Source organism: Enterococcus sp. S22(2020) (assembly GCF_020295385.1).
GTDB lineage: Bacteria > Bacillota > Bacilli > Lactobacillales > Enterococcaceae > Enterococcus_L > Enterococcus_L dunnyi.
On sequence record NZ_JACFUD010000005.1, the window covers coordinates 38,024 to 95,694 of the forward strand.

A 57,671-nucleotide genomic window follows, 5' to 3' on the forward strand; every position below is an offset into this window, starting at 1 on the left:
AGAGCGTTTCAGTGTCAGATTCCTAATTTTCAAGAGAGTAAAACGCTTTGTTCCGCTTTTCTATGATCTAGCTGCACAAGCCAGACCTTTCAACAAATAGATAAAATGCTGAAAAGATAAAAAGCATCTTTCCATCATTTTCCTAATTTGTTCAAGGTCTAAGCGGCTCGTTCCGCTTTTCGTGATCCAGCTGCACGAGCCAGTCTCTCGGAAAAAAGATAAATGAGGAGTGAGACAAAGAACGTCTCAATCATCATTTCCTATTTTTCTTTCGAGACTAAGCGGGCTCGCTCCGCTTTTCTTGATCTAGCTACACAAAGCAACTCTCAAGGAAAATAGACAATCTGTCAATGAAACAAAGAGCGTTTCAGTGTCAGATTCCTAATTTTCAAGAGAGTAAAACGCTTTGTTCCGTTTTTCTATATGTTATACTACTTACTGTACTTATCTAGGAGGGACTATTTTATGAAGATTGCTGTTGATGCAATGGGAGGCGATCATGCACCTCAGGCTATTGTTGAAGGTGTTATGCTGGCTAAACAGGATTTTCCTGATGTTGAGTTTTTACTTTATGGGAAAGAAACTGAAATTAAAAAATATGTAACAGATGAAAAGAATATCACGATCATTCATACGGATGAAAAAATCAGTAGTGATGATGAACCGGTCAAGGCGATTCGTCGAAAGAAAACAGCATCGATGGTTTTGGCTGCTCAGGCAGTAAAAAATGGTGAAGCAGATGCGATTTTTTCTGCAGGGAATACAGGAGCACTTCTAGCTGCGGGATTATTTATTGTTGGACGAATCAAAAATGTTGAACGTCCTGGGTTGATGTCGACCTTGCCTGTAATGGGTCAGGCGGATGGCGGCTTTGATATGCTGGATTTAGGAGCGAATGCTGATAATAAGCCGGAGCATTTAGTGCAATACGCAGTTTTGGGCTCTTTTTATGCCGAAAAAGTAAGAAATGTAAAAAATCCCCGTGTAGCTCTTTTAAACAATGGAACAGAAGCCACAAAAGGCAGCGAGCTAACGAAAAAGGCTTTTGAGCTGCTTTCAGAAGAAGAAGGGATCAATTTTATTGGCAACGTCGAAGCGCGTGATTTATTGAGTGGGGCTGCGGATGTTGTTGTTACTGATGGTTTCACAGGGAATGCGGTGCTCAAATCGATCGAAGGAACAGCACTAAACATGATGAGCTTGTTGAAAACGTCTATTTTAGCTGAAGGTGTTAAAGGAAAAATGGGAGCACTGCTCTTAAAGAATGCTTTGCGTGGGATGAAAAGCGAAATGGACTATTCAAAACATGGCGGTGCAGTACTTTTCGGATTGAAAGCACCCGTCATCAAAACGCATGGATCGACCGGACCGGAAGCAGTTCGTTATACGATCCGTCAAATTCATACAATGCTGAAAACAGAGGTTGTACCGCAGCTTGTAAGCTATTATGAAACAAAAGAATAAGAGGGTTCGCAACCAGAATGCAACCATTCTGTAATAAAGTTGCAAAAAAAGATGGACAAATCGATCATTTGTGAGTACAATGTATCATAGCGTTTAACACTAAAAGCAAAACGTTGTTCAAAAACAGTGGAGGTGAACACAGTTGACTCGTGAAGAAGTATTGGAAAAAGTAGCGAAGATTATCTCAAACCACTTTGATATTGAAGCTGAAAAAGTGACAGATCAATTAAACATTAAAGATGACTTGAATGCAGATTCGATTAGTGTAATGGAATTTGTTTTAGAGCTTGAAGATGAATTTGGTACAGAAATTTCAGATGAAGACGCAGAGCAAATCGAAACAGTTGGTGCTGCTGTAGATTATATTATGAATCACTTATAATAATTAGCAAAAGTAAGCGAAGCAAAACGATATCCGTTTTGTTTCGCTTTTTTAGTATATATATCCTTATTCTTGCCAAAATGTTGCAATTCTTTCAATAGTTATATACAATTGATTAAAATGATTACAGGAAGATTAAAAGCATAAATCTTCGTGTAATGTAGAAAGAGTTTAAAGTAGGTAATTTATAGAGGGGTGCACAAATGTGAGTAAGGAAAATCAACTTCTAGATGTTCAACACCTGCATACAGCGTTTCGTTTAAAGGACGAATATTATGATGCAGTAGATGATGTATCTTTTGAATTAGGGGCAAATGAAATTTTAGCTATCGTAGGTGAATCAGGTTGTGGGAAAAGTACATTAGCAACAACGATCATGGGACTTCATGATGCGAAAAACACACGCATAAATGGAGAAATCATCTATAAAGATTTGAATTTAACAACATTTAATGAGCAACTGTATAATAAAATTCGTGGGAACGATATCGGAATGATTTTTCAAGATCCCTTATCTGCATTGAATCCTTTAATGCGGATCGAAGATCAAATCAAAGAAAGTCTAACCTATCATACAGATATGACAGCTGAACAAAAACAGGCACGCGTGATTGAACTACTTGAACAAGTTGGCATACCTAATCCTGAAAGAGTAGGCAAACAATATCCTCATGAACTTTCGGGCGGAATGCGCCAGCGTGTGATCATTGCAATTGCGATCGCTTGTAAGCCGGCGATCATTATTGCAGATGAGCCGACCACGGCATTGGATGTGACGATTCAAGCACAAATTTTGGATCTACTCAAAGATCTACAGGAAGAAACGGGTTCCGGCATTATTTTGATCACACACGATTTAGGCGTCGTGGCTGAAATGGCGGATAAAGTTGCTGTGATGTATGCAGGGCAGTTCGTAGAAGTAGCTTCTGCTAAAGAGCTGTTTGACAATCCAAAGCACCCATACACTCGCTCACTACTACAGTCGATCCCACAAGAAAATTCAGAAAATAGTCAATTACATGTAATCGAAGGAGTTGTTCCTTCGTTAAGTAAACTACCGCGGACAGGCTGTCGCTTTGCTCCCAGAATTCCTTGGATACCGGAAGATGCGCATGAAGAAACCCCTGTTTTGCATGAGGTTGAAGAAAATCATTTCGTTCGTTGCACCTGTTATCAACATTTTCAATTTAGAGATGAACAGGAGGAAATGTAATGGCGGAAATTATTCAAATCAAAGATCTGAAAGTTCACTATCCTATTCGCAGCGGCTTCTTTAATCGGGTGACAGATCATGTTTTAGCAGTTGATGGTGTCGATTTTATTATCGAAAAAGGCAAGACTTATGGTTTGGTTGGAGAATCTGGTTCAGGAAAATCCACAACAGGTAAAGCAATTATCGGTTTGGAGAAAATCACTAGCGGCAGTATCCTTTATCAAAATAAGGAAGTAACACAGGCGAGAACACGAAAAGCAATGAAATACAACAAAGATGTCCAAATGATCTTTCAGGATTCAATGTCCAGTTTAAATCCTAAGAAACGAGTTTTGGATATTATTGCAGAGCCAATCAGAAATTTTGAACGATTAAGTGATCAAGAAGAGAAAAAGAAAGTCAAAGGATTACTAGATATCGTTGGAATGCCTGAAGACGCATTATATAAATATCCGCATGAATTTTCAGGCGGTCAAAGACAGCGTCTGGGTGTAGCACGTGCGGTTGCGACTAATCCCAAATTGATCATTGCAGATGAACCAGTTTCAGCATTAGATTTATCTGTTCAAGCGCAGGTATTGAATTTCATGAAAAATATTCAGGAAGAATACGGGCTGAGTTATTTGTTTATCTCTCATGACTTAGGTGTTGTAAAGCATATGTGTGACAATATTGCGATCATGTATAAAGGCCGATTTGTAGAAATCGGTACCCGTGAAGACATTTATAATGATCCAAAGCATATTTATACAAAGCGTCTGTTGTCTGCGATCCCTAAAATCGATGTTGCTCACCGAGAAGAGCACAAGGCAGAGCGTCGCAAAGTTGAGCAGGAGTATATTGCTCGTCAAAGTGAGTATTATGATGAAAACGGCCGTGTTTATGATTTGCGTAAAATCAGTCCAACACATCAAGTGGCGTTGAAAGATGGAGGTGCAGTGTAATGTGGAAAACGATTTTACGACGAGTACTTTTCATGATTCCTCAAATCCTGATTTTAAGTGTCTTGATTTTTGTTCTTGCTAAAATGATGCCGGGCGATCCATTTGCTGGGTTGATCAATCCGAACACGGACCCAGCAGTCATTGAAAAAATGCGGGAAGCTGCAGGGTTGAACGATCCTTGGACGACACAATATATTCGCTGGATCGGAAATGTTTTCCATGGTGATTTTGGAGAGAGTTTTATTTTTAAATTACCAGTAGCAACTTTGATCGGTAATCGTGCAGTCAATACGATTCTTTTGTCATTATTGACGGTTGTGATCATGTATGCGATCGCTTTACCGCTTGGGGTTCTATCGGGTCGCTATCAAAATTCTATTTTAGATAAATTTGTCGTTATTTATAATTTTATTAGTTTTGCTGTACCACCATTTATTTTTGCACTTGTGATGTTGTTTATTTTTGGGTATCGTTTGGACTGGTTTCCAACAACAGGCTCTGTTTCTAGTGGTGTCGATCCTGGAACAGCAGGATATGTCTGGGACCGTTTCTATCATTTGATATTGCCCGCACTTTCTCAAGCTTTATTAGGGACCGCGATTACGATTCAATATTTGCGTAATGAAGTGATCGATTCGCAATCATTGGACTATGTGCGTACTGCTCGTTCCAAAGGTGTGCCTACTAATAAAGTCTATACTCGACATATTTTTAGAAATGCTTCTTTGCCTATTGTTTCTCAATTAAGTTATGAGATCACAGCTTTGATCAGTGGATCAGTCGTTATTGAACGGATTTTTGGGTATCCAGGTATAGGTAAGCTGTTTATTGATTCGATCGGTCAACGGGACTATGCAGTAATTACATCCTTAGTATTGATTTTAGGTGTTGCGACGCTTATCGGAAATCTGGTTTCAGATATCGTGATGAGCATTGTAGATCCGCGAATTCGGGTGCAGTAAAAATCAATTTTAAGGAAAGGATGAAATAAAATGGAAAAAGATGAACAAGTAACAGTAATTACTGAACAAATTCCTCCGATGGGCTTTCGCATGATCGCAAGAGAATTTAAAAAAGATAAATTAGCTATATTTTCGCTGACGTTATTGATCATTATTTTGCTGGTTGTTTTTATAGGTGCATTGTTGACTGATCAGGATAAGGTAATGACCGTTAGCATTTTAGATAAATATGCTGAACCAGGCGGTAATTTCATATTAGGGGCAGATGAAGGCGGTCGTGATGTATTTGGGCAATTGATCATCGGTGCCCGTAACTCAGTAGTGATCGGTTTTGCAATCACGATCATCACATCGATCATTGGTGTTGGAATTGGGATCATTTCTGGTTATTATGGTGGGTTCTTTGATAACGCTGTGATGAGGGTCGTGGACTTTATCATGATTTTACCGATCATGATGATCATCATTGTATTTGTGACGATAATACCTAAATATAATGCTTGGTCGTTTATTTGGATTATGAGTGCCTTTTACTGGGTTGCAAAAGCCAGATTGTTTAGAAGTAAAACATTGTCGGAAGTTCGCAGAGATTACGTTAGTGCCTCTAAAACATTAGGTACAAGCGATTTCAAAATTATGTTTCGTGAGATCATGCCGAATCTAAGCTCGTTGATCATTACGAATTTAACGATCAACTTTGCAGCGAATATCGGTATTGAAACGACATTGACATTCTTAGGGTTTGGTTTGCCAACCAATGTTCCTAGTTTAGGGACTTTGATCGGTTATGCCAGTAATGGAGATGTTTTGGCTAACAAAACATGGATTTGGGTACCAGCATCAGTGCTGATCTTAGTAATGATGTTATGTATAAATTATATCGGTCAAGCGTTTAAGCGTTCAGCGGATGCCAGACAACGTTTAGGCTAAAATGAGGAGGAAAAAGTGTGATAAACAAGAAATTTTTGGGCGTACTTACTGTAACTGCAGCTTTAACAATGACATTAACCGCATGCGGTGGCAGTAAAAAATCTGATTCAGGGAATAAAAACGTTGATACAGAAGACATCAGTAAATTTACGATGGTAGTAAAAAATGATCAGGATCCGATCAAAGGCGGAACATTGGAAGTTGCTGTAGCATCAGATACACAATTTAAAGGATTGTTTTCTGAAGTTTACTATCAAGATGCTTATGATAATTATTACATGAGACCATCTCATGAAGGGCTATTCTCGTATGATAAAGACTTTGTTATTACGAAAGATGGCGCTGCGACCTTAGATTTAGATGTCGATAATAAAAAAGCAACGATCACGTTAAAAGACGATATCAAGTGGTCAGACGGCGAATCTGTGACAGCAGATGATCTGATCTATCCTTATGAAGTGATCGGGAATAAAGAATATACAGGTATTCGTTACGATGATGATTTTACCAATATTGTCGGAATGGAAGAATATCATGATGGGAAAGCAGATACGATTTCTGGAATCAAGAAAATCGATGATCAAACAATTGAAGTGTCTTACAAAGAGATGAACCCAGGTATGCTACAGTTGAGCGGCGGCGTCTATACGAATGCAATGCCAAAGCATATCTTTAAAGATATACCGATCAAAGACCAAGAAAAAAGTGATGCGGTCAGAAAAAATCCTGTCACTTTCGGTCCATACTATATTAGTAAAATCGTAACAGGTGAATCAGTAGAATATTTACCGAATGAACACTACTATAGAGGAAAACCTAAACTAGATAAAATCGTATTTACAAATGTACCGACAGCTTCAATCGTTGAAGCGCTGAAAGCGAAAAAATATGACATGGTTTACTCAATGCCAACAGATAACTACCCAACATATAAAGATACGGAAGATTATCAAATGCTGGGTCGTGAAGAGTTAGCGTATACCTATATTGGCTTCAAATTAGGAACATACGATAAAGATAAAGGTGAATCCGTTCTAAACCCTGACGCAAAAATGGCTGATGTAAAATTACGTCAAGCAATGGGCTATGCGGTAGATAATGATGCGATCGGACAAAAATTCTACAACGGCTTGCGTTCAGGAGCAACAACACTGATTCCGCCAATTTTTGAAACATTGCACAATTCTGATATCAAAGGTTATCAATATGATATAGAAAAAGCGAAAAAACTTTTGGATGACGCAGGCTATAAAGACACGGATGATGATGGCCTAAGAGAAGATCCAGATGGTAAAAAATTAACGATCAATTTTGCTTCAATGGCAGGTGGGGAAACGGCTCAACCATTAGCTGATTACTATCTACAACAATGGAAAGAAATCGGTTTAGATGTGAAATTGGCTACCGGCCGCTTGATCGATTTCCAAGCATTTTATGATAAAGTAAAAAATGATGATCCTGAGATCGATGTATTCCAAGCAGCTTGGAGTGTAAATAGCGCGCCTTCGCCAGCTGGATTATACAGTAGAAATGCTGCATTCAACTATTCACGTTTTGTTTCAGAAGAAAATGACAAATTATTGAGCGCAATTGATTCAAAAGAATCATTCGATGATACAAAACGGAAAGAAGCCTATGACGCTTGGCAAGAGTATATGTTTGAACAAGCACCAGTTATTCCAACACTATACAGAAACGAAGTTATGCCAGTAAATAATCGTGTAAAATCTTTCACTTGGAACTATGAAGATACAAGAGATTTTTATGGGATTGAACTTACAGCTGAAAAACGCTAAAGAGTAACTAATAGGGATGAACAGAGCCGTTTTATGGCTTTGCTCGTCCCTTTAGTGTTTGTTTACACGAATAAAAGGTATACAGAGTAGTCATTCCGAACAAGACGCTACTCTTTTTTTGTCACTTATATACTAGACAGATTCCAAGAGTGGTGGTAATCTCTTTGTTAAGCGTTTTCATTATCGCGTTGTAACTATTGGAGGGAAGTTGAATGGAACAAACATTGATCATTATCAAGCCAGACGGAGTGAAGCGTAAATTAGTGGGAGAAATCCTGCAGCGCTTTGAAAGAAAGCAGTTGATTATCCGCCAACTGAAAGTGGGAATAATGACTCGGGATTTAGCAGAGGAACATTATGCCCATGTGAAAAAATTTGACTTCTTTGAAGATATGATAACGTATATGACATCTTCTGAAGTGGTCTACCTCATCTTAGAGGGGGATTCAGTCATAAAGACAGTTAGAAAGATGATTGGAGCGACCAATTGTTTGGAAGCTGCACCTGGGACGATTCGTGGAGATTATGGTAATAATAGCTATCATAACATCATCCATGCTTCAGATTCCCCGGAAGCGGCTCGGATCGAAATCAATCGGTTTTTTGGCAGCTAGCTAGACTACAAGCGTGATAGGATTAGATGGTCCTATTACGCTTTTTCTTTTTATCTAGAAGAGAGGCAGAATGCTTTATCGTAAAAATGGCAGAAAAGCTGTTTGAAACCAAAAAATGATGAAAAAACCATTCGAATCTGATGAATCCTTGTGTGAATTTACGGCAAATCTCCCCTAACCATTTAAAAATACTGGAAAAAAAAGTATAATAGAGAAGGTTGTAAATAAACTTAAAGGAATGTAGAAAATGGACAATCAGTTAACTACCGAACTAAAAGAACGTTACGGCATTGTTTTCCATGATGTCAACCTATTAGAACAAGCTTTTACGCATTCATCCTATGTGAATGAGCATCGCTATTTAAAGTTGTCTGACAATGAACGATTAGAGTTTTTAGGAGATGCAGTATTGGAGCTATTAGTCTCTCAATATTTGTATCAGCAATTTCCAGAAATGCCGGAAGGCAAATTGACGAAAATGCGTGCAGCGATCGTTCGTGAAGACAGTTTATCGAAATTTGCAAAAGAATGTCATTTCGACCAATATATCCTTTTAGGAAAAGGGGAAGAAAATTCTGGCGGCCGTCAACGTCCTGCCTTGTTATGTGATCTATTTGAAGCCTTTTTAGGTGCATTATACTTAGATCAAAAAGTTGGCGCAGCGAAGAAATTTATTGCTGAAGTGATTTTCCCGAAAATCGATGCTGGTGCTTTTTCACATGAGATGGATCATAAAACACATCTACAAGAAGTATTACAACGTCAAGGAGATGTAACGATCGACTATCGTTTAGTCAATGAAGAAGGACCCGCACATGATCGGATTTTTTCGATCGAAGTGTATGTCGATGGAAAATTGATTGGAACGGGACAAGGAAAGTCGAAGAAATTAGCAGAACAGGATGCCGCTGAACGAGCGCTGAAAAAACATCCTGAGTAAGCTTGGAAGGAGCCGTATTATTCGTGTATTTAAAACGAATTGAGATCGCAGGGTTTAAATCCTTTGCGGATCGAACCGTTATAGAATTTGAAAATGGAGTGACTGCTGTCGTTGGTCCAAACGGCAGTGGAAAAAGCAACATCACCGAAGCGATCCGCTGGGTTTTAGGCGAACAATCGGCAAAAAGTCTTCGCGGCGGAAAGATGCCGGATATTATTTTTGCCGGATCAGAAGGTCGTAAAGCATTGAATATAGCTGAAGTAACGGTTGTATTGGATAATAGTGATCATTTTTTACCATTGGATTTTACTGAAATCAGTGTAACTCGTCGGTTTCGCCGGACAGGTGAGAGTGATTTTTTCATCAACAAACAAGCCTGCCGCTTAAAAGATATTCATGATTTATTTATGGACTCTGGATTAGGGAAAGAGTCATTCTCGATCATCTCTCAAGGGAAAGTCGAAGCGATTTTTAATAGTAAACCGGAGGACCGCCGCGGTATTTTTGAAGAAGCAGCGGGTGTGTTGAAATATAAGCAGCGTAAGAAAAAAGCCGAGCAGAAATTATTTGAAACAGAAGATAATCTAAGCCGTGTTCAAGATATCATTTACGAATTAGAAGACCAACTGACTCCTCTAGCTGCCCAAAGCGAAGCGGCGAAGGAGTTTTTAAAGCTGAAAGAGACATTGACCGAAATCGATGTAAGCTTGACCGTCACAGAAATCGAGTCGGCCAAGGCTGTGTGGGAAGTCAAAACAGCAGAATTGACGGAAATCGAAAGTAAGCTAAATACAGCAAGTAAAAAAATCCGTGATTCAGAAGATGAGTTGTTCCAACTTAGAGGGAAACGCAATAAGTTGGATGAACAGATCGAACAAGAGCAGCAGCAATTGCTGCAAATCACAGAAGCATTGAAGCAAACAGAAGGACAAAAAGACGTTTTAGTCGAACGCTCAAAACACACGTTGCAGACAACAAGTGAATATCAGCAATCTTTAGAAGAAAATACTGAAAAAATCACTCGTTATCGGGAAGAAGTGCAGGAGCTGCAAAATAAAGTAGCAGAAAAAAAAGCTCAACGTGAAGCATTCGTTGAAGCGATCAAAGCTTCAGAGCTGGAAGTTGAAAAATATAGCAAATCGTCAAAAGAATTACTGGAAGAACTGCGTAGTCAATATGTTGAAGTGATGCAGGAACAAGCAAATACAACGAATGATTTGAAATATTTGGAACGCCAATATCAGCAGGAAACAGCTAAAAATCAGCAATCGATCCAAAAGCATGAAGCGCTGGAAAAACAAATGACAGAAGCTTTAGCTGATAAAGAACAAGTGACTGCTGATTTAGCGGTTTCAGAACAGTCACTAACGGAGCAAAGAGAGCAATATGCTCAGCTGAAACATCAGCTGGATCAAAAGCAAGGTCAGTTGGCAGCTAAACAGAAACAAATGTATCAAGCAATGAATCAAGTCCAACAAGCCAAAGCTCGTCAAAAAAGCTTGCAGGAAATCCAAGAAAATTACTCTGGTTTTTATCAAGGTGTTCGTGCAGTTTTAAAACATAAAGAGCAATTGACAGGAATCGTTGGCGCTGTAGCAGAATTGATCGATGTTCCAAAAGAATATACAGTTGCGATCGAAACAGCTTTAGGAGGTGCGGCACAGCATGTCGTGGTTGAAACGGAGAAAGATGGCCGTGCTGGAATTACATTTTTAAAGCAGCAGCATAGCGGCCGTGCCACCTTTTTACCATTAACGACGATCAAGCCTAGAAGTGTCTCTAGTGCTGTTCGTGACCGTGTTGGCAATGTAACAGGGTTTTTAGGAATTGCGAGTGAAGTGGTTCGTTTTCCCGATGAAGTCAGCAACGTTATCCAAAATCTTTTGGGTGTGACTTTATTAGCGGAAAATCTCGAAAGCGCCAATCAGCTAGCAAAAGCGGTCAATTATCAATATCGCGTGGTTTCTTTAGAAGGAGATGTCATGAACTCCGGCGGTTCAATGACCGGTGGTGCAAATAAGCGCGGCAATCAAGGGAGTCTATTTTCTCAAACACAAGAGCTTCAAACGTTGACTGAACAAATGGAACGTGTGGAAAAACAGCTGGCAGCGACTGAGAAAGAAGTGCAGCAGCTGACAGATGAAGTCAAGCAGTTGAATGAAGAGCTTGAGCAATTGCGTTCAACGGGCGAAATCAGCCGTTTGAAACAGCAGGAACTTCAAAATAAATTGACCAATCAGGAAGAAACGATCACTCGTTTAACAAAAGAACAGCGTCTTTTTGAATTTGAAGCACGCGAGCTGCATCAATTTTTAACGGAATATCAAGCGAAAAAAGAAGAATTGACGGAACAACAGCAAAAACTTGATCAACAGAGGAACAGCTTAGATCAGGAAATGAAGCAGGTCGATCAAGAAGCGAGCCAGATGGAAACTTTACGGGCAGAGGCGTTTGAACGATACAATCAGATTCAGGCTGATCAGGCAGTTGCGGCGGAGCAGCTTGCTCATTTGAATGAACAACTATCAGAGAAACAAGCACAGCTAGATGAATTTTTAGCACGAGAAACAGCTTTACGGCAACAATTACAGCAATTGAATGACAACTCGACGGATCATCAGGTCACCGAGGAAAGCTTGGCGATTCAAATGAAACAGTTAGCTGAAAAAAGAGAACAGCTGCAAAACAGCATTCAAACAGCTAAAATGAATCGTCAGCAACTGCAAGAGCAGGTCGATCAAATCGATACTAGTTTAGCTGAAGAAAATAAACTACAACAGCATCTATTGACCGAACAAACAAAGATCGAAGTCGAGAAGAACCGTTCTGAAATCAAATTGGATAATTCTCTGCAATATTTGCAGGAAGAATATAGCTTAACTTTTGAACGCGCCTTTGAAGATTATGAACTGACGATGGAGCAGGATCAGGCTAAAATCGAAGTAAAACGATTGAAACGAGAGATCGAACGTTTAGGACCAGTCAATCTGAATGCGATCGAACAGTATGAGCAAGTCAATGAACGTCATGAATTCTTAGTCTCACAGCGAGATGATTTGCTGGATGCTAAAGATCAATTATTTGAAACGATGAGTGAGATGGACGAAGAAGTTAAGACGCGCTTTAGTGAAGTATTTGAAGCGATTCGTGCACAATTTAAAGTCGTATTTCCAAATATGTTCGGCGGTGGTCGGGCAGAGTTGATTTTGACAGATCCTAATGATTTGCTGAATACAGGTGTTGAAATCGAAGCGCAGCCGCCAGGCAAGAAGCTGCAGAATTTAAGTTTACTTTCTGGTGGAGAACGTGCTTTAACAGCAATTGCCTTGTTGTTCTCGATCATCCGTGTACGTCCAGTACCGTTTTGTGTCCTTGACGAAGTGGAAGCGGCGTTGGATGATGCGAATGTTTCACGATTTGGTCACTACTTAAGTGAGTTTGAAGACGATACTCAGTTCATCGTTGTCACACACCGTAAAGGAACGATGGAGGCTGCTGATGTACTGTACGGGGTTACGATGCAGGAATCAGGAGTGTCTAAAATTGTTTCGGTTCGATTGGAAGAAGTCAAAGAAGGCGGAGCGATCGTGGCGGAAAGCTGATATAGAATAGGATCTGCTTTTTGTAAGAAGTATCATTGATGAACTGCACAAGACAGTTTTTGGGGAAAAAGATAAAAATAAATTGTGGTAAAGAGGACTATATTTTATTTTTGCTATATTCTAGTCGAGACTGAACGGCTTATTCCGCTTTTGCTGAGAGACACAGAGCATGAAATGAACTGATGTTGAACAGTACAAGAGTTTCGAAGGAAAGTGTTGACCCTTTGTATTGTCCAGCTACACAGGCTAGCTCTTCGGAAAAAAGATAAATGTAGAATGAGATAAAGAGCATCTCAATCTACATTTCCTATTTTTCAGTCAGAGCAAAACGAGCCTGTTCCGCTTTTATCGTTATCCAGCTACACAAATCAATCCTTAGGAAAATAGACAAATTGCCAGTGAGACAAAAAGTGTCTCAAAGTCAATTTCCTAATTTTCTACAGGATTAGACGATTTGTTCCGCTTTTAAATTGTCCAGCTACACAGGCTAGCTCTTCGGAAAAAAGATAAAAATAGAGTGAGACAAAAAGCGTCTCAATCGATTTTTCCTATTTTTCTGTCAGAGCTTGACGAGCCTGTTCCGCTTTTAAATTAAGGAGGTTTTTATTTGATTAAATTGGTTGCCATTGATTTGGATGGGACGTTATTAGATAGTAAGAAGGAAATTTCATCTAGGAATAAAGCTGTTTTAACACAAGCAAAGGCAGCAGGGGTTAAGATCGTTCTTTGTACAGGGCGTCCGTTAGCTGCGATAGAAGGGTATCTTGAAACATTGGATCTGCGTGATAATGGTGATTATAGTATTACATTCAATGGTGGACTAGTCCAAAAAAATGATACGGGTGAAATCATTGAAAAAAATCCAATGCCGCTTGAAGATATTCACGTTCTGCATGGATTAGCTGAAACTCTGAATGTCCCTTTGGATATTCTATCTGATGGAATAGTTCTTCAATTACCAGTTTCTAAAGAATACACTTCCTTATACAGTCAGCTAAATAATCTATTGACCTTCGAACCTGTAGAATTGGTTGATTTGACAGCTGAGCGCATATACAACAAAGCGGTCGTAGCAATCGATGAGGATTATCTGGACGAACAAATCAAGAAAATTCCTAGTGAATTCTATGATAAATACGAAGTCATCAAAACGAGAAGTAATTTATTAGAATTCATGCCGAAAGGAATCACAAAAGCATATGGTATTTCTTTATTAGCTAAAGATTTAGCTATCAAGCAAGAAGAGATCATGACGATCGGTGATGAGGAGAATGATTTGCCGATGATCGAATATGCTGGCCTAGGCGTTGCTATGGAAAATGCAGTCCCTCGTGTAAAAGAATTAGCAGATGTGATCACAGATACGAATGATAATGATGGCGTGGCTAAAGCAGTGGAGAAATTTGTTTTAGAACCATTGAAAGGAGGAAAATAAGTGGGATTTTTTGACAAAATAAAAAAGGCTTTTATGAATGAAAAAGAAACGAAACCGGCTGAAATCGAAACAGATGAAACATTAGAAGAAGCAGAAGCCGGCTCAGAAGTTTCTGTTCCAGAAGAAACTGATGTTGATTCTTTATCAGAGCAATCTGAGCCAGAACTAGAAGCAGAAATAGATGTCGATTCAGTAGTAGAACCAGAACTTGAAATTGAATTAGAACCAAAGCCTATGACAGATGACGTGCTACCGGAAGAGGCCCCTGAAACAGAAGCAGCTGAAGAAATTCAGGAAGAGATCATTGTACAGGAAAAGTATGAAAAAGGACTGGAGAAAACTCGAAAAACCTTTGGCGAACGTTTAAATGAATTATTTGCTAATTTTCGTTCCGTTGATGAAGACTTTTTTGAAGAGCTAGAAGAAACCTTGATCGGTGCTGATGTGGGCTTTGATACAGCGATCAAGATCACGGATCAGTTGCGTCAAGAAGTGAAGCTACGTAATGCGAAGAAACCAGCTGCGATTCAAAATACGATCATCGAAAAAATGGTCGATCTGTATGAAGCAGAAGGTGTCGAAGAAAACAACGCGTTGAATATCCAAACTGATGGATTGACTGTTATGCTTTTTGTGGGTGTAAATGGAGTTGGAAAAACAACCAGCATTGGTAAATTGGCCCACGAATTCAAGCAAGACGGGAAGAAAGTATTGATGGCAGCAGCGGATACGTTTAGAGCAGGTGCGATCGATCAATTAGTTGTCTGGGGCGAACGTGCTGGTGTAGAGGTTGTTCGCGGCAATGCTGGCGGTGACCCGGCAGCGGTCGTCTTTGATGCAGTAGAGCGAGCGAAAGCAGAGAATGCAGACATCTTATTGGTTGATACAGCCGGCCGTCTGCAAAATAAAGTCAATTTAATGAATGAATTAGAAAAAATCAAACGGGTGATCCAGCGTGAAATTCCTGATGCACCGCATGAGGTATTACTTGTTGTCGATGCGACAACGGGACAAAATGCCATGTCTCAAGCGAAGCAATTCAAAGAGACGACGGATGTGACCGGCTTGGTTCTTACTAAGTTAGATGGCACGGCCAAAGGCGGGATCGTTTTAGCAATCAGAAATGAACTGCATTTGCCAGTTAAATTAGTTGGTTTAGGAGAAGGAATCAATGATCTCGAACCGTTTGATGCGAATGACTTTGCTGTAGGGCTATTTAAAGGTCTATTGAAAGAAGAAGACTAGTCATAAAAATAACCGTTACACCGGCTGAAACAAAAGTCGATGTAACGGTTATTTTTTTAAAAGATGGTCGGTACCATACCGCCATCCATTCGAATCGCCGCTCCGCTAAAAGCAGAGGCATAGGGACTGCTGACAAAAGCTGCTAAACGACCGATTTCAGTTGGATCGATCAAGCGTTGGATTTGTGAGAGCGGCCGATTATTGATCATAAATAATCGCTCTTTTTCTTCTAAAGATAATTCAGGATCAGGATACATTTCTTCGATCATATCACGAACACCTTCAGTCATTGTTGAACCAGGCATGATCGTGTTAACGGTGACCAAAGTACCTTTTGTGAGTTTGGACAAACTTTTAGCTAAAGAAAGCTGCATTGTTTTGGTCATACTGTATTGCGGCATTTCACCTGAAGGCATGATAGCTTCTTCACTAGCAATAAAAATCACTCTGCCGAAGTTTTCTTCAAGCATAGTTGGTAAGTAGAATTTAACTAGATCATTTGCAGCTAGCACATTGGTTCGAAAGAAACGTTCCCATGTCGCATCATCGATATCTTCATAAGCCATTGGTTGAAAAATCCCCATATTATTGATAAGAATATCGACTTTAGGAAATTGTGAAAATAATGTTTCACGTTGTTTCGGATCGACAATATCCCCAGTTGCTGCCTGCGGTGACGTTTCTGGGTAGTTTTCTTTTATTTCCTTGACTAGTTGCTGTACTTCTTGCTCCTTACGGCCGTTGATCAGTACATCCGCGCCTTCTTTTGCCAATTCTAAAGCGATCGCTTTACCGATCCCTTTCGTAGATCCGGTGATCAAGGCTTTTTTACCTGCGATGCCCATTTCCATATGATTTCCTCCTTTGTCTTTAGTACAGACTATTCAAAAAAGAAAGTATCCGGATGCGGTCCTACTCGAGTACCGTTATCTAGCTGGTCGATCAATGCTAAATCCTCTGTCGATAATTCAAAATCAAACAGATCTGCATTACTGGCGATACGCTCTTCTTTGATCGATTTAGGAATGACGATGATCTCATTTTGTACATGCCATCTTAAAATGATTTGAGCAGCTGATTTATGATATTTTTCTGCAAGAGTCAAAATCGTTGGCTCTTGTAATAGTTGTCCTTGCATCAATGGAGACCATGCTTCGATTGCGATCCCTTTTTCTTGTAAAAAGCTGCGCATTTCCTTTTGAGCCATTCTTGGATGAAGCTCAACTTGGTTTAATACAGGAGTAACTTTAGCTGTTTCAAGCAAGGTTTCCAAATGATGGATCTCAAAATTACTCACGCCGATTGCTTTGATCTTTCCAGCGGTATATAGCTCTTCCATCGCTTTCCAAGAAGTTAGATACTCATTATTTCCAGGCCAGTGGATCAAATACAAGTCTACATAATCTAACCCTAATTTTAGCAGGCTTTCGTTGAATGCGGTAATCGTTTGATCGTAGTCTAATTGGTGATTCCAAATTTTAGTCGTGATGAATAAGTCTTCGCGTTTTTTTCCAGTAGTTGCTAAGCCGCGGCGAATCCCTTCGCCAACACCTTCTTCGTTGCCATAGATTTGTGCAGTATCAATGCTGATATAACCTGCTTCGATCGCTTTTTGAACAGAAAAAATCGTGTCCTCGTTGCTAACTTGAAACACACCTAAGCCAAAGCCAGGCATTTTTACGCCATTATTTAATAAAACTGTATCTGTTAATGAATGAATCATTTGAATCTTCCTCTCGCTTTTAGAATAAAACTATCGTATCAGCAATCGTTCTGTTTGAATAGTACGTACTTTAAAGTTTTATACATACCTAAAAGTAACTAATTGATTTATCAGTGTTTTTCTGTTTTAATAAAGAGCGAAAGGATGCGTTGCTGATGGAAAACGTACAAACTATCGTCGAAAAAGAATACAACATTGGCGTAGAAGTTACTGTAGATGTGATTGGAGGAAAATGGAAACCGATCATTCTTTGTAATTTAAGACATCAAATCATGAGGACGAGCGAATTGCTTCGGGCGATCCCTAAGATCTCACAAAAAATGCTGACACAGCAATTACGTGAATTAGAGCAAGACAATATCATCGATCGCAAGGTCTATAACCAAATCCCGCCTAAAGTAGAATATAGCTTGAGTGAATACGGCGAATCATTAGGTGAAATCCTTGATTTACTTTGTTCATGGGGCGAAAAGCATGCAGAGCATTTGATCGATAATGGTGAAGCAATCAGCTTGAATTGTGACAAATTTAAATAAAATAGATCAAATTAAGTACAATACTTCTATTATCAAAAAAGTTAATAGATTTTAGTTTAAAGAAGTGACTATGTTTCAAAACATAAGCTATGAATATATTAGTTTCATTCGTTTTTAATATTGTTAACCATTGTAGTTTAGTATATATTAAAGATACAATTAAAAACTAATTAGGGAGAAGGTATTAAGGAATGAAACAACGAATAACAAAAGTATATGAAAATAGATTAGGCAAACTTTGTATTTACACCTGTGCAATAGTAGCAGCTTTTATTTTTGGAAAAATAGCAGCAGACATTATATTTCCGCTTTTAGGATTTGAAAAAATAGGATAAATCTTTCAGTCTAGATGAGTTGATTTTGTCATCTTATCATAAAATTATTCATAAAAAAACAGATGTGTGTCAACGCAGACACACATCTGTTTTTTTGCTATAAATTATTTGTTTCAATTCCATATTCTTCAGCAATTTTTTTCAAACTAAAACCGCGTCCAAACACTTCACTTGCATTCATGGAAACAATAAAGGCTTCTTCATCGATTTCAAGTACGCCTTCTTTGATACGGTTAAAGTCTTTTTCACTGATCACAGTCATCATCAGCATGCTTTTGGTTTGTTGGTAGCCGCCTTCGATTGGAATGAGTGTCATCCCTTTATCCATACCGATCAGAATTTTTTCTTTGATCTCTGCATATTTTGGTGAGATGATCAGCACATTTTTCGAACGAACAAATCCAACTTGGACCATATCAACAACACGCCCGATAATATAAAGACAGATCAGTGAGAATAAAACAGTGTCTGTACTAAAAACATATAAAGCAGATAAAATCACCAAACCATCGACAAATAAAATCGACACGCCTAAAGAAATTTTAAAATACTTATTCACGATTTGAGAAATAATTGCAGTTCCGCCAGTTGAAGCATTGCCTCTAAATTCCAATCCTAAACCAACACCAGTCAAAATCCCGCCGAATAGCGTTGCTAGAAAAATATTATGCGTCAGCACAGGAAAATTAGCGGTGATTCCAACGAAAAACGGATAAATCAAACTCCCATAAATCGTTTTGATCCCCACATCTTTACCTAATAATAAAAAACAAAGCACTAACAGCGGCAGATTGATCGCATATAAGACAAGTGCCGGGCTGATACCGAAAAGGTGGTTGATCACAACGCTGATTCCATTTGCGCCTCCTGCAACGATTTTGTTTGGCAGCAGTACGGAATTGATTGAAACTGCCAAAACAAAAGAACCGATCGTCACATACAGTGCATCTTGAATCTGTCTTTTCGTAAATTTCATTTTATACATTCCTCCATAGTTAAAAATCTTGAAACTGAGAGAGTGAAAGGATGAAGCTGTTCAATCGCTCAATAAATATCCCTTAGCTATACTATCATGAATGACTAAGAGATATCATGAGATAATTTTAATTTTTCAGCCTATAGTTATGGTAAAATGGAACCAAGTAGAAAATGAACGAAATGCATTAAATAAAAGTCAAAAAGCGTTTATTCCATAATTGCTCATGGTGCTGGATGATCGTTTTGGCTCCAAGCAACTCATTATTTAGGGTGGTGCTAAGCCCTTTTTTCATGAAATTTGTGTAGCCTAACCCATGAGCCATTCGAATAGTCGTATCTACACAATACTCTGTCTGAGCACCGCAAAACTCAAGCTCAGTTACAGCAAGCTCATCAAGCTGTTGTTTAAGAACGGTTTTAAAAAAGGAATTAGCATGTGTTTTTCCAATATAATAATCTTCAGGGCGAGCGTCTAACTGTTCAAATAATTGCCAATTGTGACTTTGTGGAATCAGTTCCTCATCCTCGTGTTGGATAAAGATGATTGGCAGTTGCTGCTTGCGGTATGCGTAAATTCGTTGATTGACACCAGTCAATACATCATTTAACTGAAACAAACCATTACCAGTCTGTTCAAGACCATTTTGCAAGTCAATTACGATCAAGGCTCGATTAGTCATTGATAGTTCCTCATTTCAATTTATTTTTTCTAGTATACAATGATTTTTTTAATGGTGAAAGTAGTAAAATTCGCCGATAGATAAGGCGATCATGTTCTTTTTGACAAAATTAAGCGTAAATATTCTTTTTACCGCTCTTTTTTTATATAATGAGTAGTGATGAATAATAACGGGGAAGAAAGGCGACAAAATGAAATTTAAAGAGTTATTACAACAAAAAAGTGTCCGTCCATATACGGCAGAGGCACGCTTTGGTTTAGAAAAAGAAAGTCAACGTACGACATTTGATGGTGCGTTAGCAAAGACTGATCATCCAGCAATTTTAGGAAATCGTTCCTATCATCCATATATTCAGACAGATTTTAGTGAAACACAGGTAGAGTTGATTACGCCAGTAGCAAATTCGATCAATGAAATGCTGCGTTATTTAGCAGCGATCCATGATGTTGCACTGCGGTCTATGAATAAATCAGAAATGTTATGGCCGTTAAGTATGCCGCCAAAATTACCTGAAAAAGATGAGGAGATCAAAATTGCCAAGTTAGAGCAATTTGAAGGAATCCTTTATCGACGCTATTTAGCACGAGAATATGGCAAACGGAAACAGATGGTCAGCGGGATTCACTTTAATTTCGAATATGCGATTGAATTAGTTCAACAATTATTTGCTGTGCAAACAGAATATGAAACGATCGAAGATTTCAAAAATATTTTATATATGAAGGTTTCACGTAATTATTTACGTTATCGTTGGTTGATCACTTATTTATTTGGTGCGTCGCCAGTTAGTGAAGAGGGCTATTTTACAGAGAAGGAAGATCGTCCAAAAGAACCAGTCAGAAGTATCCGCAATAGTGCATTCGGCTATAAAAATAAGGAAAATGTCAAAGTTTCCTATGAATCGCTTCAAAGCTATATCGATGACATTCATCGAATGGTGGAAAATGGCATTTTATCAGAGGAAAAAGAGTTCTATTCGGCGGTTCGATTACGTGGCGGCAAGCAAATGTCTGATTTACCTAAAACCGGTATTCGTTATATCGAATTAAGAAATTTAGACTTGAACCCGTTTGCTCCTTTAGGGATCGAAGAAGAATCTTTGGAGTTCATTCATTTGTTTATGCTGTATCTGCTTTGGACGGATGAAAAAGAGACACCAAATGACTGGGTAGCAACCGGTGATTTGTTGAATGAACAGGTTGCTTTAGGTCATCCATTTGCCCAAGTAAACTTGGTAGCAGAAGGCGATCGGATCTTTGCAGAGATGGATGAAATGATCGAAACCTTAGGGTTGTTCAAATTCAAAAAAGTCCTTGAGATCCACAGAGGGCAGTTGAGGACTCCTGATTTGACGATCGCAGGTAAAATGTGGACGATTATCGAGAGTAATTCGAATCATGAATTAGGAATCGTTTTTGGGAAAGAGTATCAGGGAATGGTTTATGAAAGACCCTATCAGTTAGCGGGATTTAGGAATATGGAATTATCTACGCAACTCTTCTTATTTGATGTTATTCAAAAAGGGATAGAGGTTCAGATTCTAGATGAACAGGAACAATTTTTGAAGTTGACCCATGAAGGTCACGTGGAATATGTCAAAAATGCCAATATGACTAGTAAAGATAGCTATATCGTGCCGCTGATCATGGAGAATAAGACGGTAACGAAAAAAGTCTTAGCAGAAGCTGGCTTCAATGTTCCTGCTGGAGATGAATTTGATAATTTAGAACAAGCAGAACAGGCGTACATGAAATACTCTGAAAAAGCATTTGTCATCAAGCCGAAAACGACCAATTATGGTTTAGGGATCACAATTTTCAAAGAAGGTGCCTCTTTAGCTGATTACAGCGAAGCACTAAAATTGGCTTTTAAAGAGGATTCTGCTGTTTTGATCGAAGAGTTTCTACCGGGAACAGAATATCGTTTCTTTGTGATCGATGACCAAGTGCGGGCGATCTTATTACGTGTTCCAGCTAATGTGGTAGGTGATGGCGTTCGGTCGGTCGAAGCGTTAGTAGCTGAGAAAAATTTGAATCCTTTAAGAGGGACGCATCACCGTTCGCCATTGGAGATCATTCAGCTGGGAGATGTTGAGCGATTGATGTTGAAGGAACAGAACTTGTTAGTGACATCGGTGCCTGAAAAAGATCAAGTCGTCTATTTACGTGAGAATTCAAATATCAGTACAGGTGGCGATTCGATCGATGTAACGGATGATTTTGACGAGAGTTATAAACAAATTGCGATTGAAGCAGTGAAAGCCTTGGGAGCAAAAATCTGCGGGATCGATTTGATTATTCCGGACAAAACGATCAAAGGCAGCAAAGATAATCAGACTTACGGGATCATTGAAGCTAATTTTAATCCGGCGATGCATATGCATACCTATCCTCATGCAGGACAAGGACGTCATTTGACGATGGACGTTTTGAAATTATTGTATCCAGAAGTGTTTTAAAAAGAAAAAGGGAGTGCGGGACAAAACTAAAAATCAGTTTTGTCCCGCACTCTAAATCTTAATAAACGGTGGAAACAGAAGCAACTCCTTCGGAAATAAGCTGAAATTCATGAAAATTGCTCTTCAAATTTTCATGAATTTCAGCTTATTTCTCGTAGCTTGACACTTCTGTCCCATCCTCTCTTTTTTCGGTTTTAGTTAGCACTATTTAGTATTCCAATTCCTTGATCGCGATGGTTTGTTTGGTTTCTTCGACTGCCAATCCAGTCTTGTTTTCCCACCATTGCTTCATTTCACGTTCATAGGTTGTCGGAAAAACGGCGATGACATCAATTAAATTTTTTCCCAGCAATCGGGCATAAGGATAATTCAGAATCAGGTTATATTTAAGTTCAGTCAGCAAACTGTAATATTGAAACATCATATAGTGCAGTTCCTCCTCATCGTCTTCAAGCATGACTTTGGGGGCATGTTCCAACATAAAACCAAAACTTCTCATCATAAAAGTAAATGCATCCATATGATCCTCTTCGATTTGTTCCACTTCTCTAAGTAAGGTAATATGAGCAGTCAGAGCATTTGCTAAATCTTGTTTTAGTAACTGTTGTTCGATCATTTCGAAGAACTCCTTTCATTAATTGAATAAATTATGCCAAAACCCTTTTTTCGCAGATGACTTTTCGTCAGAAGCTGTTTCTTTAGGGTATTTTTTTGTGATATCGATCGTTTCTACATTGACTGCTTCTTTTGCAGCCAAAATCAATCCTAGTGAATCGGGTGTATTCGTGACAGAATCATTGACCACCGTGAAGGGAATATTTCTTTCATTGATCGATTTGATATAACTTGATTGTAAAGCAATATCCATAGCGCCATTTAAAAGAACAGAAGTATCCGGATGTTGCTCAGCTTCATTCAAAAAGTGCTCTTTATTGATTGGATCTTTCATTTGGGTGATGGTCATTGTTAGATAACAGCGTTCTCGAAAAGTACCCATGTACTTTCGCTGTTCCTCTGGTTTTAGCTGCGGGGTGCCATACATTGCATTGTCTAAATGTTTTTGTAAGTCATCTTGAGCCATAGATTATCGAACCTGCTTTCATTCAGTAGTCTTAAACAAATTATAGCACAGAACACTTGAAAGCACTGATTTTATTCGTTGTTTAAAGAAGTTGAAAGAGCAAAAAAGTGTTGCTTTTCTCACGAATTTCGCATAGACTAGTAAATAAGAATGAAAATCATTCTCAATTAGAAAAGCTGAGCATACTCGTTCAACTTCGACAGAAAAATAGAGGATCGTGAATGTGCATGCTTTTGACACAGACAGGAGCCGTCTTTTTTCCGAGAAGTTAGTGTGCAAAGCTGGATCAAAAGAAAAGCTGAGCATACTCGTTCAACTTTGACAGAAAAATAGGGGATCGTGAATGTGCATGCTTTTGGCACAGATAGGAGCCATCTTTTTTTCGAGAAGTTAGAGTGCAAAGCTAGCTCGATAGAAAAATTGTAAAACACCATCGTGGTTTTTTATTTAGAAAAAATGGAGAGAGTTTATGAAAAAATTGGGGTTATTTGTTCTCCTGCTTATTTTGATCGTGTCGTCTATTTTTGTTGGGGTCAAAGATATTTCTCTGGCTCAATTCTTTCAATGGGATGCACAGCAACAGTTGGTATTGTTGACAACAAGGATACCACGAACGATCAGCTTAGTGATTGCTGGCAGTACGATCAGTATTTCTGGTTTGATCATGCAGCATTTGACACAAAATAAATTTGTTTCTCCAAGTACGGCAGGTACGATGGACAGCGCGCGTTTAGGTATTTTGGTCGTTATGGTCTTTTTCCCAAGTGCACCATTGTTATTTCGCTCGTTTATTGCATTTCTCTTTGCTTTTGGCGGGACACTGACGTTTATCTATTTAACGCGTTTTTTACCGGCAAAAAATCAAGTGATGATTCCTTTGATCGGCGTAATGTTTGGAAATATCATTGGTTCGATCGCTACTTTTTTTGCGTATCAGTTCCAACTGGTTCAAAATATGTCTTCTTGGCTGCAGGGGAATTTTTCCACAGTGATGAAAGGAAATTACGAACTATTGTATCTGACGATACCTTTACTGGTCGTCACGTATTTATTTGCCTACCGATTTACAGTAGTTGGAATGGGTGAAGACATGGCAACCAACTTAGGGATAAATTATCAGCGCATTCAGCTGTTTGGTTTAGGGATCGTCGCTTTATCTAGTGCGGTTGTGCTGATCATGGTCGGAAATATTCCCTTTCTAGGCGTCATCGTCCCAAATCTTGTTTCAATGAGATATGGGGACCATATGAAAAATACACTGGCGATCACATCGGTGGGTGGCAGTATTTTCCTATTAGCCTGTGATGTGTTAGCACGTGTGGTGATTGCGCCTTATGAAGTGCCTGTTAGTGTTGTTGTCGGCGTGTTAGGCAGCTTTATATTTATTGCTTTATTGATGAGGAGGAAAACAGCATGAAAAAATTCTTCCATTCATCAGCGGCAAAAATCATAGTTTTGCTTTTGGCTGTTTTGCTCGTTTGTACGCTGTATTTATCCTATAAAACGTATGGAAATTGGGCGTTTGCGTTAGAGCTTAGAGGAAAAAAACTACTAGCATTTATTTTTGTCGGCGTAGCCGCAGCTTTTTCAACCATCAGTTTTCAAACCATGACCCAAAATCATTTCTTAACACCAAATATTTTAGGATTAGATTCGTTATATGTATTCATTCAAACCTTATTGTTTTTTATTTTAGGTGGACAGCAGCTTCTAGGGAAAGAAACGATTGGGACTTTTTTGATCAATGTCTTGTTGATGGTCGCAGCTAGTATAGTATTGTCGCGCTTCTTGTTACGAAAAGGCAGCAATGATCTATTTTTACTATTGATGATCGGGATCATCTTAGGCACGTTTTTCAATAGTATCAGTACTTTTTTACAGGTAGTGATGGATCCAAATGAATATGATCTACTTCAAGGAAAACTGTTTGCCAGTTTTGGCAATGTGAATAGTCAGCATTTAATGATCGCAGGGGTCTTGATTACATTGTTGGTCGGATTTCTTTGGATGAAAAGTGCTACTCTAGACGTGTTACATCTGGGAAATGACCAGGCAACCAGTTTAGGTGTGGATGTGCCAAGGTTTCAATTTATCTTATTGACGGTGATCAGCGGATTGATCGGTTTGTCAACAGCATTGGTTGGACCTGTGACATTTTTAGGTTTTATTGTAGCAAATATGAGTTATCAATTGATGGGCACTTATCGTCATCGTGATTTGTTTTTAGGCGGCAGCTTATTGTCGATCTTATTACTTGTTTTTGGTCAATTTCTTGTAGAACAGGTTTTTCAGCTGAACACGACGTTAAGTATTGTGATCGAGTTTGGCGGCGGGTTGTATTTTGTCGGGAAAATAATTAGTGAAAGGAAGCAGCGCGGATGATCGAAATCAAAAATGTGTCAAAAAGATATGGTGAAAAGATTGTTGTCTCAGAGGTTCAGTTGCCGATCACAGAACAAAAACTGACCGCTTTTATTGGACCAAACGGAGCTGGAAAAAGTACTTTACTTTCAATGATGAGCCGCTTGATTCCTAAAGATACTGGTGAAATCTATTTAGATCATAACGAAGTCAAAACATGGAAGCAAAGTGAATTATCTAAAAAATTATCGATCCTGAAACAAACGAATGGCATCAATTTGAAGATCACAGTCAGGGAATTAGTTAATTTTGGTCGTTTTCCATATAGTAAGGGGCGTCTGAAAAAAGAAGATCATGAAAAAGTTGAAGAAGCCATGAAAAATCTGGGGTTGCTTGATTTGGCAGATGAGTTGATCGATACATTGTCCGGCGGCCAATTACAGCGTGTCTATATTGCCATGGTTTTAGCACAAGACACAGATTATATTTTGCTGGATGAGCCATTGAACAATTTGGACATGAATTTTGCGGTTCAAATGATGCAGACATTACGTCGTCTAGTAGATGAATTTGGTAAAACAGTGGTCATCGTACTTCATGATATCAATTTTGCTGCTAGCTATGCAGATGAAATCGTAGCAATGAAAGATGGTCGTTTATTCACTCACGGCACGACGGATGAAGTGATCCAGTCTGAAACGTTGAACAAACTTTATGATATGAATATCCGAATATGCGAAATCGAAGGCAAACGCTTTTGCATGTATTTTAGCTAGAAAAGCTGAGTACGTTGCCAGCTCTCGAGCAAATAAGGAAAAACGTTCAAAGGTGCTCTATGCCTTTGAAACGATTTTATCTATTTGTCGAAAGAGCTAACGTAAGAAGCTGGAATAAAGAAAAGCTGAATACGTTGCTCAGCTCTTGATCAAATAATTTAATTAAAAAATCAATATAATTGGGGGAAATAGAATGAAGAAGAAATTTTTAGCAGTTGCAGCCGTATCAATGATTGCCTTACTAACGTTAGGTGCTTGCGGAAATAGTAATAACAATGCGACAGATGGTTCAGCAGCAAAAGAATCAAATACAGAAGAAACGACGATTACGGTAGAAGATTCAAATGGTTCTGTTGAAGTACCGAAAAATCCTAAAAAGGTCGTTGTTTTTGATAATGGTTCATTAGACACACTGGATGCTTTAGGTGTTGGCGATACGGTTGTCGGAGCACCGACCAAAAACTTACCAGAATATTTAGCTGACTATAAAAAAGTCGAATCAGCTGGCGGGATCAAAGAACCAGATTTAGAAAAGATCAATCAATTAAAACCAGATTTGATCATCATTTCTGGTCGTCAACAAGATTTCCAAGATAAGCTTGAAAAAATTGCGCCAACTATCTATTTAGCAGTAGATGCGAAAGACACATGGAATTCTACTAAGAAAAATATTGAAACACTTGCTGAGATTTTTGATAAGAAAGAGGAAGCGAAAACAAAAATCGCTGATTTAGAGAAAGAAATCGCTGATGTAAAAGAAGAAGCCGAAGCAAGTGATAAAAAAGCATTAGTTGTTTTAGTAAATGAAGGGCAACTATCTGCCTATGGTACAGGTTCTCGTTTTGGCATCGTGCATGATACATTTGGTTTCAAGCAAGCAGATGATACGATCGAAGCCTCTACTCATGGTCAAAGTGTCTCTTATGAATATGTCTTAGAAAAAAATCCGGATATTTTATTTGTAGTTGATCGTACGAAAGCAATTGGCGGAGATGACTCAAATGATAATGTAGCGGATAATGAACTAGTAAAACAAACAAATGCTGGAAAAAATGATAAAGTCGTTTCATTGCAGCCGGATGTTTGGTATTTAAGCGGCGGCGGACTTGAATCTACTCGTTTGATGATTGAAGATGTTGCAAAAGCATTGAAATAAAAATAAAGCAGGTGAACCTTTGTAATGAAGGATCATCTGCTTTTTTATTAAATAGTAAATTCATTTTCTCTCTTTTTCTTTGTAAAATAAACAACACCAAGCAAACCAAAACCAATTACAGTCAATGAGTTTGACATTTTCCTTTCACCTGTTTTAGGTAGCTGTGCCTGTGTGTAGCTCTTTTTCTGAATTAGAGGTGGTAAGAGTGTATTCATTTGTTTATTTGTTGTTACTTGGATAACGCTTGGCGAAGATGCCTTGTCCTTTTCCCGACTACTTGTTTGCGTAGTTTTCACTTCAGGAAGAGTGCCAGGTACGGTAGTAGTTATACCTTCTGAAGGATCTGTAGTGCTGGTGATCTTTCTATAAGTTGCTGTGAAATATTGATCTTCTAAACCATAGATCCCTTCGATAGAAGTTGCTGTTGTTTGTGTAGCAGACAAAGAGAAGCCTAGAAATTCATAGCCAGCAATTGCCGGTGCATCAATAGTAAAAGAATCGTTAAATTTCCCAGGTTGTGAAACAGGCGTTCCTAAGGTCGTACCGTTTTCATCTACACAAACGATATTTACAGTCGTCTGAACACGATCATATTGATAGATAACAGTTTGTGGAGCCGCCGTGATCGTACCCGTTGCATTTTCTGGTGTAGCAGTTAAAAAATAACCTGGAACTGTGATCGGCATCGTGTTGTAGCTGTCGCCAACAAATCCAGCAACAAAAAGATCAAATTGAGTGAGCAAATTGCCAAAATCATCAAGATGTTTGATGTTGACACTCCCAAAAGTTATCGTGACAGGTTTGCTGATCACAATGGACAATGAATGGATCCCTGTCGCAGAAGCCGGAAACGTCACTTGAACACTGAACTGACCAGAAGCATCGATGATAGGAACTGCCATATCAGATGAGCTAGTCACAATATCATCTGCTGCCACAGTCACGGGCAATGAGAAAACTTGAGTAGTATTGACTGAGCCGCTGAAAGAAATGTTTTGTGTAGTACCGGATCGTTGATCTTCTAAAGAAATAATTACAGTCACTTCAGCATTCGTCTCATCTGCAGCCGAATTTTCTGTAAAAGTATTTTCCGAATCAGAAAGGTTAGCTTCGGGTTCAAGCAATTGTTCGACCGATCCGCTTGGTGTTGTCTCTAAAATGTTTTCTTCAGTAGTCTTCAAAGGTGTTTCTGGTATTTTTTCTTCATCAGCCATAAGAGTTTCGTCAATGGCTGTTTGTTCTTGCTGTGTGTCTGTTCCTTCCTCAGCAAAAACGAAATGTGCATTCAGCAAAGCAGGTGTTAGCAACAATGCTAAAAGCAATTTAGTCATACGGTTCTTTTTTTTCAAATTTTTTCCTCCTTTTAATCCAACAAAACATTAACAACTCTTTAACTTATAGTTTACCAGTTCCTTTAACGTCTGTCTTCATAAAATAAGAAGATAAACCTAGTTGGAATAGCTTTAAACAGTGCCTTTTTCATGTTTTGAGTACATTATTTTGGAACGTGTACATAATTTAGAATGAATCGAAATGACTATTGACTCGCTCTCTTTTTTTATGCTACAATCCTTGTAATACATTATCTATTAAAATTAAATGTGAAGATGAGGAAAGTATTTTCTAGATAACTTAAAGAGAGTCTCGGCTGGTGGAAAGAGATAGTGACGATGGAGAAGAAAATGGCCTTTGAGCAAATTGGTTGAACACGTTTAAACCAATTCAGGTGCGCCTGTTATAGCGCCTCAGTATGATTGTACTGAATGAGTGGGTTTATCATTAAACCAATTGAAGGTGGTACCGCGAAAGTTTACAGCTCTCGTCCTTTTTTAGAGGATGAGGGCTTTTTGCTGTGAATCACTGCGACTGGCTACGCCAAAGCAGTTGATGAACAGTATTCAGCAAGTAAGGATGGAACATTGAGTAGCTAGAATAGCTATCAACAAGTGAGCGTTAAAGCTCAAGGATCAAAGTCCATCAGATGAATGCACCAAAGACAAAGAAGTAACTTTTGCTCACAACACTCAATATTCACAGTAAATGGTAGGAGTAGCTAATGTATGAAATTATTGAAGGGGGAACTAGAATGAAAAAGAAATTACTTATCGTAAGTGCGGTATTTGCAAGCTTATTACTAACAGCCTGCGGAGGAAATGATAAAAAAGAGACGACTAAAACAGAAACGGAAGGCTTGGCAACAACTCAAAAAATCGAAATCAGTTCACCAGCGCCGTTATCTACATTAGATACGACACAAACAATGGATAAAAATACCTTTACGATCGTCCAACACTTATTTGAAGGCTTGTATCGCTTTGACGATGACAGTACACCGATTCCGGGCTTAGCTGAAAAAGTCGATATCAGTGAAGATGGCTTAACATATAAATTTACACTGAAAGACAATATCAAATGGAGCAATGGTGAACCGATCACTGCACAAGATTTTCTTTACTCATGGAAAAAGCTAGTCACACCTGAAACGATCGGACCAAATGCATACTTATTAGATAACGTAAAAAACAGTAAAGCAATCCGCAATGGTGAAAAATCAGTCGATGAGATGGGGATTTCTGCACCTAGTGATAAAGAATTTGTTGTTGAACTGGAACAAGCGCAGCCTTCATTTTTGACCGTTGTTTCAATCGGCTGGCTAGCACCTCAAAATAAAGAATATGTTGAAAAACAAGGAAAAGAGTACGCACAAGACAGCGATCATTTGATCTACAGTGGACCATTTATTTTGACCGATTGGGATGCCTCATCTGATACATGGACTCTGAAGAAAAATCCAGAATATTATGAAGCGGACAAAGTGAGCTTGGAAGAAATCAAAGTCAATACGATCAAAGAAGAAAATACAGGCATCAATTTATATCAATCAGGTGAGTTAGATTTAACTCGTATCAGCGGACAATATGTTGCTCAATATCAAGATGATGCAGGGTATGTGACTCATTCTGATGTAGCAAATTATTTCTTAGATTTCAATAAACAAGAAGGTACTGCGCCGGCAAATGTTCATTTGCGTAAAGCAATTGCTCAGGCAATCGATAAAGAAGCTTTAGCAAAAAGCGTATTAAATGATGGCTCAAAACCGCTAAATGGCTTGATTCCAAGAAATCTTTACAAGAATCCGGATACTTCAAAAGACTTCCGGGAATTTAGTGGAGATCACTTAGTGTATGATGTTGAAAAAGCACAAGAAGAATGGAAAAAAGCACAAGCAGATCTAGGCGATAAAGTGAAATTATCGATTTTAGTATCAGATGATGACAACGGGAAAAAACTCTCTGAGTATGTCCAAAGTCAATTACAGGAAAATTTGAAAGGCTTGGAAATCACGATCAACGCACAGCCTAAGAACAATGTACTTGAATCTAGAAAAAATAAAAAATATGAATTATCTTTATCTGGTTGGATCGCTGGCAGCAGTGATTTAGATTCATATTTTAATTTATATGACGGGACATCTTCATATAATTACGGCGGCTATGAAAATAAAGACTACGACAAACTGGTAACCGAAGCAAAAACAACACATGCGAATGATCCGGAAAAACAATTCGATGATTATAAAAACGCAGAAGATATTCTCTTAGATCAAGATGCAGCACAAGTGCCGCTGTATCAAAGTGCATCAAACTATTTGATCAATCCTAAAATCAAAGGAATCAGTTATCATTTATACGGGGATTATTTCAATCTTAGAACAGCCTTTTTAGAAGAGTAAGGAGAGCGAGATGGAGAACTTATTAGATCGTTTTATCCGTTATGTAAAAGTCAATACACGTTCTGATGCAGCAAGTCAAACAGTACCAACGACTTTGGGACAAGTGGAACTAGCTAAAATCATCGAAAAAGAATTGATCGAGATCGGTCTTTCTGATATTTATTATAATGATAAAAATGGTTTTCTGACAGCAGTACTGCCAGCTACGATCACCGAAGATATTCCAACGATCGGTTTTATTGCGCATTTAGATACGGCAGATTACAATGCAGAGAACATCCAGCCAAAGATTTTTAAAGAGTATGATGGAAAATCGGTTATCTTGAATGAACAGCAGTCGATCACCATGGAAGTTGAAGAATTTCCTAATTTAAAAGAATATACTGGTCAGACGTTGATCACAACAGATGGAACGACTTTATTAGGAGCTGATGACAAGGCGGGGATCGTTGAAATTTTAGATGCAGTTGAGTATTTATTAGCTCACCCAGAAATTCCTCACGGAAAAGTGCTGCTTGCATTTGGACCGGATGAAGAAATCGGTCGCGGTGCGGACCGTTTTGATGCGGCGAATTTTCCGGCAGCTTTTGCCTATACAGTGGACAGCGGTCGAGTAGGATGTTTTGAATATGAAACCTTCAACGCTGCGCAAGCGGTGATCACGATCGAAGGGACAAGTGTCCATCCAGGGACAGCCTATGGTACGATGGTCAATGCAATTAAAATAGGTGAACAATTGGATGCATTGTTACCAAAAGAAGAAGTTCCAGAAAAAACACGCGGACATGAAGGATTTTATTTATTGACGAAATTCAACGGTAGTATAGATTATGCTGAATTGACTTATATTATTCGCGATCATGACAAAAACTTATTCAATCAGCGTAAGGAAGTTTTATTGGATCATGTGACTAAACTAAATGAGTCATTTGATAAAAAAAGATTGACTATTGAATTCGTCGATCAATATTACAATATGAAAGAAGTCATCGAAAAAGATATGACTTCGGTAGAATTAGCTGTAACTGCAATGGAAAATTTAGGGATCGAACCAGACATTCAACCTTTCCGAGGCGGAACGGACGGATCAAAAATCTCATTTATGGGCATTCCTACACCTAATCTCTTCACAGGCGGCGAAAATTTTCATGGACAATATGAATTCATCACATTAGAAGCCATGGAAAAAGCAGCCAAAACGATCGTCGAAATCATTAAAGAAAACACGATTCGCAGACAAAATGAAAAATAATATAAAAAATAGTTGACAATATTAGAGTTTTCTAATATGATTATCCTCAATAGCAAAGCTTTGAGAAAGAGGAGTAACAACACAGAAACTTTTCAGAGAGCTGGTGGCGGTGAGAATCAGCAGGGGATGTGTTGCGAATGGACTTTCGAGCAAAATGTTGAACAAGTAGTAGGCATTTTCGGGAACTCCCGTTATAGAGTAAGGTCGTTGATAGACGACTGATAAGAGGAAAGAATTTCTTTCAAACTTGAGGTGGCACCGTGATCATTCGCCCTCAAACCACAGATATATTGTGGTTTGGGGGCTTTTTGTTGTGAATCACTACGATTGGCTAAGCCAGAGTAGATGATGAACAATACTTGGCGAACGAAGTGAGCGAAGTACCCAAAGTATGAATCACCAAACGCAAGAGGCATAGAAAACAACTAACGTAAAACTAAAAAGAGCGTTGGACTTAAGCCAGAGTAGATGATGAACAATACTTGGCGAACGAAGTACCCAAAGTATGAATCACCAAATGCAAAAGGACTAGAAAGCAGCCAACGTAAAACTAAAAAGAACGTTGGATCTAAGCCAGAGCAGATGTTGAACAATACTTGGGAACTAAAAGCAATGAAGTTAGCAACCAATCACAGCCATCGGTGTAAGTACTAAATCTCTCAAGTTTAAAAAAGAATCGATTTCCAATGAGGTGGTACCGTGGATACTATTATTCGCCCTCACAAGACAGAGTTACGTCTGTTTTGTGAGGGCTTTTTGTTTTATCAAAAATAGAAAAGAGGGAAATAGATGCAATTGATCAAAGAAATTCAGGCAGATTATTTAACAGCAGTATCAGCATTTCTACGAATCAAAGGAAAAAACAAATGCCTTTTGGAAAGCATTCCAAGAGACAAGAGCAAAGGTCGCTATTCGATCATCGCTTGGGATGCAGTAACTGAGATCACGTACACAGAAAAGCAATTGACTATCGCTAGCAAAACGATCACTACACATGAGCCGCTAAAAGAAATTGAGAAGTATGTTTTAAAAAACGAAGAAATCGAAGCAGATCTTCCATTTCAGGGCGGAGCGATCGGCTATGTTGGCTATGATGTAGTTGCTTGCTATGAAGACCTAGGAGAGCTGCCTTTGGATGAAATGGCTATTCCTGATATCCATTTTTACCTATTTGATTCTTATTTGATTTTTGATCATGTGGGTGAAAAGATTTCTCTTGTTGAAGCGAATACCTACTCGAATCGCTCTGTAAAGGAACTAGAACAGGCGCTCCAACAAAAAAAGGATGAGCTTCAAATACCAAGTGAAGCAGAACAAAAAGATATCCAGTTAACACCGCTGAATTATCAAAGTAATTTTACAAAAGAAAGTTTTGAGCAGGTAGTCAATAAGGTAAAAGAGTACATCAGACAGGGGGATCTATTCCAAATGGTTCCTTCACAGCGCTTAAAAGCTGAGTTCAAGGGAGTTCCATTTGATTATTACCGTCGCTTACGTGTGACGAATCCGTCTATGTACTTGTATTTCTTAGATTTTGGAGAGACGTACGTCGTTGGCTCGTCTCCAGAAAGTTTAGTTAGTGTGAAAGATGGGATCGTCACGACGAATCCGATTGCGGGCACCCGAAAAAGAGGAAAGACGATTGAACAGGATGCGGTTTTAGAGAAGGAACTTATCAATGATGAAAAAGAGCGGGCAGAGCATTTGATGCTGATCGATCTAGGGAGGAACGATGTTGGAAGAGTCAGTGAGATTGGTTCAGTAGAAGTGCCAGTCTATATGACGGTAGAAAAATATCGCTTTGTGATGCATATCGTTTCTGTCGTTACAGGCAGGTTAAAAGCAGAATTATCTGCTATGGACGCTTTAAAAGTGACCTTACCGGCAGGGACAGTCAGCGGAGCACCCAAGATCAGAGCAATGCAGCGCATTTATGAATTAGAGCCGGTCAAAAGAAATATTTATGCTGGTGCAGTTGGTTATTTATCTAAAAATGATCAAGCAGATTTTGCGATCGCGATCCGTACGATGGTCATTCATAAAGGAATTGCATATGTACAGGCAGGAGCGGGGATCGTTCATGACTCAGATCCGGCAAAAGAATATGAGGAGACGTTACAAAAGGCTAAGGCACTATTGGAGGTGAGCCAATGATTTTATTGATCGACAATTATGATTCATTTACATACAATTTAGCTCATTTATTAGGAGAATCTAGAGAAGTTATGGTTGTGAGAAATGACGACAAGCAATTAGTTGATTTGGCAAAAGAGGCTTCGAGTATCGTCATTTCTCCTGGACCAGGAACACCTGCTGAAACAGGCCAAGTAAAACAAGTGATCCAAGACTTTCATCAAGAAAAACCGATGTTAGGGATCTGTTTAGGGCATCAAACGATTGGAGAAGTATTTGGTGCTCGAGTAGTTTTAGCTGAAGAAATTCGTCATGGCAAGCAATCGATGATCCAAACTGCACCAAACAGCCGTCTTTTTAAAGGCATGCCATCTGAACTGCCAGTAATGCGTTATCACTCTTTAGTGATCGATCCAAGTACATTACCGCAGGAGTTTGCTATTTCTGCAACGGCTTTAGATGATCAGGAAATTATGGCGATCGAGCATCGGAACTATCCAGTTTTTGGTTTGCAGTTTCATCCAGAATCAATCGGAACACCTGCTGGTAAAGAAATGATTCAAAATTTTATTCAACTAATGGAGGAACAAAAAATATGAAGCAATTATTTGAGAAAGTATTCAGAAGGGAACATTTAACACGTCAAGAAGCGCAACAAGTCGCTGAAAAAATGTTTGAAGGAGAAATGACGGATAGCCAGATCGCTGCTTTTTTAACCGCGTTGAAGATCAAAGGTGAAACAGCAGAGGAAATGGCGGGAATTGCTGAAACCATTCAAAGCAAAGCTGTGATGATCCCATGTCAACAAGAAAATGTCATGGATAACTGTGGTACAGGCGGAGATCAGTCAGGGAGTTTCAATATTAGTACGACAGCTGCATTTGTACTAGCTGCAGGTGGAGTAACAGTAGCAAAACACGGGAATCGAAGTATTTCTAGCAAGTCAGGCAGTGCTGACATTTTTGAATGCTTGGGACTGGATCTGACGCTTTCTCCCGCTAAACTAAGTGTATTGCTCAACGAGGTTGGTCTGGCCTTTCTTTTTGCGCCCCACATGCATCCTAACATGAAATATGTGATGAATGTTCGAAAGGAATTAGGGACTCCGACCATTTTGAATTTGATTGGCCCGTTGACAAACCCTGTTCATTTAGATTCTCAATTGATGGGAACTTATCGCCGAGATTTATTGGAAGAGACGGCTAAAACATTGGGCGGTTTGGGGCGCAAGCGGGCGGTCGTGGTCAATGGATCAGGAGGGATGGATGAGGCCTCATTAGCAGGAACAACGCATTTTGCTTTACTGGAAAATGATAGAATTTCTATGCATGAAATCAGCCCCGAAGAATTTGGCTATACTCGTTTGCCGCTGGAAGCTGTTCGCGGAGGCAATGCAGAAAAAAATACGGAAATTCTGCTATCTATCTTAAAAAATCAAGCCAGTCCTTACTTAGATACAGTTTTATTGAATGCAGGATTAGGATTTTTTAGTAATGGAAAAGTTGGGACAGTAAAAGAGGGTATTTCTTTGGCGAAAGACTGCGTTGCCAGCGGCGCAGCATTTGATAAATTACAGCAATTGATCCGCGCACAGCAGGAGGTGGCATAGATGGATTTTTTAGATAAGATTCTTACTGAGAAAAATCAAGAAGTGGCGCAAATGTCTAAGGAAAAACTTCAACCGCTTCGTCAAACTGTTTCATTCTATGAACGAGTAAAAAAGCATCCGGAAAAAATGCATATTATCGGCGAAGTCAAACGCGCTTCTCCTTCTAAAGGGGCAATCAATCTAACCGTCGATATTCTTGAACAAGCTAAAGCGTATGAACAGGCTGGTGTCACAGCGATTTCGGTGCTGACGGATGAATCGTTTTTTAAAGGCTCGATCGAAGATTTACGAAATGTTGCAGCTGAGGTTGATGTTCCGGTGTTGTGTAAAGATTTTATCATCGATGAAAAACAGCTGATTCGCGCACGAAATGCAGGAGCAACGATTGTTTTGCTGATCGTTTCCGCATTATCTCAGACTAAGCTCGAGTTTCTATATAATCAGGCACTAGCATTGGGTCTAGAAGTATTGGTTGAAGTGCACGATGAGCAGGAACAGGCGATTGCTGAAGCTTTAGGTGCAGTTTTGATTGGGGTCAATAATCGTAATCTAAAAACGTTCGAGGTTTCTATTGAAGTTAGTCAAAAATTGGGCAAAAAACAACAGACAGACGCCGTTTATATCAGTGAATCAGGATTTTCAAGTGATAAAGAGGTTGCTTTAGTAAAAGATCATTATCAAGCAGTTCTTGTTGGTGAAGGATTGATGCGTCAAAATGATCCTAAGTCAAAAGTTAAGGAGTTACAGGTGAAGCGATGAAAGTAAAAATTTGCGGATTGAAGACAAAAGAACAGGTAGATACAGCAGTCAAAAATGGCGCAGATTATCTTGGTTTTGTTTTTGCTGAAAGCAAACGAAAAATCAGTTCAGATCTCGTCAGAGAAATCACGAAAGACGTCCCGAAAACAGTCAAAAAGGTAGGTGTGATGGTTGCACCAAATTATCAGGAAGCAGAAGAGATCATCCAGCAGGCGAAGCTGGATATGATTCAAATTCACGGCATGGTGGCAACAGAGCATTATTCTGTACCGGTGATTCAGGCGATCACGGTCAATAGCGATGAACATATCAAAATGATTCAAGCGGCAACGACCAATTATTTACTTTTCGATGCCCCACCGCAAAAATTTGTTGGCGGAAATGGACAAGTATTCGACTGGAAAAAGCTTGATCTAGATCAACTAATAGATAAAAAAATAATTATTGCTGGCGGATTGACGATTGAAAACGTACAGGAAGCAAAAGAACGTTTTTCCCCTTATGCGGTAGATGTTTCCAGCGGAGTTGAAACAAATGGGGTCAAAGACCTAAAAAAAATAAGAGCCTTTTTGAAAAAGGCCAAGGAGGAATACGATGTATAATCAACCAAATAAAGGATTTTATGGAGAATTTGGCGGACAGTTTGTCCCTGAAACCTTAATGTATGCAGTGAAGGAATTAGAAGAAGTCTATGAGGCATCAAAAAAAGATGAAGAATTTCAAAAGGAATTAAATTACTATCTAAAACAGTACGTTGGAAGAGAAAACCCGCTTTATTTTGCTGAGCGATTAACTGACAAAATCGGCGGAGCGAAGATTTATTTAAAAAGAGAAGACTTGAACCATACAGGAGCGCATAAAATCAATAATACGATCGGCCAAATTTTATTAGCTAAAAAAATGGGTAAAAACAAAGTCGTTGCAGAGACTGGTGCTGGTCAGCATGGTGTAGCAACTGCAACAGTTGCTGCATTATTTGGGATGGAATGTACCGTTTTTATGGGGGCAGTGGATGTTGCTCGTCAATCATTGAATGTTTTTCGGATGGAGTTATTAGGTGCCAAAGTGGTAAGTGTGACCTCTGGTAGTGAGACATTAAAAGATGCCGTGAATGAAGCCTTGCGATTCTGGGTTGCGAATGTTGAGGACACTCATTATGTGATGGGCTCGGTCTTAGGACCGCACCCATTTCCTGAGATCGTTCGTGATTATCAAAGTATTATCGGGATCGAAGCTAGGCGTCAGATTTTAGAAGCAGAACAAAAATTACCTGATGCAATTATTGCTTGTGTAGGCGGTGGAAGTAATGCGATGGGGATTTTCTATCCATTTATCAATGATGATGTTGCATTGATCGGAGTAGAGGCTGCGGGTTTAGGCTTGGAGACGGAATCACATGCGGCTTCGATCAATAAAGGAAAAACGGGTGTATTGCATGGCGCGATGATGAAACTGCTTCAGGATGGAAATGGCCAAATTTTAGAAGCTTTTTCGATTTCTGCTGGGTTAGATTATCCTGGCTTAGGCCCGGAACATTGCCATTTGAATGAAATCGAGCGAGCGACCTATGCATCTGCCACCGATCAGGAAGCACTGGAAGCTTTTGAGCTATTATGCCAAACAGAAGGAATCATTCCCGCTTTAGAAAGCGCTCATGCAGTCAGTCATGCGGTGAAGGTAGCAAAAGAGCTTGGGAAAGAGAAACAAATCATCGTATGTCTTTCAGGGCGTGGGGATAAAGATGTGCAGCAGATCAAAGCATTATTCGAACAGGAGGCTAACAAATGAAAACATTGACCAAGCATTTAAAAACAAAACAACAAAACGGTGAAACGATTTTTGTTCCGTATATCATGGCGGGTGCACAAGGTTTGGATCAGTTGGAGAGTGAAATTTCTTTGCTTTCTGAGGCGGGTGCCAGCGCAATTGAATTAGGGATTCCATTTTCAGATCCAGTGGCAGATGGGCCAGTTATTCAAGTTGCTGGTTTACAGGCACTTCAAAAAGATGTCTCTCTAGAAAAAATCATTGCACAATTAAAAAAAATCAAGACCACTACTCCTTTGATTTTGATGACTTATTTCAACCCCATTTTTTATTTTGGACTGGAAAAATTTATTCAAGAATTACAGGAAACGAATGTCAAAGGAGTGATTATTCCAGATTTGCCATTTGAGCATCAAGGATTATTGACCCCGCTTTTAAAAGACAGCGATGTTGCATTGATTCCTTTAGTAGCATTGACGACGCCTAAAGAACGAATCGTCGAATTAGTGGAAGCGGGAGAAGGATTTATTTATGCAGTAGCGGTTAACGGCGTAACTGGTACAGGACGAGAGTATCAAACTTCTTTAGATGAGCATTTAGCTTATATTCAAAGTATCAGTGATAAACCGGTTCTCGCTGGATTCGGTATTTCTTCCAAAGAGCACGTTGAGCGATTTAGACAAAATTGTGCTGGCGTGATCGTAGGCAGTAAAATCGTACAGTTATTGAGTGAAGGAAAAACGAAAGAAATAGAATTGTTTGTTAAATCTGTCATTTAGATTGTTTTTACGGTTTTAAAGTATTGTTAATCGTTCTGATTTGTTCTAAAATAGGAATGTTGATATTTAGACACAGAGGAGCGGTATACTATGATTTATTTGTTTTTTTTAATATTTGCAAGCATTAGGTTACTTTTTTTGAGATATTCAATCAAAAATGAAAAAGCAATTTTAGCGAATGGTGGAAGAGAGTACGGAGCAAAAGTTTCTTTTCTATTGGCGATCGTTCATACGATCATTTACTTTTCTGCCTTTTTTGAGGGAATCGTGAGAAAGGTCAGCTTAGACACAGTTAGTATGATAGGACTGTTATTGATCGGACTTTCGTATAGTATTTTAGTTTATATCATTCACTTGTTGGGTAAGCTTTGGACGGTGAAATTGATGGTTGCGAGTGATCACGTGTATGTTGACCATTGGTTGTTCAAAAAGATCGAACACCCAAATTATTTTCTTAATATCATTCCTGAATTGATAGGGATAATACTATTTTTTCATGCTTGGCTGACAGGGATCATCGGCTTACCTATTTACATGGTTATTCTTATGTTGAGAATCAGAGAAGAAAATGAAGTGAATAAGCAATTTAAAGAGGAAATCTGAGTATCATCAACGACTATTTTTTACTTTGTTCAAAATTAACTTGCATGGCGTTTCGTCTTTCTGTAAAGTAGTATAAAAAGCAGGTGACGATATGGAATTAGTGATCAATCGTAATTTGATTTTTGCCCAGAACCAACGATTGGAAACAGAGCGCTTGATTTTACGACCAGTGACATTAGATGACGCTATAGAGATGTATGAGTACGCCTCTGATGAGGAGACTGTCACTTATGTTTTTCCGATCCATCAATCGCTCAAAGACACCAAAGAAAGTATTGCGAACTATTTTGTCTGTGCTCCTTTAGGAAAATATGGCATAGCCTTAAAAGAAACGGGTCGGTTTATCGGGACGATCGATCTGCGGGTAGAAGAGAAGCACAATAATGGTGAAATTGGTTATACGCTGAATAAAAAATTCTGGGGCAAGGGCTACGTGCCAGAAGCGGCCAATGAATTGCTGCGTCTTGGTTTTGAAGAGCTCAAGCTGATTCGAATTTGTGCAGTCCATGATATCGATAACCCAAAATCAGGACGTGTGATGGAAAAGATCGGGATGAAAATTGAAGGTACGGTTCCTAACGCCCGGATGTGGAAGGGCAAGGTCGTGACCGATGTTTTGCGCGGAATTACGGTCGAAGAATGGCAACAGCTGCAAGAGAAAGCAAAGAACTAGTAAGAGGAGAAATGACGGCAATGTTGATGTTTACTGAAAAAGATTTTGATGTGTTCACAATAGAAGGATTAGATGCAAGAATGGAGGGCATTCGGGCTTCGATCCAACCAAAATTTCAAGAACTGGATGACTATTTTGCAGCAAAATTAGGAGAACAGCTGGAAACAGAATTTTTTGTCCATATCGCCCAGCATCGACGTAGAACAGTTTACCCGCCAGAAAATACATGGTCTGCATTGAGCCAAAAGAAACGCGGCTATAAAATGGACGCTCATTTCCAATTAGGCATTTGGCCGGACTATCTATTCATGTGGCTATCTTTGATCGACAATCCTAAGAACGAAAAAGAAATTGCGCAGGCCTTTTTAGACAACCAAAAACTGTTTGAGCAATCACCGGATGATTTCTATATATCGATCGATCATACTCAGCCCAAAATAGAGTTGCTAAAAGAAGCAGATTTAGAAAAAATCCTGATTCGTTTTAGAGATGTGAAAAAAGGGGAATTTCAAATTGGGCGAATCATTGAAAAAACAGATTCTTTACTGAATGACCCAGGCAAGGCACGTGAATATATGCTGCAAACCTATGAAGCATTGCTGCCGCTATATCGTTTAGCTAAAAAACATCAGTAAAAAAATAAAAAACATTGAAGCAAGAGGAATCATTCCTCTTGCTTCAATGTTTTTTGTCGATTATTGTAAGCCGATCTTATTTAAAGGATAGTAACGGAAATAAACGACTCCATAAATATCCTTTTGATCAACAAAGCCAAAATAACGGCTATCATCTGCGCGTCTTCGGTTATCCCCAAGAACAAAAAAATGTCCGTCAGGAACCACTTTTTCAGCACCAACATCAATCGTGCTTAGAGAGAAATCTTTTGTATAAGGCTCCCCATCCGTCAATTTCGCTTTTGCTTCATCTAAGTAAGGCTCATCATAAGCTTTGTCATTAATGTAAAGCTGGTCATTTTCGACGCGTACCGTATCTCCTGGAAGTCCAATAATTCGTTTGACGATCCTTTTTCCGTTTCGAGGACTAGGGAAAGTCGCATTGTCAAAGCGCTGGGGCTTGATCAGCGAACTTTGCCATAAACGATCAGATTCATGATAAGTAGGCTCCATAGATATACCTATGACCTCTACCGGTGTCAAAACGACATTTCTAAGAAACACAACGAATGCCACGGCAACAGCTAGCTGAATCACTGTGTATAAATGAGGATGTTTTTTCTTCATTATAACGCCTCTCTTTACGTATAGTTATGAATTTAGTATATCAAAGAAAATAGGGGAAGAAAACAAGACTTAGGGAGGAAAAATAATCAAATACAAGGAGAGGTATTTTTATTCAAGCAGATTTTTTGTTGTGTAAGTCAAAATTTGCTATAATTTTTACAAAACTTATCGATCGATAAGGAGGAGGATAAAATGTTTTTAGCATGGAATGAAATTACACGATCAAAATTACGGTATGCCTTGATCATCAGCGTTATGTTTTTAATTTCTTATTTAGTTTTTTTCTTAACAGGGCTTGCCTATGGTTTGGCACAAGACAATCGTACTGCCGTGGATAAATGGCAGGCAGATGGGATCGTTTTGTCTGATGAATCCAATACAAATATCAATATGTCGATGATTCCATTGAAGTCATTGGATGATGTGACTGCCAAAGAAAAGGCAGCATTGGGGCAAACAGCGGCAGTCATCCAGCTGGATAAAAAAGGAGCTGAAAAAGTCAATGCTAGTTTCTTTGGCATCAATAAAGATGAATTTCTGATGCCTGATATTGTCGAAGGAAGAGCCTTCGATACTGATGATGAAACTGTCGTAAATAATAGCCTGAAGGAAGAGAATGGATTCAAACTGGGAGATACGATCAAACTTGCCGGTAATGAGAAGAAGCTTAAAATTGTCGGGTTTACAGAGAATGCAAAATTCAATGTGGCACCAGTTTTGTACGTTTCGATCAATACGTTTCAAGAAATCCGTTTTGAGAAAGTTGATACGACAGAGAATGCTCGAATCAATGCAATCGTCGTTCGTGCAAAAGAAGGTGCGATGAAGAATGTTGATTTAGCTGGTAATGATTTGAAAAGCTATGGTATTCAAACATTTATCAATAAGCTTCCAGGTTATAATGCACAGGTTTTGACTTTTGGATTTATGATCGGCTTTTTGATCGTGATCGCGGCGATCGTCATAGGAATCTTTATTTATGTACTGACGATGCAAAAAGCAACGATTTTCGGCATCATGAAAGCACAAGGGATCTCTGGAAAATATATTTCAATTTCGGTCATCGTTCAAACCTTTGTATTAGCTGTATTAGGAATAAGTTTGGGCTTATTAGGAACAGTAGGAACTTCGTTTGTTTTACCGACAGCAGTACCGTTTCAAAGTAATTGGCTGTTTTTCTTAGTGATCGGCGGCGCAATGCTGGTGATTGCTGTTTTAGGGGCATTATTTTCTGTACGGACGATCGTGAAGATCGATCCATTAAAAGCAATTGGTTGATAATAAAAAAGAAGTAGGTGACGAAGATGAACGCAATTGAGTTTTCAGCTGTGGATAAAAAATTTCTTGATGGAGATACAATGATCGAAGCATTAAAAGAAACCAACTTTTCTGTGGAAAAAGGGAAATTTGTAGCAGTGATCGGTCCGAGTGGCTCCGGAAAAAGTACATTTTTGACCCTTGCAGGTGGGCTTCAAACGCCAACAAGTGGTGAAGTTAAAATCAATAATGCCGCTTTCAGTCAGGAAAACGAAAAGAAGAGAGCCAAGATTCGTTTTGACGAAATCGGTTTTATTCTACAGGCATCAAATTTAGTACCGTTTTTAACTGTGGAAAAGCAACTTCGTTTAGTGGATAAAGTAAAAAAGGTAAAAACAGATACCGCTAAAGTGAATGAGTTATTAACACAGCTGGGGATAGAGAAATTAAAACGCAAGTATCCTGATGAAATTTCTGGAGGAGAACGTCAGCGTGTAGCAATTGCTAGAGCGCTGTACAATGACCCTTCGATCATTTTAGCAGATGAGCCAACAGCTAGTTTAGACTCCGAGCGGGCGTTTGAAGTAGTCAAGATCTTGGCTAGAGAAACCAAAGAAAAAAACAAAGCCACGATCATGGTAACTCATGACCAGCGGTTGATCGAGTATTGTGACGACGTCTTCGTGATGAAAGATGGCGTGCTTACGAAGCAATAGATGGATAGATAGAAAAGAGGATGGGAAAGAAGTGTTCAACTCCAAGAAATAAGAGGGAATTCATGAAAATTGTTCTTCAAATTTTTGTGACCAAGTAGGTACTGTGCGACATCAACTCGTTCCTCGTTGTGTTTTACAGTAATTTCAGCTTATTTCTGAAGCCTTCAAATCTTAGTGCTTTAGCACTTAGAATTTGATGTGATCGAAGCAAAGCGTAGTAGTTACTTCTGCTTCCACCGTTTATTCGTTTTAAAAAGGACTGGGGCGTAACAACTCATAGAGTTATGTCCCAGTCCCTTTTAGAAAATAGTTATGTTAGTGAGTAGAGAATTGCTAGTCTGGCTTCAGACAGAACGTGGATTCACTTTTTCGCACTAGCTCTTTTTTTGTTCTTCTTGTTCTTTTTGTTTTTTATATTCCAAATATCCTGATCGAATTAAATGAATTGTCCACGCAGAGAGAAGTATACCTATGATCAACGTAATAAAAAATGTCTCATAGTCTCCTACAGAGATAGTTGTTATTGCCACGGAAAAGAAAATTAGTGACAATCCTATATTAAAAATATATCCTAAGATTATTCCTGCTTGCTGCATTAGAAATTTTGGGAAAATAAACATGTTGTTTCTCCTTTCAAGGGATTGGTGAATTAATTAGTGAGTGTCTTTTTTATTTTGATAACTATTAATTTAATTTTTCTTTCTCATCTTCCAACCATTTTTTATGGTCAGAAATAACTTTAGATAAGTGTTGCTCAGTGTAAAATTCTTGAGGCGTTAATTCATTTTTCATACCTTGATGTTGATAAGGCATATCAAATGGAGACTTCAAATCAAGCCAGAATTCGCTAATTTCTAATAAAGTATTTACATAGTCTTTGTCTGTGATTTCCTTCAATAGGTCGTTAACTAAAATCCACCGCCATCTATAATAGGATATCAAATCTTTTTCATTAGAATCTTTAATTAAATCAAGAAGTTTATATATTTCTTTCTCATCATACGGTGAAAATAGACTTCCGAGCTCCCACACGTGCGAATTTTCTTCATTATCATTTTTAGATAGATAATCTAAAGTGTATTTCATTACAAATTCATCATCAAGTATATCTTGTAAATAAAATTCGTTTTCTGAATAACCAAATCTACCTATTTTAAGCTCATTCCAAGAAAAAGGAATATTACTATTTTTAAATTCATCTATACAATTCATTATTTTATAGGCACTCCATTCATTTCTGGATTTCTGACAAATATTCTGTGCGTGACTTTTCCGTCTTGAATTATCCACTCAAAACGTCTCATAACACCATTTTGGCTTCCTTGAATTTGATATAATTTAGCATTAACTAAATCCATAACTTCTGCTACACTAGCGTAATTATCAATAATATCAGAGAAACCCGTGTGCTTTTGGAACATTAGGAAATTCATCTATAATAATTTGAGCTTGTTTTGTAGGTGGTTTTCCTGTTAATGGGTCAACATCATAAGAAGAACCGTTCACTTTAACTGGTTTAATAGCATCAACTTTCAGTCCGCTTCCAGATCTGGGAGCTTCTAAAACGAGGTTAGTGCTTTTCTATTTAATTTCTTTTAAGTGCATTTCTAGTTTTTGAATGTATTCATTAGTTCCGCTGTTTAATTTTTTCAATTCTGATAAATATTGTTGCCCTTTCAGAACTAACTCTTTTTGAAAATCTTGAAATTTTACAGTTTTTGCCCATATTATATTTGTTTCATCTAAATTTATATTTATTTCAACTGAATGACTTCCATCAGGTTTATCAGCATAGATTTCACTAATTTGAATGTTCTTCTCATCACTTGCTATCTTTATCCATACTTCCGATGTCTCTACATCACTGATGTAAACTACATTGTTATTTTTAAGCAATATTAATGCTTGAATAAAATTACAAAACCAATCATAAATATCCATTGATAGTATATCTAATTCGATATCTTCTCTGTACTCTCCGTATGTTTTATCATCCGCACAAAGTTGAAAATAGCCATATTCACCTTTTAAATTATCATCTTCCTCAATATAGGAAGTAAAAATCTTAAACTTAATCTCAAGCAATATATATCACCTTTACTTTCTAAAATCATTTACTGTTAATTTATGATTTCCAAATGCTGTATCTAAAACGCCATCATTTTTGATAACAATCGTAATTTTTTCTCCCGCAATCTCATAAACATATTTCCCTGTTTTGCCCTGTGCTAATAAATCATTATATGCGATTTCAACATACTTGTTCATATCACTGGTAGACCACTTAGAATTAAAAAAACTATTTTTTTCTAATTTTTGTGCTAATTGACTATCAGTTAGATAATCTGCTTGTTTTCTAAATGATTCATAGTTATGTTTTGAAATGTGCTTCTTAATATTTTTGCCTAAAGGATTTTTAATTTCAACATTAGGAACTGCACTTTCACCAGCTTTCTTACCAGCTGTCTGCGCATTCCTCACCACAGCCACTGTCAGCCCGACACCCCACGCAGCATCCCAAAATCCGGAATCTTTCAGATCATTTACAGCACCTTGTATATGGCTTAAGCCATCAAAACCAGGCATATTCACTGTCGCGCCATTGAAATAATCTTTTCCGCTTTTTTGAAATTCGGTCACTCGGCGGTCCATTTCTGTCGGACTTAATTCTACCACATCTAAGTTGTATTTTTTTATGAGCTTTCTTAAATTATCGGACAAATCCTGCTCGCTTATTGGATATCGTCGGCCGTTTTTTTCAAACATATACATATCTACACCACGATCGGCATCGATGATGTGGATGATCGTGCAGCCATCAAGTATTTTTCTATCTTTGACTTCGATCGCTTTTTCGCGCTCCGTCCAATTTTTGTTCACATCATTGATCCAGGTTCGATCGGCTAAGGAGAAGCCTTTTCCGTTCCAAGCACCAGGCCCCACATGTCCTTTCTCGCTAACGCCCAGTGCTTGCATGCCTTTAGCCACCAACGATCCGGTATCATTTATACTAGCAAAATAACTAGTGGACTGTCCGCAAAAATCAAGGAAGGTATCTAATTTTTCTTGTATCTTTGCTTTTTTCGCTTGGTTTCGTGTGATACCGGCATCCATACTGGCGATTGCCGCTTGAAAGACTGCACCTAGCAGCTTCTCTTTTTCGTCTGATAAGCTTCTTTTCTGTTGGGCGTAGTTTTCTCTCGAGCTTTGGAATCCTTGAATTAGCGCATTGGCTTCATCGATTTGCGCTTGTAATTCTTCGGAATCTAAATCTTCACTGCCACATGTTGAGAGGTAACCTTGCACATATCGTTCATTTGCCTGTACAACTGCCTCACTGTGCATGATCGCTGCTTTGCAAAGTGCTGGATAAACGGTGGAGAGATAGCTTTTGATCGACTCCATGCCAGCGCCACTCAGTCCGACTGCTAATTGTATTCCTTGCGTAGCGGTTGAAACGGCCTCGAGTGCTTGACTGTAGGATTGGCCGAAGGCTTTGATCTCTTCGGTCTGGGTTTGGACTTCACCAATGATCATTTTGACCATCACGCTCATCCTCCTTTCTCAGCTGCTGAAGCTCTGCTTCGTAAAGAAGGTCGCTTTCATCTTCCAGACGACGGTTTTCTTTGTGTAATGTTTCTTGTCCGTCTGTCATCGCATCTAGGAAACGGCGTTCGGCTAAACGTGATTCTTCTGTGATATCTTCAAAAAAGTGGACTTCTTCCTGTCGATGAAAGTAGGTGAGAACTTGGTCATTATGGTGACGTTCTCTGGCAAATAAGTGTTCTGTCTCGCTCATACTTCGTTCCAACAACGTTTTGAGCGTACGGTTCTCCTCTTGTCTTTCTTCATTTTCTCTGCGTTTTTCTTGTAACTCCTTTTGGGTCATTCCTTCTCTCCTTTGTTACGGTCGTCGTGTAAATAGTTGCTTCGCCTGTTGATCCGCTCGTTTAAATGCGGCTACGGCAGTTTGGATGGAAGCTACATCTCGATTGAGCAGTTGTTGGATCGTTGCTGGGTTTTTCTTCAGCTGTTGAAAGGTACTTTCAGCCATCGCGTTGCCAGGAACCGTCGTTCCTGAAGAAAAGGTCACTGTTTTTGACAGCGTCAAGCGATCATTCGCCAGCCCGATTTGAGTAGCTTGTTTCTGGGCTTCTGCTTCATTCAATTCGATCATTTTGATCCCTCTTTTCGTTATTTAATTCAGAATAGCATACTTCGTATTATTAAATCTACAGAATGTTAATTTATTTTATATAAAAACAAGTATTAGTAATCTTTAAATATGTTTAAAAATAGTTTATGTTAAACTTGTATTTGATCGAAAATCAAGCAAGGAAACAGTCGATTTAGGAAAAATTGGGTAATGAATAATTGTTTTATTTGTACGCATCGACTAGGGCAACTTGTCGTTGTCAGAGCAGCTTTCACTGCTGATAAATCCACCCAAAAAGCTATTTGCTGTTCACTCTTTCGGCGCGACTGTTTCCTTGCTTGACCGATAGAACGAAAAAAACACGGTATCAGCTACCTGCTGATACCGTGCAAAAGTTCAATAAAGAAGCATCGATCTGTTATTTAAAAACTCAAGACAAGTGTAAAAAAAACTAGTAATTTACACGAAAATTGAGTAAAATAAATACAGTCAATGAAAATTGACTAGGGCAACTTGTACGATCAGGTCCGTCTGATTGTATAAGGCTCTGTAGGTCGACGCCAATCTTCCTGCAGAGTGCCTTTTTATTTTGTCTAGCAATGCTAGATTTCATTCGTTCTATCTGTCTCAATTCTACCCTTAATGACAAACCAAAGTCAATGCTTTTTAAACATAATTATCACTTAAAGTAGGTTTTATATTTTTATTATGCAAAGAAAAAACGACTGAAAATCGTAAAAGATTTTCGGTCGTTTTTTTGACTTGCGTCCAAAGATTCCCAAGAAGTGAATCTTAAAGTTTTTGGTTGTAGTATTCAACGACAAGTGCTTCGTCGATATCAAGGTATAATTCATCACGTTCTGGTAAACGAGTGAAGCTACCTTCTAATTTTTCAGCGTCAAAGCTTACAAATGCTGGACGTCCAACAGTTGATTCAACAGCGTCTTTGATTGTTACAACGTTTTGAGATTTTTCACGAACAGAAATCACTTGACCAACTTCAACGTGGTAAGAAGGGATATCTACACGTTTGCCATCTACAGTGATGTGACCGTGGTTTACTAATTGACGTGCTTGACGACGAGTAGTTGCAAGACCTAAACGGTAAACAACATTATCTAAACGTTGTTCTAGTAAGATCATGAAGTTAACCCCGTGTTTACCTTCTTTGATTTTGCTTGCTTTAACGAACAAGTTAACGAATTGACGTTCGTTCATGCCGTACATATGACGTAATTTTTGTTTTTCAGTTAATTGCATACCGTATTCAGAAACTTTACCACGGCTGTTTGGTCCGTGTTGTCCTGGTTTGTATGGGCGGCGTGCTAGTTCTTTACCAGTTCCTGATAGAGAGATACCTAGACGACGAGAGATTTTCCATGATGGTCCTGTATAACGTGACATTCAAAATTCCTCCAATAAAAATAAGTTTTTTGGAGTAAAATAATCTTCTGAAAAATTCATAATCGTGCAGTTCATTCTTCAACCTTCACCTTTGCAGCCGCGGTTACGCAGTTGAACCTGAAAAGCTGATCAGACGTTTTAGTCTGGAAAGCTCAACAATAAGGCAATGAACTGTTGACGAGTCTATTATTTTTCTGCTGCTTATTTTACACAAAGGTTAGTATACCTCAGAATAGTGGATAACTCAAGCTTTTTCTTGCATAAGTCCAAGTAATTACCACCCGCCTGAGGCACCGCCTCCACCAGATGAACCGCCACCGAATGAGCCCCAAGACGAACCGCCGCCGTCAGACCCATTACTGCTGTCAGACCAGTTGGCAGAATTATAGTTAGAAGTAAGGTAAGTTGTGGTTAATACATACCCGTCTCCTGAATAAAGGGTATCGCCGATCAAGACCCGTCCAAACGCTTTTCTTTGTGCTGAAGGATGCTTCAATAAGCGACCTTGAGCGATCGAACGGCGTAATTTTCTTTTTGAAGCGATCAACGAACTGCCGCTTAACATCAGGTGGTAGAAGTTTGTTTGTTTCATTTCAGCGAGTTGTGTTGCTGCATCTTCATTTGTGAAGCCTGAAATTCGGTTTTGATAGTCGCCGTAAGTTTGTTTTAAAGCTTTTCCTGCAGAAAGACTCCGGATCACTAGGATCAAATTCGTCAATAAAGCAAAAAATAGAAAGAACCCTAATCCCCAACGGCCCCATATAACAGCACTTTTTTGACTCTCGACTTGATTGATTTTAGAATCGACTAAAGCGGTTTTGGTATTCATTAGAGGAAATACTTGATCTAGCACTTGGTTGACTGCTTGGTCATATTTTTCATCTTTAAATGCATCAACGACATCGTCATCATTGATGATCGAATCAGCGGTTCCATCAGGGATCAATCCTTCTAATCCATAACCAACTTCTAAACGAAATTCGCGGTCATCCAAGGCAATCAGATATAAAATACCGTTATTTTCATTTTTATCGCCGATCCCCAGTTGATTGAATAATTTATTGGCGTAAGATTCGATATCTTCCCCGCGTGGTAATTCAGGGATAGTGATGACTTCTAATTGTGCTCCGTTAGTACTGGCAGCTAATTGTTTGTTTAGCTCATAAATTTTCTGTTTCGTTTCTTTATTTAGCATATTTGCATTATCTGAAACAAAAATATTGTTTTTGTTGAGTGTGATTTGGCTATTTGTTCCTTCGATAGAAATCGTATAATTATTTTCTGATTGAGGGTACTCTTTTAAGTTCGCCAAATTTTCTTGTAAAATCGTGTCAAAGGATTTCTCAGCTGTGACGATTTTTCCAGATTCGATCGCAGCTTTTTCTTCTTGAAGAGTATTGAGCTCTTGATCAAAAGCAGTCATTTTTTCGTTATAGCTAGCGCTCGCTGAGAAAAATAGACTGAAAAGACCTACAAAAATCATTAAGACAACCAAGAGAATGACTGAGAATACGTTGTTTGTTGCTCGCATGGATTTATACTGGTTTTCGATTCGTTGATTTAATTTCTTCACATTTGTGTTCTGTCCTTGTTTTGTCATTGCGTTCACCTTACTTTCCCCATAGTTTGGCAAAATCTTTTTTCAAAGCTTATCTATGTTTTATAATACAACCCAATGTCTCTTGTTCAATAGATAACTTAGTTCTATTTTACCAGTAAAATGCAAATTCTCATCGGTCTTCGGAAGGATTTTCTCATTGTTTTTTCATAAAAAGGAAGAAAGGTAGCGAGAAAGAATGAAAAGGAGTAGAGGAGCAACGTACTTTATCACTTGTTTTGCTTATAATAGAAAAAAGTGTTACTTTGTATGAAAAAGCACTAGACAAAATGCGTAGAGGTCTTTAAAATAGTAAAGGATGTTTTTGAAAATATAAAATGAAAACAACATGAAAAGGAGAAACAAGATGAAACCTGTATCGCCGTTATTTGAGCAGATCGATAAATCAATCAATAAAAAAATGAACTTATTCCAAAGTAGTTTCTTACGCTATGCTTTTCGTGCCATGCTTGCTTGTATGTTTTTGACATTAGGAACAGCTGTGGCATTCGCTATTGCGATGAAAGGTGAGGATATCGCACATGGACTTGGCAAAATGTTGTATGCCTTTATGTTCAGTTGGTCACTTGTGATGATTCTTTATATGAATGCTGAGTTAGGTACGTCAAATATGTTGTATATGACTGTCGGCGTTTATCGTAAAAAAATCAATTTCTCCTTTGCTGCAAAAATTTTGTTTACCTGTATTTTCTTTAATTTAGTGGGTGGGGTATTATTCGGTTACTTGATTTCGTTGACGGTACCTTATCAAGACCTAGCGCCAGATAGCTTCTTCTTTACATCGATCGCTGGTAAGTTGAACAAGACGACGGTCCAGATTTTGGTTGAAGCCATTTTTGCCAATATCGTTGTAAATACAGCTGTTTTAGTAAGTATGCGTATGAAGGACGACGCGGGTAAAGTCGCTGCGATCATTTTCATCATCTTCATTTTCGCTTTCTTAGGCTATGAGCACGTTATCGCCAATTTCCCTGCGTTTAGCTTAGCTTATTTTGCTTCACACGGAACAATGGCCGCGATGACTGTTGGCAGTGTTGCGCACAATCTATTCTTTGCTCTGATCGGTAACTTTATCGGCGGCGGCTTAGTGATGGGCTTGGGCTATGCATGGTTGAACAATGCGGACACAACATATGTAGATTAAAAAGTAGAGTGCGGGATTTTTTCCCCACTCTTTTTTGCTGTTAGGCGTAAATTGTTTTAAGATGGAAGAAAAGACAAAGGAGTAAACGTGTGGACGAAATTATTTTTACTAAAAATGAAGAGAAGTCGCAACAAATGGCTGCTTACATGAAAAATTTATTCCCCTTTGCAGGTGTCCCTGCACCAACACGTGCGGCAATGGAAAAAGAGCTTTTAAAATCCAGTAAAAAACTGCCGTTTGCAGACCTTTTTGAGCTGGTGAATGTTTATTATGAGAAACCTGAACGGGAATATCAGTATGTTGCGATCGATCTAGCAACGGTAAATGTGAAGCGTTTGAGCCTTGAGGAAGTATTACAGTTCAAACCACTAGTCATTGAAAAAGCTTGGTGGGACAGCGTGGATGCTTGGCGTAAATTTTTTGCCTTATGGGGGGCGAATCATTTTGAAGAAATGCCTCGATTATTTGACGCTTTTTTCGGAGAAAAAGACTTCTGGCATCGACGGATAGCAATCAATTTGCAGTTATTGTATAAAGACAGAACGGACACCGAGCTGTTGAAAAAAGCGATTATTTATGATAAAACTACAGATGAGTTCTTTATTCAAAAAGCGATCGGCTGGTCATTACGCCAGCATAGTAAAACAGACCCTCAATGGGTCCAAGAACTGATCACGACGATGGAACTAAGTCCATTAGCAGTTAGAGAAGGCAGCAAGTATTTGCCAAAATCATAGAAAGCGAGCGGAAATAATACGCCATGAAAAGAAAACTTTTTGCATTTGATATCGACGGAACATTACTGGGAAGCGACAAACAACCACTGGAAAGTACAAGAGAAGCATTAGCACTACTTAGACAGCAAGGTCATCTGGTGACTGTTGCTACAGGACGCAGTCGTTTTATGGCGCAGGATATTATTTTAGACTTAGGTTTTTCAAACTATGTTCTTTGTAATGGTGCTGCTGCATTTTTAGATCATGAGCAGTATTATCAAAATTTATTGGATGAAGAAGAGTTGCAGCGTTTTTCATCTGAATTGGAAAAAAGAGAGATCGGTTTGGCGTATGTCGGCTTAGACGATGTGAAAAAAAATAATCATCACCGTCAGCTACAAATGGCGGAAGCAATGGGCTCTATTGATTTTGCAGCTCCTGAATATGATGGAGATTTCCATAAGGAAAACGATGTATACCAAGGCTTGGCTTTTTATGATGAATCGTATGAAGGCGTATTTGACAATGAATTTTCTAAGTTTCGCTTTGTCCGCTGGCATCCTCAAAGTGTAGATATCGTTCCAAAAAATGGCTCGAAGTCTGCCACATTAATGAATTTAGCTGATCGTGTAGGTATCGAGCGGGAAAATATCATTACGTTTGGTGATGGCGAAAACGACCGAGAAATGCTAAGAGAAGCAGGCATCGGAGTAGCAATGGGAAATGCGTTGCCGCATATCCAAAAAGAAGCGAAGTTTGTGACAGATACCAATGATAATGATGGGATTTGGAAAGCGTTGAAAGAGTTAAAGGCGATTTAGAGTAAAGTTATTTATATAGCGGATAGCTGAAACTGTAAATGATGTTCTTAAAAGGACATCATTTACAGTTTTTTGTATGTGCCAATCTAAATTAAGCAGTGGACGCCTTGATATCTTTGTTATTATTGATGTGCAACTATAAGTTGACACGCTGTAAACTGAACGGTGCTTCCTTTTCTATCTCCTTTTTTATACGGTTAAATTACAAAAAAGGAGTGATCATTATGAAAAAGGTATTTATTTTAGGTATAGTAGTATTTTTAAGTCTTGTTAGTAAGGGAGCTGTTGGTTACGCAGAAGAAACGCCAGCATCCATTACTTATCCATTACGTACTACAGAAAAACAAATTTCGAGTATTATTACAGAAGAAGGAGAAGAATTAATTATCACGATAGAAAAAGAACCATCTATTTCTAGGGCATTAGGAAACGGTACGTATACTGTTTCTACTGAAAGAAAAGGTTCTTGGAGAGCTAGTTATCAGTTAACTATAAAAAACAATTCAATTACTACTGCAAAAAACGCAAAAGCGGTTGCTATATCCGGTTCATTTACTAGCAAATCCTTGCGAATCGACAATACAAAACAAGCAACGTACTATTTAAAGCGAAAAGTGGGTACCTCTACGGCAACAATCAATCTTCGAGCAAAAATAAATGGTTCTAGATTAAATATTTCAGTTTTAACTTAAGGATCAGGTGTATAGTTTACTTCAATTTTTTGATCCCATAAAAGATAGTCGCCAACCATAATGAACATAAAATACAAATTAATTAGAATGCAGCACACACTTACAATGTTAATTAACATGTAAAATGTGTTGCTTTTTTTATTCCGTTTTATAATTATTGGGGCAATAAATAAACCTAATGGGGCAGCTATGGACAAACCAATGACGGCAATCAGTAGTAGCAACCCTTCATCTTTTTCGTCAAGCCCTGGGTGATGAATCCAGTCTAACTTTTTTCGATGCTCGTCTATCGTTTGGTTATTCTCTTCAATTTTTTTCTTCAATACTTTATTTTCTTGGACGAGTTCGTCAATTGAAACTTCATAAATTTTGCTAAGTAACACTAGATTATCAATGTCCGGATAACCTTTTCCAGTCTCCCATTTGGAAACTGATTGACGAGAAATATTCAATTTAGTTGCCACAGCCGCTTGTGAAAGACCTTTATTTTCTCTATGTGCACGTAATCGATCAGCTAAAACCAATAGACTTCCCCCTTTAAATTTCCATACTTAATCATACGACATTTTGAATGAAAAAACTACCAGTTGTTGGTTTATATTATGACAACGATTGGTAGCAACTGAACGTTGTCATGCTGTAAACTAATAGGTGCTTACTAAAAATAGCTTTCTCATGCAATGATAATGGCATATCAAAAAGAGAGAAGGTTTTATTTATGAAAAAAGTATTTTTAACTAGTCTTATCTCAGGTATTTTTTTACTATCTTTGGGAGCAGTTTCAGCAAATGCGGAAGAAATAGTCTCTGATATCGATTCAGCAGTTACGGAGAAAATTCTACCTGATCCAGATGCTCCAATTACATCTGATGAAGGAGCCAGCTATCTTGATATTCCAGAGATTAATCTAGATGAATCTCTGGTAGAACAGCCAACAACAAACACGCGTCTTATAGTTGCAAAATGGTGGAGTATTGAGTCTAAAACTTCAGCTGGGAATACTTATGGTCCTTGGAGAAATGGTCCTTCGGGGAAAGGAAAAGCGACCTTATCAGCTACTAATTCAAATACTAGTAATAGATCTGTATCTGCAAGCATTTCTGGAGATTATCCTATTGGAAAAGGAAAAATAGGTTCATCAGTGGGAGTAACTATTGGTGAATCTAAAACATATGGTGTATCATACTCTAGAGTGATACCGGCAGGGAAAAAAGAACAAATCATTTTCAGACCAGTCTATAAAATGACTAAGGTAAAACAGAGACAATATGTCGCTGGTGCAAAAACTAATACTGTTAAAACCGCTACAGTTAAATCATTTAGTCATTGGGAGTATTCTTTTAAATCAATTTAAGGAGTGAATTACTATAGATAAAAAATATTTATATAGTCTTTTTTTAGGAGCATTTTTATTATTTCAATTACAGCTATTAAGTTATATCAATTGGCTCATGGTAACCCAAGGTACAATTAATGGAATTAAAGATAAATACCTATTGTTGAAGACACCTCTCTTAATAATTCCAATCCTTCTGATATCATATTTTATATATGGTATTAGAGATATATTAAAAAGATAATTTATATCAATGCTTATGGTTATTCATGGAAGAGTCAATAAATAGCTTCTTTGCTGAAGATAAATGTGATCTATCAAAATAAGAAAAAACAGACACATTTATGTTAGTATGCTTTCTGTTTTTATAATGATGAAAAGGTATTTGTTTAGGTTATTTTCTGATCTCTATTGCTCTATTAATCATGGGACTATAAGCTTTTAGTTTTCGCATTAATTTTGCGTAGAAGAACATGCAAAAACGTATTCTGATTCTAAACGAACTAAGCAAGTCGGCAACTATGATTCAGCTCATAAATTCATAAAAAATAACTTTTTTCTAGTGGGGAATCATTTAAATGCATAAACAAGATAGAAAAAACTATTTGGTTGTTATAACAGTCTACGTTTTGGTTAGGCTAATTGTTTTAATAAGAGATAACAACCTTTCATTATCTTATTTTCTAAACTATGAACTATCTGGTGTAATAGGATTTATAATTGGGTATACTTTACTATAATAGTATTAAAGAAAGATAAATAACTAAAAGTCTTATAAGATAATTTAGTAAGATGGATAAAATAGAAAAGATTTTATATAAAAAAACCAACGATCAATCAATTTGACTGATCGTTGGTTTTTTCGTTAAGGAATTGTTCTCTAAAGTTGTATATTTGTCAAGCTCTTACTCAATCACCAACACGCCATCTTTCAAAGCAAATGGGTTTTGTTGGTTGATATGATCATAAAACATCACACCGTTTAAATGATCGATCTCGTGTTGAACGACGATCGCTTCATAATTCTTTAAACGTATTTTTTGTTTTTCTCCTGTGATGTCTGTATATGAAAGCGTGATTTTGTTATGACGTACTACATAACCTGGGACTTCACGATCTACAGATAAACAGCCTTCACCTTCACCTAAGCAAGCATCCTGAACAGAATGGCTCAAAATTTTAGGGTTGTACATTACAGCACTCAAGGTTGGTTCAGGATTTTCTAGATCATTGCTTGGTACATGGACTGCGATGATTCGTTTTGAAATATCTAATTGAGGTGCAGCAAGACCTACGCCGCCGCGTAAAGCCAGTTCTTCTGCTTTCACAGGATCTTGGCTGTTTTTTAAAAATTCCATCATATCTTCGCCGAGTTTGATATCCTCGTCAGTTAGCGGCACAGACACTTCTTTTGCCACTTCTCTAAGTGTGGGGTTTCCTTCACGGATAATATCCTCCATGGTGATCATGGGATAATTCCTCCTTCGATTATTTAAAAGTCTAAAAGCAAAGACAGACCTATTTGGTTTATCCTGCTGTTTGATTAGCTTCATCTATTTATTTGCTTATCTAGTTTATCACAAAATGCTGATAAATGGGATAAATTGCTGAAAAAACACTAGTGGACATCAGCTTAGTCTTGCATTTTGAC

The 57,671-nt window shown here is 38.4% G+C and carries 57 protein-coding genes and 2 other annotated features; of the genes, 39 read left to right on the forward strand and 18 right to left on the reverse strand.

From position 1 onward, the window contains the following. Positions 1-465: 465 nt before the first annotated feature. From plsX to ftsY, 12 genes are all read left to right on the forward strand, one after another. Positions 466-1,464 carry a phosphate acyltransferase PlsX gene (gene plsX / locus H3T55_RS11265; RefSeq protein ID WP_225534542.1) on the forward strand — a complete coding sequence of 333 codons (999 nt, stop codon included), beginning with the start codon at positions 466-468 and terminating at the stop codon, positions 1,462-1,464. 142 nt (positions 1,465-1,606) lie between these two features. After that, positions 1,607-1,846 (forward strand): acyl carrier protein, encoded by a 240-nt coding sequence (acpP, locus tag H3T55_RS11270; RefSeq protein ID WP_087641834.1) that lies wholly within the window; start codon positions 1,607-1,609, stop codon positions 1,844-1,846. A 205-nt stretch (positions 1,847-2,051) separates the two neighbouring features. Continuing rightward, complete coding sequence (locus H3T55_RS11275; RefSeq protein WP_087641835.1) at positions 2,052-3,059, forward strand: ABC transporter ATP-binding protein; 1,008 nt, start codon at positions 2,052-2,054, stop codon at positions 3,057-3,059. Continuing rightward, a complete protein-coding gene (locus H3T55_RS11280; RefSeq protein WP_087641836.1) occupies positions 3,059-4,003 on the forward strand; it encodes an ATP-binding cassette domain-containing protein in 945 nt (314 codons plus the stop codon). Before H3T55_RS11275 ends, H3T55_RS11280 begins: the two co-directional genes overlap by 1 nt. After that, a complete protein-coding gene (opp4B, locus tag H3T55_RS11285) occupies positions 4,003-4,965 on the forward strand; it encodes an oligopeptide ABC transporter permease (RefSeq protein WP_225534543.1) in 963 nt (320 codons plus the stop codon). The genes H3T55_RS11280 and opp4B overlap by 1 nt, the downstream gene beginning before the upstream one ends. 30 nt (positions 4,966-4,995) lie before the next feature. Then, positions 4,996-5,895 carry an ABC transporter permease gene (locus H3T55_RS11290; RefSeq protein ID WP_087641838.1) on the forward strand — a complete coding sequence of 300 codons (900 nt, stop codon included), beginning with the start codon at positions 4,996-4,998 and terminating at the stop codon, positions 5,893-5,895. A 20-nt stretch (positions 5,896-5,915) separates the two neighbouring features. Next, complete coding sequence (locus H3T55_RS11295) at positions 5,916-7,691, forward strand: oligopeptide ABC transporter substrate-binding protein (protein WP_217884298.1); 1,776 nt, start codon at positions 5,916-5,918, stop codon at positions 7,689-7,691. Positions 7,692-7,903: 212 nt separating this feature from the next. Then, positions 7,904-8,305, forward strand: a complete 402-nt coding sequence (gene ndk / locus H3T55_RS11300) for a nucleoside-diphosphate kinase (RefSeq protein ID WP_225534544.1) — start codon at positions 7,904-7,906, stop codon at positions 8,303-8,305. 247 nt (positions 8,306-8,552) lie between these two features. After that, positions 8,553-9,245 (forward strand): ribonuclease III, encoded by a 693-nt coding sequence (rnc, locus tag H3T55_RS11305; RefSeq protein ID WP_087641841.1) that lies wholly within the window; start codon positions 8,553-8,555, stop codon positions 9,243-9,245. Between the two features lie 23 nt (positions 9,246-9,268). Next, the gene (gene smc, locus H3T55_RS11310) at positions 9,269-12,847 is read left to right on the forward strand and encodes a chromosome segregation protein SMC (RefSeq protein ID WP_225534545.1); all 3,579 of its coding nucleotides are present in this window, start codon (positions 9,269-9,271) and stop codon (positions 12,845-12,847) included. Between the two features lie 607 nt (positions 12,848-13,454). Then, positions 13,455-14,282 (forward strand): Cof-type HAD-IIB family hydrolase, encoded by an 828-nt coding sequence (locus H3T55_RS11315; RefSeq protein WP_225534546.1) that lies wholly within the window; start codon positions 13,455-13,457, stop codon positions 14,280-14,282. After that, positions 14,283-15,527 carry a signal recognition particle-docking protein FtsY gene (gene ftsY / locus H3T55_RS11320; protein WP_225534547.1) on the forward strand — a complete coding sequence of 415 codons (1,245 nt, stop codon included), beginning with the start codon at positions 14,283-14,285 and terminating at the stop codon, positions 15,525-15,527. It abuts the gene before it with no gap. Between the two features lie 56 nt (positions 15,528-15,583). On the opposite strand, the gene H3T55_RS11325 is transcribed toward ftsY, so the two are convergent. Then, the gene (locus tag H3T55_RS11325; RefSeq protein ID WP_225534548.1) at positions 15,584-16,378 is read right to left on the reverse strand and encodes an SDR family NAD(P)-dependent oxidoreductase; all 795 of its coding nucleotides are present in this window, start codon (positions 16,376-16,378) and stop codon (positions 15,584-15,586) included. A gap of 29 nt (positions 16,379-16,407) precedes the next feature. Continuing rightward, positions 16,408-17,250, reverse strand: coding sequence for an aldo/keto reductase (locus tag H3T55_RS11330; protein ID WP_225534549.1), 843 nt, complete (start codon positions 17,248-17,250; stop codon positions 16,408-16,410). Between the two features lie 155 nt (positions 17,251-17,405). Here H3T55_RS11330 and H3T55_RS11335 point away from each other — a divergent pair, with 155 nt between their 5' ends. Further along, entirely contained in the window at positions 17,406-17,786 is a 381-nt protein-coding gene (locus tag H3T55_RS11335) for a winged helix-turn-helix transcriptional regulator (RefSeq protein WP_225534550.1), read from the forward strand. Positions 17,787-17,977: 191 nt separating this feature from the next. After that, complete coding sequence (locus H3T55_RS11340) at positions 17,978-18,121, forward strand: hypothetical protein (RefSeq protein WP_225534551.1); 144 nt, start codon at positions 17,978-17,980, stop codon at positions 18,119-18,121. Positions 18,122-18,218: 97 nt separating this feature from the next. Here H3T55_RS11340 and H3T55_RS11345 read toward each other — a convergent pair whose 3' ends face one another. Both H3T55_RS11345 and H3T55_RS11350 read right to left on the reverse strand, forming a co-directional pair. Then, positions 18,219-19,097: a YitT family protein gene (locus H3T55_RS11345; RefSeq protein WP_087641848.1), complete on the reverse strand. Its 879-nt coding sequence runs from the start codon at positions 19,095-19,097 to the stop codon at positions 18,219-18,221. Positions 19,098-19,284: 187 nt separating this feature from the next. Beyond that, a complete protein-coding gene (locus H3T55_RS11350; protein ID WP_225534552.1) occupies positions 19,285-19,779 on the reverse strand; it encodes a cysteine hydrolase family protein in 495 nt (164 codons plus the stop codon). 190 nt (positions 19,780-19,969) lie between these two features. On the opposite strand from H3T55_RS11350, the gene gshAB reads away from it, so the two are divergent. Then, a complete protein-coding gene (gene gshAB, locus H3T55_RS11355) occupies positions 19,970-22,237 on the forward strand; it encodes a bifunctional glutamate--cysteine ligase GshA/glutathione synthetase GshB (RefSeq protein ID WP_087641850.1) in 2,268 nt (755 codons plus the stop codon). 208 nt (positions 22,238-22,445) lie between these two features. Here gshAB and H3T55_RS11360 read toward each other — a convergent pair whose 3' ends face one another. Further along, a complete protein-coding gene (locus H3T55_RS11360; RefSeq protein WP_087641851.1) occupies positions 22,446-22,853 on the reverse strand; it encodes a hypothetical protein in 408 nt (135 codons plus the stop codon). A gap of 18 nt (positions 22,854-22,871) precedes the next feature. Beyond that, positions 22,872-23,318: a YueI family protein gene (locus H3T55_RS11365; RefSeq protein ID WP_087641852.1), complete on the reverse strand. Its 447-nt coding sequence runs from the start codon at positions 23,316-23,318 to the stop codon at positions 22,872-22,874. A gap of 469 nt (positions 23,319-23,787) precedes the next feature. On the opposite strand from H3T55_RS11365, the gene H3T55_RS11370 reads away from it, so the two are divergent. From H3T55_RS11370 to H3T55_RS11385, 4 genes are all read left to right on the forward strand, one after another. Continuing rightward, the gene (locus tag H3T55_RS11370) at positions 23,788-24,735 is read left to right on the forward strand and encodes an ABC transporter permease (protein WP_225534553.1); all 948 of its coding nucleotides are present in this window, start codon (positions 23,788-23,790) and stop codon (positions 24,733-24,735) included. Beyond that, entirely contained in the window at positions 24,732-25,700 is a 969-nt protein-coding gene (locus H3T55_RS11375) for an iron chelate uptake ABC transporter family permease subunit (protein ID WP_087641854.1), read from the forward strand. The genes H3T55_RS11370 and H3T55_RS11375 overlap by 4 nt, the downstream gene beginning before the upstream one ends. Next, positions 25,697-26,455, forward strand: coding sequence for an ABC transporter ATP-binding protein (locus H3T55_RS11380; protein WP_087641855.1), 759 nt, complete (start codon positions 25,697-25,699; stop codon positions 26,453-26,455). Before H3T55_RS11375 ends, H3T55_RS11380 begins: the two co-directional genes overlap by 4 nt. A gap of 193 nt (positions 26,456-26,648) precedes the next feature. Beyond that, complete coding sequence (locus tag H3T55_RS11385) at positions 26,649-27,611, forward strand: siderophore ABC transporter substrate-binding protein (protein WP_225534554.1); 963 nt, start codon at positions 26,649-26,651, stop codon at positions 27,609-27,611. A 47-nt stretch (positions 27,612-27,658) separates the two neighbouring features. On the opposite strand, the gene H3T55_RS11390 is transcribed toward H3T55_RS11385, so the two are convergent. Then, complete coding sequence (locus H3T55_RS11390; RefSeq protein ID WP_225534555.1) at positions 27,659-28,960, reverse strand: MucBP domain-containing protein; 1,302 nt, start codon at positions 28,958-28,960, stop codon at positions 27,659-27,661. A gap of 246 nt (positions 28,961-29,206) precedes the next feature. After that, positions 29,207-29,441, forward strand: a binding site (T-box leader). Positions 29,442-29,697: 256 nt separating this feature from the next. Between H3T55_RS11390 and H3T55_RS11395 the strand changes: the two genes are divergently transcribed. From H3T55_RS11395 to H3T55_RS11455, 13 genes are all read left to right on the forward strand, one after another. Next, complete coding sequence (locus H3T55_RS11395; RefSeq protein ID WP_225534556.1) at positions 29,698-31,344, forward strand: peptide ABC transporter substrate-binding protein; 1,647 nt, start codon at positions 29,698-29,700, stop codon at positions 31,342-31,344. A gap of 10 nt (positions 31,345-31,354) precedes the next feature. Then, complete coding sequence (pepT, locus tag H3T55_RS11400; protein ID WP_225534557.1) at positions 31,355-32,596, forward strand: peptidase T; 1,242 nt, start codon at positions 31,355-31,357, stop codon at positions 32,594-32,596. 51 nt (positions 32,597-32,647) lie between these two features. After that, positions 32,648-32,875 (forward strand) — a binding site (T-box leader). Between the two features lie 192 nt (positions 32,876-33,067). Further along, complete coding sequence (locus H3T55_RS11405) at positions 33,068-33,250, forward strand: hypothetical protein (RefSeq protein WP_225534558.1); 183 nt, start codon at positions 33,068-33,070, stop codon at positions 33,248-33,250. 135 nt (positions 33,251-33,385) lie between these two features. Continuing rightward, on the forward strand, positions 33,386-34,750 hold the full coding sequence (trpE, locus tag H3T55_RS11410; protein ID WP_225534559.1) for an anthranilate synthase component I: 1,365 nt from the start codon (positions 33,386-33,388) through the stop codon (positions 34,748-34,750). Further along, positions 34,747-35,328, forward strand: a complete 582-nt coding sequence (locus H3T55_RS11415; protein ID WP_225534560.1) for an anthranilate synthase component II — start codon at positions 34,747-34,749, stop codon at positions 35,326-35,328. The genes trpE and H3T55_RS11415 overlap by 4 nt, the downstream gene beginning before the upstream one ends. After that, positions 35,325-36,338 (forward strand): anthranilate phosphoribosyltransferase, encoded by a 1,014-nt coding sequence (gene trpD, locus H3T55_RS11420; protein WP_225534561.1) that lies wholly within the window; start codon positions 35,325-35,327, stop codon positions 36,336-36,338. Before H3T55_RS11415 ends, trpD begins: the two co-directional genes overlap by 4 nt. After that, entirely contained in the window at positions 36,339-37,097 is a 759-nt protein-coding gene (trpC, locus tag H3T55_RS11425) for an indole-3-glycerol phosphate synthase TrpC (RefSeq protein ID WP_225534562.1), read from the forward strand. Next, positions 37,094-37,699, forward strand: a complete 606-nt coding sequence (locus tag H3T55_RS11430; RefSeq protein WP_225534563.1) for a phosphoribosylanthranilate isomerase — start codon at positions 37,094-37,096, stop codon at positions 37,697-37,699. Before trpC ends, H3T55_RS11430 begins: the two co-directional genes overlap by 4 nt. Next, entirely contained in the window at positions 37,692-38,885 is a 1,194-nt protein-coding gene (trpB, locus tag H3T55_RS11435) for a tryptophan synthase subunit beta (RefSeq protein ID WP_225534564.1), read from the forward strand. The genes H3T55_RS11430 and trpB overlap by 8 nt, the downstream gene beginning before the upstream one ends. Continuing rightward, on the forward strand, positions 38,882-39,643 hold the full coding sequence (gene trpA, locus H3T55_RS11440) for a tryptophan synthase subunit alpha (protein ID WP_225534565.1): 762 nt from the start codon (positions 38,882-38,884) through the stop codon (positions 39,641-39,643). Before trpB ends, trpA begins: the two co-directional genes overlap by 4 nt. 90 nt (positions 39,644-39,733) lie before the next feature. After that, positions 39,734-40,246: an isoprenylcysteine carboxylmethyltransferase family protein gene (locus H3T55_RS11445; RefSeq protein WP_225534566.1), complete on the forward strand. Its 513-nt coding sequence runs from the start codon at positions 39,734-39,736 to the stop codon at positions 40,244-40,246. Between the two features lie 91 nt (positions 40,247-40,337). After that, positions 40,338-40,919: a GNAT family N-acetyltransferase gene (locus H3T55_RS11450; protein ID WP_225534567.1), complete on the forward strand. Its 582-nt coding sequence runs from the start codon at positions 40,338-40,340 to the stop codon at positions 40,917-40,919. 20 nt (positions 40,920-40,939) lie between these two features. Continuing rightward, entirely contained in the window at positions 40,940-41,554 is a 615-nt protein-coding gene (locus tag H3T55_RS11455) for a YktB family protein (RefSeq protein ID WP_225534740.1), read from the forward strand. 60 nt (positions 41,555-41,614) lie between these two features. On the opposite strand, the gene lepB is transcribed toward H3T55_RS11455, so the two are convergent. Beyond that, positions 41,615-42,160 carry a signal peptidase I gene (gene lepB, locus H3T55_RS11460; RefSeq protein ID WP_225534568.1) on the reverse strand — a complete coding sequence of 182 codons (546 nt, stop codon included), beginning with the start codon at positions 42,158-42,160 and terminating at the stop codon, positions 41,615-41,617. A gap of 192 nt (positions 42,161-42,352) precedes the next feature. On the opposite strand from lepB, the gene H3T55_RS11465 reads away from it, so the two are divergent. After that, the gene (locus tag H3T55_RS11465; protein ID WP_225534569.1) at positions 42,353-43,438 is read left to right on the forward strand and encodes an ABC transporter permease; all 1,086 of its coding nucleotides are present in this window, start codon (positions 42,353-42,355) and stop codon (positions 43,436-43,438) included. 26 nt (positions 43,439-43,464) lie between these two features. After that, entirely contained in the window at positions 43,465-44,133 is a 669-nt protein-coding gene (locus tag H3T55_RS11470; RefSeq protein ID WP_087641873.1) for an ABC transporter ATP-binding protein, read from the forward strand. Positions 44,134-44,507: 374 nt separating this feature from the next. Here H3T55_RS11470 and H3T55_RS11475 read toward each other — a convergent pair whose 3' ends face one another. The 8 genes from H3T55_RS11475 to H3T55_RS11510 form a co-directional block, all read right to left on the reverse strand. Beyond that, positions 44,508-44,729: a hypothetical protein gene (locus H3T55_RS11475; RefSeq protein ID WP_225550178.1), complete on the reverse strand. Its 222-nt coding sequence runs from the start codon at positions 44,727-44,729 to the stop codon at positions 44,508-44,510. A gap of 88 nt (positions 44,730-44,817) precedes the next feature. Further along, the gene (locus H3T55_RS11480; protein WP_225550180.1) at positions 44,818-45,423 is read right to left on the reverse strand and encodes a DUF2247 family protein; all 606 of its coding nucleotides are present in this window, start codon (positions 45,421-45,423) and stop codon (positions 44,818-44,820) included. A gap of 291 nt (positions 45,424-45,714) precedes the next feature. Next, complete coding sequence (locus H3T55_RS11485) at positions 45,715-46,218, reverse strand: hypothetical protein (protein ID WP_225534572.1); 504 nt, start codon at positions 46,216-46,218, stop codon at positions 45,715-45,717. Positions 46,219-46,230: 12 nt separating this feature from the next. After that, the gene (locus tag H3T55_RS11490) at positions 46,231-47,679 is read right to left on the reverse strand and encodes a hypothetical protein (RefSeq protein WP_225534573.1); all 1,449 of its coding nucleotides are present in this window, start codon (positions 47,677-47,679) and stop codon (positions 46,231-46,233) included. Then, positions 47,657-48,022, reverse strand: coding sequence for a hypothetical protein (locus tag H3T55_RS11495; RefSeq protein ID WP_225534574.1), 366 nt, complete (start codon positions 48,020-48,022; stop codon positions 47,657-47,659). The genes H3T55_RS11490 and H3T55_RS11495 overlap by 23 nt, the downstream gene beginning before the upstream one ends. Positions 48,023-48,037: 15 nt before the next feature. After that, on the reverse strand, positions 48,038-48,310 hold the full coding sequence (locus H3T55_RS11500) for a TIGR04197 family type VII secretion effector (protein ID WP_225534575.1): 273 nt from the start codon (positions 48,308-48,310) through the stop codon (positions 48,038-48,040). A 771-nt stretch (positions 48,311-49,081) separates the two neighbouring features. After that, positions 49,082-49,693: a 30S ribosomal protein S4 gene (rpsD, locus tag H3T55_RS11505; RefSeq protein ID WP_225534576.1), complete on the reverse strand. Its 612-nt coding sequence runs from the start codon at positions 49,691-49,693 to the stop codon at positions 49,082-49,084. Between the two features lie 274 nt (positions 49,694-49,967). Continuing rightward, positions 49,968-51,293, reverse strand: coding sequence for a TPM domain-containing protein (locus H3T55_RS11510; RefSeq protein ID WP_225534741.1), 1,326 nt, complete (start codon positions 51,291-51,293; stop codon positions 49,968-49,970). Between the two features lie 364 nt (positions 51,294-51,657). On the opposite strand from H3T55_RS11510, the gene H3T55_RS11515 reads away from it, so the two are divergent. The 4 genes from H3T55_RS11515 (at position 51,658) to H3T55_RS11530 (ending at position 54,684) form a co-directional block, all read left to right on the forward strand. Further along, a complete protein-coding gene (locus tag H3T55_RS11515) occupies positions 51,658-52,455 on the forward strand; it encodes a formate/nitrite transporter family protein (RefSeq protein WP_087641882.1) in 798 nt (265 codons plus the stop codon). 89 nt (positions 52,456-52,544) lie between these two features. Further along, a complete protein-coding gene (locus tag H3T55_RS11520; protein WP_225534577.1) occupies positions 52,545-53,192 on the forward strand; it encodes a DNA alkylation repair protein in 648 nt (215 codons plus the stop codon). 23 nt (positions 53,193-53,215) lie between these two features. After that, on the forward strand, positions 53,216-53,992 hold the full coding sequence (locus H3T55_RS11525; protein ID WP_225534578.1) for a Cof-type HAD-IIB family hydrolase: 777 nt from the start codon (positions 53,216-53,218) through the stop codon (positions 53,990-53,992). Positions 53,993-54,216: 224 nt separating this feature from the next. Continuing rightward, entirely contained in the window at positions 54,217-54,684 is a 468-nt protein-coding gene (locus H3T55_RS11530) for a DUF5626 family protein (RefSeq protein ID WP_225534579.1), read from the forward strand. On the opposite strand, the gene H3T55_RS11535 is transcribed toward H3T55_RS11530, so the two are convergent. Next, positions 54,681-55,208: a helix-turn-helix domain-containing protein gene (locus tag H3T55_RS11535; protein ID WP_225534580.1), complete on the reverse strand. Its 528-nt coding sequence runs from the start codon at positions 55,206-55,208 to the stop codon at positions 54,681-54,683. The genes H3T55_RS11530 and H3T55_RS11535 overlap by 4 nt on opposite strands. 194 nt (positions 55,209-55,402) lie before the next feature. Here H3T55_RS11535 and H3T55_RS11540 point away from each other — a divergent pair, with 194 nt between their 5' ends. Further along, the gene (locus H3T55_RS11540; protein ID WP_225534581.1) at positions 55,403-56,038 is read left to right on the forward strand and encodes a hypothetical protein; all 636 of its coding nucleotides are present in this window, start codon (positions 55,403-55,405) and stop codon (positions 56,036-56,038) included. An 887-nt stretch (positions 56,039-56,925) separates the two neighbouring features. Here the strand turns inward: H3T55_RS11540 and def are convergent. After that, the gene (def, locus tag H3T55_RS11545) at positions 56,926-57,489 is read right to left on the reverse strand and encodes a peptide deformylase (RefSeq protein WP_087641889.1); all 564 of its coding nucleotides are present in this window, start codon (positions 57,487-57,489) and stop codon (positions 56,926-56,928) included. Positions 57,490-57,671 lie beyond the last annotated feature (182 nt).

Coding starts and splice junctions, on each gene's coding strand:
- H3T55_RS11330 (WP_225534549.1), bottom strand. CDS start 17,250: ATGATTCATTCATTAACAGATACAGTTTTATTAAATAATGGCGTAAAA.
- lepB (WP_225534568.1), bottom strand. CDS start 42,160: ATGAAGAAAAAACATCCTCATTTATACACAGTGATTCAGCTAGCTGTT.
- plsX (WP_225534542.1), top strand. CDS start 466: ATGAAGATTGCTGTTGATGCAATGGGAGGCGATCATGCACCTCAGGCT.
- H3T55_RS11415 (WP_225534560.1), top strand. CDS start 34,747: ATGATTTTATTGATCGACAATTATGATTCATTTACATACAATTTAGCT.
- pepT (WP_225534557.1), top strand. CDS start 31,355: ATGGAGAACTTATTAGATCGTTTTATCCGTTATGTAAAAGTCAATACA.
- H3T55_RS11395 (WP_225534556.1), top strand. CDS start 29,698: ATGAAAAAGAAATTACTTATCGTAAGTGCGGTATTTGCAAGCTTATTA.
- rnc (WP_087641841.1), top strand. CDS start 8,553: ATGGACAATCAGTTAACTACCGAACTAAAAGAACGTTACGGCATTGTT.
- H3T55_RS11345 (WP_087641848.1), bottom strand. CDS start 19,097: ATGAAATTTACGAAAAGACAGATTCAAGATGCACTGTATGTGACGATC.
- ndk (WP_225534544.1), top strand. CDS start 7,904: ATGGAACAAACATTGATCATTATCAAGCCAGACGGAGTGAAGCGTAAA.
- H3T55_RS11465 (WP_225534569.1), top strand. CDS start 42,353: ATGTTTTTAGCATGGAATGAAATTACACGATCAAAATTACGGTATGCC.
- H3T55_RS11430 (WP_225534563.1), top strand. CDS start 37,094: ATGAAAGTAAAAATTTGCGGATTGAAGACAAAAGAACAGGTAGATACA.
- H3T55_RS11475 (WP_225550178.1), bottom strand. CDS start 44,729: ATGCAGCAAGCAGGAATAATCTTAGGATATATTTTTAATATAGGATTG.
- H3T55_RS11490 (WP_225534573.1), bottom strand. CDS start 47,679: ATGGTCAAAATGATCATTGGTGAAGTCCAAACCCAGACCGAAGAGATC.
- trpD (WP_225534561.1), top strand. CDS start 35,325: ATGAAGCAATTATTTGAGAAAGTATTCAGAAGGGAACATTTAACACGT.
- H3T55_RS11290 (WP_087641838.1), top strand. CDS start 4,996: ATGGAAAAAGATGAACAAGTAACAGTAATTACTGAACAAATTCCTCCG.
- H3T55_RS11380 (WP_087641855.1), top strand. CDS start 25,697: ATGATCGAAATCAAAAATGTGTCAAAAAGATATGGTGAAAAGATTGTT.
- H3T55_RS11365 (WP_087641852.1), bottom strand. CDS start 23,318: ATGGCTCAAGATGACTTACAAAAACATTTAGACAATGCAATGTATGGC.
- H3T55_RS11375 (WP_087641854.1), top strand. CDS start 24,732: ATGAAAAAATTCTTCCATTCATCAGCGGCAAAAATCATAGTTTTGCTT.
- trpB (WP_225534564.1), top strand. CDS start 37,692: ATGTATAATCAACCAAATAAAGGATTTTATGGAGAATTTGGCGGACAG.
- H3T55_RS11515 (WP_087641882.1), top strand. CDS start 51,658: ATGAAACCTGTATCGCCGTTATTTGAGCAGATCGATAAATCAATCAAT.
- H3T55_RS11360 (WP_087641851.1), bottom strand. CDS start 22,853: ATGATCGAACAACAGTTACTAAAACAAGATTTAGCAAATGCTCTGACT.
- H3T55_RS11350 (WP_225534552.1), bottom strand. CDS start 19,779: ATGACTAATCGAGCCTTGATCGTAATTGACTTGCAAAATGGTCTTGAA.
- H3T55_RS11335 (WP_225534550.1), top strand. CDS start 17,406: ATGGAAAACGTACAAACTATCGTCGAAAAAGAATACAACATTGGCGTA.
- H3T55_RS11510 (WP_225534741.1), bottom strand. CDS start 51,293: ATGACAAAACAAGGACAGAACACAAATGTGAAGAAATTAAATCAACGA.
- H3T55_RS11500 (WP_225534575.1), bottom strand. CDS start 48,310: ATGATCGAATTGAATGAAGCAGAAGCCCAGAAACAAGCTACTCAAATC.
- trpE (WP_225534559.1), top strand. CDS start 33,386: ATGCAATTGATCAAAGAAATTCAGGCAGATTATTTAACAGCAGTATCA.
- rpsD (WP_225534576.1), bottom strand. CDS start 49,693: ATGTCACGTTATACAGGACCATCATGGAAAATCTCTCGTCGTCTAGGT.
- H3T55_RS11405 (WP_225534558.1), top strand. CDS start 33,068: ATGAACAATACTTGGCGAACGAAGTACCCAAAGTATGAATCACCAAAT.
- H3T55_RS11455 (WP_225534740.1), top strand. CDS start 40,940: ATGTTGATGTTTACTGAAAAAGATTTTGATGTGTTCACAATAGAAGGA.
- H3T55_RS11530 (WP_225534579.1), top strand. CDS start 54,217: ATGAAAAAGGTATTTATTTTAGGTATAGTAGTATTTTTAAGTCTTGTT.
- H3T55_RS11450 (WP_225534567.1), top strand. CDS start 40,338: ATGGAATTAGTGATCAATCGTAATTTGATTTTTGCCCAGAACCAACGA.
- H3T55_RS11470 (WP_087641873.1), top strand. CDS start 43,465: ATGAACGCAATTGAGTTTTCAGCTGTGGATAAAAAATTTCTTGATGGA.
- H3T55_RS11540 (WP_225534581.1), top strand. CDS start 55,403: ATGAAAAAAGTATTTTTAACTAGTCTTATCTCAGGTATTTTTTTACTA.
- gshAB (WP_087641850.1), top strand. CDS start 19,970: ATGAAATTTAAAGAGTTATTACAACAAAAAAGTGTCCGTCCATATACG.
- def (WP_087641889.1), bottom strand. CDS start 57,489: ATGATCACCATGGAGGATATTATCCGTGAAGGAAACCCCACACTTAGA.
- H3T55_RS11340 (WP_225534551.1), top strand. CDS start 17,978: ATGAAACAACGAATAACAAAAGTATATGAAAATAGATTAGGCAAACTT.
- H3T55_RS11525 (WP_225534578.1), top strand. CDS start 53,216: ATGAAAAGAAAACTTTTTGCATTTGATATCGACGGAACATTACTGGGA.
- H3T55_RS11370 (WP_225534553.1), top strand. CDS start 23,788: ATGAAAAAATTGGGGTTATTTGTTCTCCTGCTTATTTTGATCGTGTCG.
- H3T55_RS11325 (WP_225534548.1), bottom strand. CDS start 16,378: ATGGAAATGGGCATCGCAGGTAAAAAAGCCTTGATCACCGGATCTACG.
- H3T55_RS11280 (WP_087641836.1), top strand. CDS start 3,059: ATGGCGGAAATTATTCAAATCAAAGATCTGAAAGTTCACTATCCTATT.
- trpC (WP_225534562.1), top strand. CDS start 36,339: ATGGATTTTTTAGATAAGATTCTTACTGAGAAAAATCAAGAAGTGGCG.
- H3T55_RS11495 (WP_225534574.1), bottom strand. CDS start 48,022: ATGACCCAAAAGGAGTTACAAGAAAAACGCAGAGAAAATGAAGAAAGA.
- trpA (WP_225534565.1), top strand. CDS start 38,882: ATGAAAACATTGACCAAGCATTTAAAAACAAAACAACAAAACGGTGAA.
- H3T55_RS11385 (WP_225534554.1), top strand. CDS start 26,649: ATGAAGAAGAAATTTTTAGCAGTTGCAGCCGTATCAATGATTGCCTTA.
- H3T55_RS11445 (WP_225534566.1), top strand. CDS start 39,734: ATGATTTATTTGTTTTTTTTAATATTTGCAAGCATTAGGTTACTTTTT.
- opp4B (WP_225534543.1), top strand. CDS start 4,003: ATGTGGAAAACGATTTTACGACGAGTACTTTTCATGATTCCTCAAATC.